We start from the raw sequence: 57,671 nt of genomic DNA, 5'->3' as shown, positions 1-57,671 counted from the left end.
GGCGCCAATATCGGCACGACCAGCCTGCCCATGATCCGCGGACTCGGCTGCCGCATTCTTGCTATCGAACCAGAGCCGCGAAACCTCCACTTCCTGCGCAAGAATCTCGAAGATAATGGACTCTCGAACCTGGCCTGCGTCGCGCCGTGCGCCATACTCCGCGAACCGGGCACCATCAGCCTGCTGCAGCCGACAGAGGACCCGGGCGGCTTCTGCGTCGATCGAGCACGAATCCGAGCGGAGATGGGGCAATCCGCACTCAATGGCGCGGTGGATGTTCGGGCTGACCGTCTGGACAGCGTAGCCACCGAACAGGGTTTCGACTTTGCCCGCATCGCACTGGTCTGGTCCGACACACAGGGCTGCGAAGAAGATGTGATGGTAACCGGAGCGGAGTTCTGGTCACGCGGCGCGCCCCTCTATACCGAAGTGGAACCGCTCTCGCTCCGCAGACAGGGCGTTTATAACACCATCGCCGGAGTGGCTGCCCAGCATTTCGATCGCTATATCGAAGCCAAGGACATCGTCAGCCTGGGCGCGGCTGCTCCGGTGCATCCGATTTGTGAGTTCGCCTCCTACCTGGCGAACCTTCCGGGTATCAATGCGGATGTCCTCTTCCTGCCGCCCAATTGCCAACTGAAGACCTGATCGCGGCGAGCCGTATGCTGCTGAGCATCCTCATCCCGACCCTGGAATCGCGTGCCGGACTCTATCAGCGCCTGACCTCGGAATTGCAGCGCCAGGTGGAAGCGGCCGGACTGCAATCCGAGGTCGAGATCCTCGGGCATTGCGACGACGGCACGATACCCATCGGCGCCAAACGCAATACGCTGCTGCAGCGCTCGCAAGGGCGGTATGTCGTCTTCACCGACGACGACGATCAGGTAAGTGCCAACTACGTTTCTTTGATTGCCCAGGCGCTGCGGGCCAATCCGGACGTGGACTGCCTCGGCATAAGGGTCCTCATCTACTTTCGCGGCGCCCACCCCTCCGAGGCCACCCATTCGATCCAATACACCGACCTGTCCTCCCAGTCCGGCCGCTACTTCCGCCCTCCCTATATCCTCAATCCCATCCGGCGCGATATCGCGATTCGCTACCCCTTTGCGGAAGTACGCTACTCGGAAGATTTCGACTGGGCCATGCGCATGGTGAAGGATCGCGCGTTGCAGCGGGAGGTGATGCTCGAACCGGTGCTCTATCACTACTACTCGCGCCGGCGCTGGCTGTACCAATATCTGCTGGACCGGACGGAGCCATTGCGGCATGCCCTTGGCCTGCGAATGGACAAACGGCTCACCTTCTGGCGCCGGATCAAGGGCACGGACTGATCACGAAGTTCCGCTAGTTGAGCCCGTGCTTCCAAAGGCGAGCCAGCAGCAGCAGCATCCCCACAACAATGAGAATTTCGGCCGCGATGAGCATCCAACCCGCCAACGGCCACACGCGGGAGCCGACCAGGCAAAGCAGGCCCAGCATCAACCCGCCTCCGCCGAAATAAGTGAGCCGATCTCGCATAAAGCTCTCCAACCGCCCCCATTATAGAGCCGCTGTTGAGACCGGAACCTTAGGATTTCGGCGTAGCCCACAGCACGAGTAATGTGGCGAGCGCGATGGTGACGGCGCGCGGCATCCCCATGGAGGTCTCGCTGCCCGCCTCCAGCTCTTGCGTCTCCTCATATGGAGCCTTGCCCCGGAACAGTGCGGTGATCATGCGTCCGATGTTGCGCAGCGTCCGGGCGCCGCGCTTCTTGAATAACACCGCAATCAGCGCGACGGCTCCTCCGAGAATCGCGTCCATGATGAAGATGATGAACAGGTTGCCGGCGCCTGACAGGGCCCCGACCGCCGCCATCAGCTTCACATCTCCACCGCCCAGCCAGCGCAGCACGAACAGCGGCAGGAACATCAGCGCCGCCAGGCCCAACCCGCCCGCAGAGAATTTCAGGCCGGCCCAGCCCGCCAGGTAAGGATGCAGCGCCAGGCCGGCGATGACTCCGCCCAGCGTCAGCCAGTTGGGGATGTTCCGGCTTCGAATGTCACAGCCGGCGGCCAGCAGCACAAGGGCGGCCAGGACGTATTGAACCGGAATTGCCAGAAGAGTCATGGGGTACCGCGACCTAACCTCGGATCCTCATTCTCGCAAAGCGCGCAGGTCCGGTGCTCGTTCGTCCAACTAACGCTAACGTGACTGGCGGTCCAACCGGTTTACATAGCGCAGCAGCAGCGCGCTGCCCGCGAACAGTAATCCGGACAACACAGCCCCCGGCACCGCCGCCTCGTGGTGACCGGCCAGGTAAGTCTCGACGGAGGCCATCAGCATCCAGACCTGGACCACCAGGATCACGACGATCAGCGCCAGCGCGCCATTGATCCCCTTCAGACTCCTGCGCCGCAATGGCGATTCGCCGTCCGTCATGGCTCTAGGACTCCTCTCCGGTGGTCATGCCGATCGCCACCAGGTCGCTGCCGCGCCGCTCCAGTTCCACCTTGGGCAAAGGCCTGGGCGGGGGCCCCTGCAACACACGGCCGTCTTCAATGGAAAAGTAGCCTTCGTGGCACGGGCACTCCAGCCGGCGGTGCCGGGCCGAATACAACACGGCGCACGACAGATGGGTGCACTTCTGGCTGTAAGCCACGAACTTCTGCTCGTCCACGCGCACCAGCAGGCAGTTGTCCTGCGGCGTCGGGTACTGGAAGACCTTGGCGCTGCCCACCGCCAGCCCATCAGCGCCATTCACGACCATCGCCGGAAACGCGGATTGCCGGCGGTTGAATACGCTCTTCACCACCAGCCATAGCTGGCCCGCGAACATGGAGAAGCTCGTCAACGTGAGGAATCGCGTGAACTGCCGCCGCTCGACAAAGCTCGACTCGCTGGACCGAACCGAGAACTCCTCGCTCCACAGGCGCTGCTTCGGGCACTCCTTCTGCTGGCTCATTCCTCTCCCTCCCAGATGGCATCCGCCACATCCACACTCATCACCGACTCCGGCGCCGGCAGCATGTAATGAACCTTCGTGCGCACCACCTGCCCGCCGAAGTGAAACTCGTTGGACGCCCGCTCGCGCCGCTTCTGCGCGGCCTCCTCCGCCGGCACGTACATCAGCGCCTGGCTGGGGCACACGGTGGCGCACATGGGCCGCTTACCGATGCTGGTGCGGTCGTAGCACATGTCGCACTTCATCATCAGTTCCATCTCGGCATAGACCTTCGGCACCCCAAACGGACACGCCAATACGCAGTTGGAACACCCGATGCAGCGCGCCTTCAGCGCCGTCCGCACGATACCGTCTTCGCCGATCTTGATCGCATCCGCCGGACACACCTGGGCGCAGGTGGGATCCTCGCAATGCATGCAGACCATCGGAGCCGTGGCGATCGTGTTGGCCCTGTCGATGAAGTCCAGGTGGATCATCGAGACGCCGCGGTGCGTGCCGCACTCCGCACAAGCGCTCACGCAGGACTCGCAACCGATGCAGCGCGACGGGTCAACATAGAACTCATAGCCGAACATGGCTCACTGGCCTCCCTGCGGACCCTGCGCCTTCTCGATGCGGCAGGCCGAGACCTTGAACTCAGGGATCTTGCTGCGCGGATCCAGCGTACGGTGCGTCAGCCGGTTCGCGCTCTTGCGGCCCGGCCAGTGATAGGGAATGAACACCGTATCGGGCCGGATCGTGCGCACGACCATGGCCTGCACGGTGATGGAAGTCCGGCGCGTGGTCACCGTCACCCAGTCGTCGGTCTGGATGCCGTGCTGCCCGGCCAGCTTGGGATGGATTTCCACCTTCGGATTCGGGTACTGCTCCACCAGCGCCCCAATGCGCCGCGTCTGCGCGCCGGAGAGATACTGGCTCACCACGCGCCCGGTCGTCAGAAAGATGGGGAATTCATCAGCCACGGGATCGCCGCTGGGCCGGACCTCCGCCACCAGGAACCGCGCCCGTCCATCGGGGTGCGCGAACTTGCCGCCTTCAAAGAATCTGGGAGTCCCCGGATGATCCAGCGTGGGACAAGGCCAGAAGATCCCCATCTCCTTCTCGATCCGCTCGTAGGTGATGCCGTAGTAATCCGCATGCCCCCCACGCGAGGCTTCTCTCAGTTCATCGAAGATCTCCCGCGTCGATTCAAAGGGAAAGTACTGCCCCTTGCCCAGGCGCCGCGCCAGGTCTACAACAATCACGCTGTCGCCGCGCGCCTCTCCCGGCGGGTCCACCGCTTTGTTGATCTTGATCACGCGGCCTTCGCCGCTGCCCACCACGCCTTCTTCCTCTTCCTGAAGACTCCCGGCCAGCACCACATCGGCGTGATGCGCGGTCTCAGAAAGGAAGAAATCGACAACACAGAAGAACTCCAGCTTCTCCAGCGCCGCTCGCGTATACTCGCTGTCCGGCAGCGAGACCAGTGGATTGAAGCACATCGAAAACAGCGCCTTGATCTCGCCGCGATGGATCGCTTCCATGATCTCCACCGCGCTATAGCCCGCCTGTGGAATCTCCTCCGGAGTGATGCCCCACACCTTCGCTACATGCTCGCGCGCCGCCGGATCCGCGATGTGCCGCTGCCCAGGCAACTGGTCGCACTTCTGTCCATGCTCGCGGCCCCCCTGCCCGTTGCCCTGCCCCGTGATCATGTTCGGGCCGGCGCCTTCACGCCCGATGTTGCCGGTCGCCAGGCAGAGGTTCACCAGCGACAAGCAGTTCTCCACGCCGTGTGAATGGTGCTCGATGCCGCGGGCATGCAGCGCCATGGCCCGCTCCGCCATCCCGAACCACTGGGCCGCCTTCTCGATGTCCTCCGGACGCACTCCGGTCACATCCGCCGCCCGCCGCGGATCCCACGCCTTCACATACTCCGCCACCTGGTCGAACCCATTTGTGTGGTTCTCGATAAACTCCAGATCCGCCAGCCCATCGCGGAGGATGACGTGGAGCATCGCTGAGAACAGGGCCGTGTCCGTGCCTGGCCTGACGGGCAGATACAGATCCGCATTGCGCGTGATCGGCGTCATGCGCGGATCCACCACAATCAGCCGGCCGCCGTTGTCGCGCATGCGCCACAGATAATCGGTGGTGATGGGGAAACACTCTCCGACATTCGCGCCAGCTACCAGAACCACCTGCGCCTTCGGAATGTCCTCCCACGGATTCGGATTGCGGTCGACCCCCAGCGCCAGCTTGTAGGCGGTGCCGGCCGAGACCATGCACAGGCGCCCGTTGTAGTCGATGTGCCGCGTCCCCAACGCTACGCGCGCGAACTTGCCCAGCAGGTAGGATTTCTCGGTGATCAGCGAGGCTCCGCCATAAACCGCTACCGCGTCTTTCCCATACTTCGCCTGCACTTCCTGCAGCCGCCGCGCCGTCAGGCTCATCGCCTCTTCCCAGCCGGCTTCGCGAAACCCGCTATCGGTCCGGATCAGCGGCGACATCAACCGGTCCGGATGCCCGCTCTGCATGTAACGCCGCACACCCTTCGGGCACAGCATGCCGCGGTTGAAGGGGAACTCCTCCCAGGGCTCGAACCCCGTCACCTGGTTGTCGCGCACCTTCAACTGAATGCCGCACTGCTGCCCGCAGAAACAGCAATGCGTTTTCACCAGCTTCTCCGGACCCTTGAGCGATTCCCCCTGCCAGCCGCCGGGCGGGACAAACTTCAGGTGCGGCCCGTACTGCGCCGTCAGCGCCTCAACGGATTGCGGAGGCTTGGCCATGCGCGTTCTCCTTCACTCTCATCTGCACCGTCGCCAGGGTCTTGCGCTTGCACGGCGGGCACAGCGCCTGCCAGTGCGACGAGCCGTCCTTCGACGTATAGTCGAACCCCAGTTGCGGCAGCACCATCTTCAAATCCTCGATGTGCATTCTGGAAGCGAACCGCTGCCCGCAGCGAGGGCACTGCGAGCCCTCATCCTCGGCTCCGGCCTGCTGGTAGACCTTCACCCCCAGTTGCGCTGGCCGCTGGAAGATGTGGAAGAACTTCCCGAACGGCAGGAACAGCAGGGCGCTGATCACCGTGATGGCGTGGATCACCGCCAGGAAACCGTAGAACGCGCCTCGGAACCAGAGGGTCGATACCGTGAGCGCCAGGCCCGTGACGGAGATCGCGAACAGCAGCGCCAGCGGCAAAAAGTCCGCGGCCATCGTTTCCAGCGCCAATGCGCCTTCGTCCTTCATGCGGCGGCCCAGCGAAAGTGCGATGCCGCCCAACACCAGGACCGCCGAGAAATCCAGCCCGTGAAACAGGACCCAGGCTATCAGCGAGCGCGCCGGCATCGTACCCACCGGAAAACCGAAGAGCCACGTGATGTAGGTCATCTGGTCGTCGGGATGTGACGTGAAATTCACCCAGCCGAAGACCAGCGGGAAGGTGATAGCAGCCGCGGACAGGCAGCCCCAGAACAGCATCTGGTGCATCCACCAGCGCGTCCGGCTGCGCTTCGCGATGAACTTCTGCGCGATCAGGTGAGTGCCCGCCGTCTGGGTGACCAGGGCCAGGGTCTTCAACCAGCCCCGGGACTGTGCCAGTTCCAGGCTCCTCTGCCAGTAGCGCTTCGTCGGCGGCTTCTGCAGCCAAACCGCATAGTGGTAAGTCACACCAAATGTCGCGAAGATGACGGCGAAGGTGTAGACCACCAGCGCCGCATCGAAGTTCTGCAGATTCCTGGACCCGATGACGATTGAGGCCACCAGCAACCCGGTCACGGTCACAGCCCAGGCGCCCGCGCGCAGTTGATCCGACCGCCGCGCGAAGTCAGGATGCTGATTCAGCTCCAACGCCTGCTGGCGCGGAATGAAGACTCGCAGGTTCAAGAACCACAGCAGCAGCGACATCACGGCCAACAGCACGAAACCGGGCCACACCACGCCCAGCGAGTCGCGAAACTTGCCCAGCAGCAACGGAGGAAAAAACCCGCCCAGGCCGCCCATGGCACCCACCAAGCCGGTCACCGTGGCCGTGTTCCCCGGGAAGTACTGCGGCACCAGTTTGAAGACCGCTCCATTGCCCAGGCCCAACAGCGCCGCGCAGCCCAGCGCGCCCACTGTGAACGGCACCATCGACGGCCACGCCAGCAGCAGCGCAAACGGCACGATGCCCAGGAATACGCCCCACAGCACGCGAGCACCGCCCAGCCGGTCGGCCAGCGCGCCACCCACCGGACGCAGGAGAGTGGCCAGCACCACAAAGCCCGCTGCCCGGAATCCCGCATCCGCCGGCGCCAGCCCGAAGTCGTCCTTCAGCAGCGACGGCAGGTAGATGGAGAACGCCACGAATCCACCGAAGGTCAGAAAGTAGAACAGCGAGAGAACCCAGGCCAGCGGCTCCTTGGTGAGGATCTGCACCATCGGCCCCAGTCCTTTTTTATTGGGGACGAAGGCAGGCGCATTGCGGGCCAGCATCCAGAAGACGACAGACCACACCACCAGCAGGGCCGAGATCCCGTAGATGAAATTGGAACGGCCAATCACCACCGCCAGGACAGGTCCCAGGAACACCACCGCCGACTGCCCCATGTTGCCCATCCCATAGAGCCCCAGCGCCGTCCCCTGCCGCTCCGCCGCAAACCACTTGGAGACGAATCCGACGCCCACTGAGAAGGACGATCCGGCCACGCCCACGAAGAAGCCCGCCGCCAGCAGTCCGCCGTAGGTGGAGACGTTGGCGAGCACCGCGCCGGCTCCGGCCGAGGCCAGGAATAACAGCGTGAACACCACCCGGCCGCCGAACCGGTCGGTCAACATCCCCAGCGGGATGCGGCCCAGCGAGCCCAGCAGCACCGGCACCGCAACAATAAGCGAAGTCTGCGTGGCCGTCAGGTGGAACTGCTGCCGGTAGGCCGGCGCAAACGAGCTGACAATACCCCACACGGCGAAGCACAGGAAGAACGAAATCGTACCCAGCCACAACTGGAGCCTCTGCGAACTGCTCTCCGAATCGCTCACGCTATCCTCCCTCTCACGCTGCATCTTGGCATGCGCCATCGGGCCGGGTCGGTGACAGAAGTCACCCCGCGATTAAACCTATACTAATTTGTACGCAAAAGGAAAGCGGCCGCCCGGGCTAGCGGCGTTCGAGCGCAATGGCACGCGGAAACAGAATGTTATTTTCCAGGTGAATGTGAACATGGAGATCGGCCTCCAAGGCTTGTAGACCCTGGAACAGCATCCCCACCGTGGTACACGCGTAGGAAGGCAGTTCGTAGTCGTTGGTGAGCTTGCGCAGTTCCACCAGGGCGTCGCCGGCGCCTTCGTGCTCGCGTTCCATCATGGCGATGGGATTGCCAATGGAGCCGAAGGGGACCGGAGGCACCGGCCGCCCCTGCGCTTCCGCCTCGGCGTACTTCACGATGAACGGGAAGAGGATCTGCTCTTCCTTGTTGATGTGCGCTTCCAGTTCTGCGCGCAACCCGCCGTACACGGTCGCCATGCGCGTGAGCGTTTGCGGATCACGCCCGCCATGCACCCGTAACACCTTCTCCATGCGTGCGCCGACAGCCGGTAGTTCCTGCCTCAGGTACTCGTGATGCGTGGCAATGATATGCCGCGCGAGCTCACCCAGCGGCGCGCTCTGCCAGTCCCGCTCGCCGCCGCCCACATTCAGCGATTGCTCGATCTCCTGCATCACCGCCGCGGGATCCAGGCCCTTGGCCGAGCAGGCATCGCCCATCGCCTGTTTCCCGCCGCAGCAGTAATCCAGGCCGTACCGTTCCAGGGTCCGCACCGCCACCAGGGAGGTCGCGGCAATGTCAGCTAAAGTCGTTGTGGTAGTCATCGAATTCCTCAGAATCTCTTTCTGAAGCAATCATGACTAGAAAATCCAGCTAGGTCGGTGACGGAAGTCACAACACCCGCATTCAGCGTGAAAATCAGCCGGTTACCGCGCGAGCGAAGCCTAGGCCTTCCACTTGTAATAGAAGAAGGTCATCGGCACCTTCCCCGTGTTCACAATGCCGTGGACCTTGTTCCCGGCGCAGTACATCATCGATCCCGCCGCCACCTTCGTTACCTTGCCGCCGACGGTGATCTCGCCGGTGCCTTCCGTCACCAGGACAAACTCTTCCTCCGGATGCTCGTGTGGCGGATGCGGCTGCATCCCGGCCTTCAGTTGCAGGCTGCCCGAGGTCATCGACTTCAACTGGTCCGTCGGACCGTCGAAATAGATGCGGTGGTCGCCAAACGGCTCCTTCACCAGCTTCGCCTGGGCGGGATTCAGCGCGGCATCCGGCAATTTCCCCGCGCCCTGCGCAGCGGCAAAGGGGGCCAAAAAGGCAGCGGCTTTGAACAGATCACGGCGTTTGGGCATGAGAATCAGGGCTCCAGTCTTTTCAGGGTTTCCAAAACGACGCTCCCCACCGCTTGCAGGCTGGAGGCGCTCAACTTGTCCATCGTGTCCTGGTTCGTGTGCCACCAGGAATTGTCCGGGCCATAGTCGAAATCGATCAGGTCGAGGGCGCGCACGCCTTTGCGCAGAAACGGCATGTGATCGTCTTCAATCGCACCTTCCATGCCGTCGAAGTGCTTGGCCTGCCCCAACTGCGAGGCCACCTGCCAGACAATGCTGCGCAGCACTTCAGACGAGTACTGCTCCCGCACCAGGTGCAGATCGCGGTCGCCAATCATGTCGACATTGATCAGGGCGTTCATCCGGCCCAGCGTGCCGTCGGCCGACCACTTGTCCGCCAGATGGCGCGACCCATAAACCGAATCCGTGGCGGTCCAGTCTTTCACCGCCTCCTCCCCATCGAAGAACACCAGGTACACATCGTTCTTCAGCGGGACGCTCTTCAGGGCGACGGCCATCTCCAGCAGCAAACCGGCCGACGATCCGCCGTCATTAGCGCCGGCAAAGGGAAACCCGAAACGCTTGGTGTCGTAGTGCCCGCTCACGGCGACAATCTTGCCGCTCTGCCCGGTCCGCTTGGCAATGATGTTCTTCATCACAAGCGGGCCCGCCGGCGTTTTGGCGTTGAATACGTCCTCCACCACGGTCCAGCCGGCTGCCTTCAACTGCGCGGAGATGTAGTCCTGCGCCTTCTTGATCGCCGGAGTGCCAGAGGGCCGAGGGCCGATGGCCACCAGCGCCTTCGTATGGTCGTACGCACGCTGCCCTGAAAACTCCGCGGCCATCAGCGGCAAGGCGAGAATCAGGCAAGTCAGCAGTCGGTGGGAACGTCGCATCCAGATATCTAGTGTAGCGAGGGCGGCCCGGCGGGCGAAACTCGCGGCTTCACTGCTACGCACCGGTATCCCAACGTGAAGTTCTTCTCTTTGTCCAACCCCTCAAACAGCGGCAGCACCAACGCCAACGGGAGGAAGAACAAAGCCGGAATCAACTTCAGCGGCCCGGGAAAGAACTGCAGCCCGCCCAACAGCCGCCGGGCCACCAGCCGGAAGTATCCGCCCGCCGGTTCCAGCGTCTGCACTTCCAGGCCGGCCTCCGCCAACAGGTAGGCCAGTCCGTGCTTTGTATAGCGGAAGAAGTCGTGCGGCGACTGATGCACTTCCCACTCATGCGGAGCCACCATCAACAGCAACCCGCCCGGCTTCAGCACCCGCGCGATCTCGCGCAGCGCCCGCTTCGGCTCTTTCAGGTGTTCCAGCGTCACGATGTTCAGCGAACCGTCGAACGTATCGTCGCGGAACGGCAGATGATTCAGGTCCGCGATCGCGTCCAGCTCTCCGTAATCCCAGGCCGTGTCGCCCACTCCGAGATCGACGCCGGTATACCGGTGCTGCCGGAAATAACTGGAGTATTGCCCTTCGCCGGCGCCGGCATCCAGCACCCGCGCTCCGAGAGGCAGCCGCGCGGCGAAGATTGTCACCGCATCCTCAATCATCGCTTCGAAGGAATAGATGTACCGCCGCAGCCCGTCCGGCAGGACACGGCGGGCCGTCTCGTACCTCATGCCTTGCGCTTCGCCTCGATCATGATGCTGGCGCCGCAGCGGCACGCCGCCTCCAGCATCGTGAGCGGAATCGAAGCCAACACCAGCGCGAAGTAGGCCAGGTCCTTCATCAGCTTCGTGCGCGGCGCATCCTGCACGCCGCGGATCCGCCTCGACATCGGGTCCAGCCCCAGCGCCAGCGTGGTCGCCAGTCCAGCCGGATTGTCGCGCAGCGAGAAGTGCTTGCGCCGCACCACTTCGAACCCGCAGTAGTCCAGCAGGTTGACCAAGTCCTGCTCCTTGAAGTCGATCAGGTGTCGCGGGATGTCCAGGCCGTTCCAGTTTTCGCCGAACAGCAGGAACTGCCAGCTCGCCGCATTCGGCACCTGCACCACCAGGCGGCCGTCCGGTTGGAGCAGGCGGTGGGCCGCGTTCAAATAGGCCGAAGGATCGTACAGATGCTCCAGCACATGGAACATCGTGATAGTACGAAACGAACCCGGCCGGAACGGCGCCCTCGGCAGCGCGCCGCAGGCCACCGGCACCCCATTGCTCGACCAGGCCACCGAAGCCGCGTTCACCGAGAAATCCAGGCCGACGATCTGATTCTGGGGCAGGTTCAGCTCCCGCAGGAACAATCCTCCGCCGCAACCGACATCCAGTACCGGAGCGGTGCCTTCGCACGACTCCAGCGCCCTGCGCACAAATCGCACATGATCCCGCAACACGAAACGGCGCCAGAACTCCGCCAGCCGGTCGGCCGTATCGCCACCGGGGTCGTACCAGTAATTCTCCGGGTAGTATTGGTGGATCTCATCGGCTTCCGGCCAGGGGTACAGCCGGATCAGCTTGCACTCGCGGCACTCCACCACCAGGAACACTTTGTCGGTGGTGTTGTAGAGCTTGTCGGTGCCGTGGCACAACGTCCGCATCTGGGCCGAACCGCAAGCCGGGCAGGAATCGAACTCGGTGGTGGCCGACAGGTCGCCTAGGGCTGGTTCGGACCGGCTACCTTCTGGCTCAACTCTTTCAGCGAAATGCGATGGCTTAGGATCAACTGGTGGACCTGCCTCGGGCTCAGCCGGTGCAACGGTTTCAGGGCGCGGCGCTTCCTCAGGGTCGACGGCAGCATCCGGAGTGCTTGCCAGTCCCCCTTCAATAACGCCAAAAAGGCTTTCAATTTGCTCGACGGGCTCTGGAACCGGCTGATTTCCCCCCGTTTCCGGAGGGCTGCCCACAGTCCGGCGAGAAGCCTTGCGAGATAGTACGCGCCGTTTCGCCACAGAAGACTACCAGGAAATAGTTTAACGGCTAATAGCAGCCGGTTGCGCTCGATCAGTGTAATTCGCAACGGGTTGAGCTGGCCCAGCGTCGCCCCACGATGGTGCCGCACCCGCGCGTGCGGCGTATAAATCGAGCGATAGCCACAGATACGGGCCCGCAGCCCCAGTTCCGCATCGTCCCCATACGCAAAAAGATCTTCGTCGAAGGCGCCGATGGTTTTCAGCATCGACAGGCGGTACATGCACGCACACCCGTCCGGCCACAGCACCTCTTCCACCTGGTCGTACTGGCCTTGGTCCAGTTCGCCGGTACCCCGGCCGCGGTTCTGGCCATCCGGATAGATCAGGTGACCCACCTTATCGATAATGCGGGGATCCTCGTGCACCAGGATCTTCGAAGCCGCCATGCCGACCTCGGGATCCGTGAAAACCGATCGCAGGGCAGCCAGCCATCCGGCATCGGCCTCCGCGTCGTTGTTCAAAAGCGCGACGAACTCACCCCGGGCCGCCGCTATGCCCTGGTTGTTCGCCCCGCAAAACCCGCGATTCTCCCGATTCTCGATCAAGGTAACGGGATAAGGAGCGCGCTCCGCGAACACCCTCATCCACTCCACTGAACCGTCGCTCGATCCGTTGTCCACGACGATTACTTCAAACGGGACACCCTGGTCCAGGGCGAGGCTGCCCAGGCACTCCGCCAGCAGCGCGCGGCGATTCCAGTTGACGATAACGACGGAGACAAACCCTGCGGGCAGTTGCTCCAAGCCTTGGAATGACAACGTGTTGTATCATACCATTCAGGCATCCTATTCCATGCCGAGCTTGGGCCAGAAGCTCCGTCAGGAGCGCGAAAAACGCGGTTTGACCATTGAGCAGTTGTCCGCTCAAACGCGCATCAATGTCCAGTACTTTCAGTACATTGAAGCCGATGATACCGCGTCCCTGCCCGGCGGTTTCTTCTACCGCAGCTTCGTCCGCCAATACGCCCGCCTGATGGATCTGCCGGAGTCGGACTACCAGGGTGAACTCGACCGCAGCCTGGCCGAGGACGCTTCTCAATCCGTCGGCCGCACCACCGCCCTACCGGAGAAGACCATCGACGTTCCGCCGATCCCGACCGGCCGGTTCGATACCGCGCTCGAAATGCGGCGTTGGGCGTGGCGCCTGGGGATCCTGGCTCTCGTGATGGCGCTGTGCTCCGGGGTGTACACTTTCTGGGATCGCTGGCGGATTCAGCACGAAGAAGATCGGATTGCCGCCGCCAAAGCGGAACAGGCAGCCCCAAAACCGGCGGAAAAACAGCCGGCGCCCACGCAACCTGCACCCACCGTCCCGGCGCCCCAGCCTCAGGCTCCAGCAGAGCAGCCTCCGGCGCCCATTCAGGCGTCCATTATTCCGGCCGCCCCCGAGGTTCCGGCCAGCGGCGCGGTACGCCTGATCATCCGCGCCAACGAGATGACCTGGGTCGCGGTCTGGCAAGGCGACAAACAACTCTTTGCGGACGTGATTCGCGCTGGAGAGACGCGCGGCTTCGGCTCGCCCAACCAATTGCGGATCCGCCTGGGCAACGCCGGTGGGGTGCAATTGGAGTGGAACGGGCAAGCTGTTGATCCCGTAGGACCCAAAGGACAGGTTCGTACCGTCGAGTTCCGCACCGATGGGTATTCCGTGATCCAACCGCCGCCAGCGCCCGCCTCCAAACCCGACGGGCAGGTTTAGCCCGGTTCTCCTGGCCGGATTCGCATAGAATCAGTTCATGAGGCTCCCCCCGGCGCCTGGTGCGGACCCGGCCGCGCCCGCCAGTCCCGGACAACCCGAATCCACCAGCACCCTGCAGTCCGCTGTGGACAGGATCCTCGCCAGCCAGGCCTTCGAACGAACACACCGGCTCTCCGTACTGTTGCGCTATCTGACCGATCACACCCTCAGCGGTGACACCGCCGGACTGAAGGAACCCATTATCGGCCAGCGCGTCTTCGGCCGTCCAGCGGACTACATCGCCTCCGACGACAACATCGTCCGCTCCAATGTGCGCCAACTCCGCCTGAAGTTGGAGGAGTACTACTCCACTGAGGGCGAGAAGGACCCGTGGCGTATCACCGTCCCCAAGGGCTCGTATCTCCTGAAACTGGAGCCGGCCGCGCAGGCCGCTCCGCCCGTTCTCCTCGTCCGCCCCTGGCGGCTGCCCGACCTCATTGCCGTGCCCGCCGTACTGTTGGCCGTGGTCGCCCTCGTGTGGTGGCTGCGCACGTTAGGCCCACAGCCCAAGGACTGTCTTTTGAGCCTCTTGCGACCCGGCCCAGGCCAGCGCCTGCTGGTCGTCGGCTCCGACGCCAACGTGCAGCTCTACGTCCGGCTGGCCAAGCGCCGCGTGACCTTGCAGGAGTACATCGACGGCCGCTACCAGCAATCGGGCCACCTGCCGCCCGGCTTGGACCAAGCCATGTTCTCGTCCCTGATGGCCAGCCGGAGTGTGACGGAGACCATCTTCCTCAACATCCTGCCCGAGTTCGCCCGTGCCCTGCCCACCACCTCGCTCTCCGTCCTGGCCGCCGACTCCATCACCACGCGCGACTTCGATCACGACAACGCCGTGCTCATCTCCGGCCCCTTTGGCAATCCCTGGGTCCAGATGTTCGATCGGGACCTGAACTTCCAGATCGAGGCGAACGAGGAAGTCACGTCGGCCTGGGTCCACAACCGTAAACCCCGCGCAGGCGAACAGGAGTATTTCCGGAACTACACCGATGCCAGCAAGACGGTCGTCTGCTACGCCCGCCTGGCTTACCTGCCCGGTCCGCGGCCCGGCTCCCATATCATCCTCACTGGCGGACCGCACCACGCTTCCACCCAGGCCGCCGGACAATTCCTGACCCGGGAGGATTCCCTGGAGTCCATCCGCCGCCAGTTACACATCCACCGGTCCGAGCCGGTGCCCTGGTTCGAGGCGGTCGTCGAGAGCCGTACTTTGTCCCTGGACCCCATCTCGATGCGGATTGTGGCGATTCGGCGGGTGGAATCGCCCAATACGCCCCAACCGCCACGTTAACGGGCTGGTTTTGCCAGGGAAATCACTGGCAAAACACTGAATTCTCAATTCTTTAGCGCGCATAGTGGAGACGGGCTGACGCGGACTCGCCGCGCCGCCACTATGAATGCTCGTCCGGAGTCACCATGCAACACCCCCCGTCCGCCTCACGGCTCAGTCCCGCCGTCGCTTTATTTCGATGGCCGGCCGCTCTGATCTTCGCCCTTTATTTATTACTCATTCCCCTGCCCCGGCTGCGGAGCCAGACTTCCACGGGTGAGATCTCCGTGAACGTTTCGGACGCCTCCGGGGCACTGGTGCCCGCGGCCACGGTCACGGTCACCGGTTCAGAGACCGGCAATCTGCTCAGAACCATAACCACCAACGATCGAGGCACGGCGACCATTCCCCTTCTGCCACCCGGCAGCTATGACATCGCCGTCAATATGCAGGGCTTCAAATCGGCCGTGCGGAAAGCTGTCACCGTCAGTGCCGGGTCCATCATCAGCCTGCCCATCCAATTGGAGACCGGCAGTTCGTCTGAATCGATTACGGTCAGCGGCGAGGCGCCTCTGCTGGAAGAGAAATCGGCCACCCTGGGCCAGGTCGTCAATGAGCAGCAGATCCAATCCCTGCCCCTCAACGGCCGTAACTACCTGAGCCTCGCCAACCTGACGCCCGGCGCGATCCCGGCCTCCGGCAGCCGCGACCAGACGTTTTCCGCTTACGGGAATACTGGACTGCAGAATGCGTTTTTGCTTGACGGCGCCCGCAACGAGAACTACCTGCGCGGCCTCGACAACCGCGCCCGCGACATGATCCGCCCCCCCTTGGATGCCCTGGCCGAGTTCACTGTCCAAACCAGCAACACGTCGGCCGAATTCGGCGCGGCGGCGGGCGGTGTGGTCAGCGCGGTCACCAAGACCGGCACGAACACCCTCCACGGCTCCGCCTACGAGTTCCTGCGCAACGACAACCTGGACGCTATCAACTACTTCGCCCTGGCCGGCTCGAAGCCGCTGCTGGTCCGCAATCAGTACGGCGGGTCGGTGGGCGGTCCCATCATCAAGGACAAGCTCTGGGCTTTCGGTGCGTACGAGGGAGTACACAATCGCAGCGAAGGTGCGGCGACCTCCACTATTCCTACCCCGGCGCAGCGTTCGGGCAACTTCGGTTCCACGGCGGTCTATGACCCCGCGACGACGCGCCTCAATCCCTCTGGCACCGGCTACATCCGTGATCTGTTCCCGAATAACACGATCCCCACCACGCGCCTCAACGCCCTGGGCCAGCGCATGATGAGCCTGTATCCCGTTTCCAACGTGGACGGCTCACCCAGCCTGTTTAAATCGCTGGCTCCGCAGCGCCAGGATTCGAAGAATGGTGTGGCGCGAGGCGACTACCAGGCGTCCAGCCGCGACTCCCTTTTCGGCCGCTACTCCATCGCCCGCAGTTCGCTGCTGGCCGCCTCGCCCCTGGCGCAGCCGGCACAATCCGCCGCGGACCGGAACATTGACTCCACCAGCGCCGGCGTCGGCTACACCCGCACCATCAGCCCCACTTTAATCAACGAGTTCCGGTTCACCTGGACCACCATCAACATGCACCAGGACTCGACGCTCGCCCGCGACGAGATCATCCCTGGCTCGCTGGATCCGCGCGTCACCTCCGGCATCCCGGTCTTCAACGTGTCAGGGTATGCCAGCCTCGGCAGCCAGCCCGGCTGCTGCGGCAACAGCCCGCTGGTGAAAACTTCCGGCGTCTGGGACTGGTCGGACAACATCTCCAAGTCCTTTGGCTCGCACGTTTTAAAGTTCGGCAGCGAGTTCATGCTCATCCGGCCGTCGACGTTCGCGACCAGCAACGGGCGCAGCAGTTTCGGCTTCAGCGGCGTGTTCACGCAAAACCCGCAGTCCCGTTCCGGCACCGGCAGTCCGGTGGCCGATCTCCTGCTGGGTAGCGCCAACTCACTGACAACAGGCACGATCGCGGAAGCCATCGAGCGCGGCTGGTTCGGCTCAGGCTATTTCCAGGACCAATGGACAGTCAGCCGCCGGCTCACGTTGAACTTCGGCATCCGCTACGAGTACTCCTCGCCGTACATCGAGACGCAGAACCGCATGGCGAACTTCGTCCTGGACATGGGCGACCCGCTTTACGGCCAGCTCATCCAGGCCGGAAACTCCAAACGGCCGCGGGCGCTCATCGGCCGTGATCTCAACAACTGGGCGCCCCGCGTGGGCTTCGCCTGGCGCGGCGGCGGCGTCAAAGACCTCGTCGTGCGCGGCTCCTACGGCATCTTCTACGGCCAGGACCAGGGCACCGGCGTCACCAACCGCATGACCAGCAATCCGCCGTCGTTCGGCTACGGCGCCCAGACCATCAGCAGCGATCAGCTCTTCCCCTCCAGCGGCTTCGTGCTGGTGGACGGAGCAACCATCACGCGCCCCACGCCCATCAATCCGGCGGACTTCGTCCTGAACCCCACCGCGACCGCCACCCTGGTGAGTTGGCCCGAACGGCCCAAAACGCCGTACGTCCAGCAGTGGAGCCTCAGCATGCAGAAGCAGTTCCCCAAGAATCTGCTCGTAGAGGTCAATTATGTGGGCAACCACGGCGTGCAGACGTTCGGTATTGGGGAAGGCAACCAGCCGATTACCCTGGGTTCGACTACCGTGGTTTCGCGGCGGCCGCTCGCCCAGTACACACGCGCCTCCGTCAAGACGCTGGGCAACTGGAACATGAGCAGCTACAACGGGATGTCGGCCAAACTCGAACGGCGCTTCGGAGCCGGGGTCAGCGTGTTGACGACCTTCACCTATGGCCACGCGCTCGATTATCAGAACGCGGCGCTGGACCTGTGCGACGGCTGCGGCAGCGGCAGCACCATCCAGGACAACTACAACCGCAGGGCGAACTACGCATCGTCAGATAACGATGTGAGGATACGTTACGTCTTTGCCGGAAGTTTCGAAGCGCCATTCGGCCGCGGGAAGCGTTTCCTCTCGCAGAACAAGGCCGCTTCGGCCGCATTGGGCGGTTGGCGGCTGGCGGCCATCTTCCAGACCCAGAAAGGATTGCCTTTGACGCCCGGGCTCTCCTTCGACAGCGCCAACGCGGGCACCACTTCGCGGCCCAACCGCACTTGCGACGGCAATGTCAGTGGCGGCACCGTCCAACGCTGGTTCGACACCACCTGCTTCAGTGTGCCAGCCTCGTATGTCTTTGGAAATTCAGGCCGCAATGTGCTGCGGGCGCCGGGCGTCCAGACCGTGGACCTGAGCTTGCAGCGCGACTTCCGGCTGCGGCCGGATCATGACCAGATCCTGCAGTTCCGGGCCGAAGGCTTCAACTCCCTGAACCGTCCACAGCTCGGCGCGCCGGGCCTGACGGTGGGCAATGCCACCTATGGAGCAATCACCGGGACAGCCTCGGACAACCGCCAAATTCAACTCGGACTGAGGTTTACCTTCTAGTCATGACGGACCAATTCTCACGCAGGGCGCTGCTGGGCAGCGCCGTCACCACCCTGGGTGTGTCGGCCCAACGGCCGGCCCCCGCGGGCAAACCAAACATCGTCGTCATGATGTTCGACGACCTGGGGGTCCGCGACTTCGGCTACCTGGGCGCGAAGGATCTGCAGACCCCCAATATCGACAAACTGGCCGCGGGCGGCACGACCTTCTCGAACTGGTATTCGTGCGCTCCGGTTTGCGCACCGGCCAGGGGCGCCCTGATGACTGGCCGGTATCCGCTGCGGAATGGGGTTGCCGGCAATGGCCGGCCGCTGCCGCCCAGCGAAAAGACCATCGCCACCGTACTGAAGGGCGGTGGTTACAACACCGGTCTGTGCGGCAAGTGGCACCTGGGGAGTACACCGGAAACCGTACCGAATGCGCATGGGTTCGATTCGTTTTACGGGTTTCTGGAAGGCTGCGTCGACTACTACTCGCACCGCTACTACTGGGGTGAACCGAAGCGCGCCAACTTCCACGATCTGTGGCGCAACCGCCAGGAGATCTTCGAAGATGGCCGCTATCTCACTGAGCGCATAGGGGAAGAGGCCGTGGGCTTCATCCGGCAGCGGCGGCAGCAGCCCTTCTTTCTATACACCGCGTTCAATGCCGTGCACTATCCGATGCACGCTCCGCAGAAGTACCTCGACCGCTTCCCCAACCTGCCGGCGGATCGAAAGATGTACGCAGCCATGCTGTCGGCGGCGGACGACCAGATAGGGGCGATGGTGTCGGCCCTGGAGAGCACCGGCCAGCGCGAACGGACGCTGCTATTCCTGGTGGGCGATAACGGCGCCACGACGGAACGGCGTGCCGGTCTTGGCCAGAACCTGGCTTCGGCCGGGCGCAACCTGCCGTTCCGGGGCTACAAATTCAGCACCTTCGACGGCGGCATGCACGTGCCGGCCCTGATGAACTGGCCTGGTCACATCCCGGCTGGCAAACAACTGAATCAACTGGCTTTGACGACGGACATCCTGCCCACCATCTGCCATGCCGCAGGGGTGGATCCACCGGCTGACCGCAAGCTGGACGGCAAGAACCTGTGGCCGGTGCTGACGACGGGCGCAGCCTCGGAGCACGAGTTCCTGGCCTGGGCCGAAGGACCGCAACTCGCTATTCGCAAAGGCAAATGGAAGCTGGTGCTGAATGGTGTGACCCACGACGGTACACCGGAGGGCCAGAAGCCGCTGGAGGGCGAGGACTCGGCGTTCCTGTCGAATCTGGATGTGGATCCGGGGGAATCCCGTAATCTGCGCCGGGAAAACCCGGTGGTCCTGGACGAGCTCCAGACTTTGTTGATGCGGTGGCGGAAGGAAGTGGAGACGCAGTAAAAGTCCGGGGTGATCAGCGGCTGCGTTCGCGAGAGACCGCAGCCGCCTTCATGGCGACCTTCTGACGGTCTTTTTCCAACCGGAGAAGTTCCGAGCGGCGGCGTTCCTTGATGCTCTCGTCGATAAGGTGCCAGAACTTGCGGGCATAGTCGGCGGCGGAAGCCAGGGCGAAGATCATGGTGCCCCACAGGCAGAAGTTGGCCGGGCCCAGAAGCCAGCGGTGATCTTCGGCGGCAAGAGTCAGGGAGATGGCCAATACCTGCGTGACCATCTTGGTCTTACCCAGGTCGCTGGCCTGGATGGTGTAGCCTTCGCTGGCGGCGATGCTGCGCAGACCGGAAACCGCAAACTCGCGGCCGATGATGAGAACAGCCATCCAGCCAGGCACGCGGTGCACCTGCACCAGGGAGATCAAAGCGGCCGATATCAGCAACTTGTCGGCGATGGGATCGAGCAGCATGCCGACGGTGGTGATCTGGTTCCAGCGGCGCGCCAGGTAACCGTCCAGAAGGTCGGTAAATGCGGCGGCCAGAAAGATCAACAGGGCGACGATATCGTTGGTGAGGTTGTAGCCGAATATCTGGTAGACGGAGTCGTCCTGCACCAGAACGGCGACAAGCATGGGCACGAAGAAGATCCGCAGCAGCGTGAGTGCGTTAGGGATATTCATCGGCCTCCACCCAAGATAAACCAAACCGAGGCTGACACCAACCCATTGGATGGGTTTCTCCTGCTTCGGACTCGAAGAACAGTCCGAGTCCAATCCTGACCTGTGGCGGAAGGATAAGTCGGGGTGCTTAAGGTCCTCAAAAGAATGAACAACCTAGCTTTGCCTGTGGAAATTACCTGACCCGTAAGTTGCTTATTTTGAACTACTTCACAGGAGTTCCAAGCAATATCCACAACGTTTTCCACAGGCTTTGGAAAACGGCGAGGATCAGACGAATGGTGCCGTGTCTCGTACAGTTTGAGCCACCCTGTATTGAGCAACGCGCCGCAGAACGGAAGCCGAGACCTCAGCCTCGACCTCACAATAGTCGGCAAGATAGCGCTCCGATGTGACTCTGGCGAACTCATGGAGCAAATGAACGACACCCAAATCCGTAACCGGGATGTGGAAGGTGGCGAACTCGATGGGATCTTCGGGCAACATCCGGTCGACCAGATCCAACAATTCGCTGACGCCGTCTCCGTTGTGGGCGGAGACGGACACGCAGGGGGCGCCGCCGGCCTCGCCGGAGAGCCGCCTCAGCAGAGTAGCCGGGCTCTCGCCCGTACCGCCCAGCAGATCGGCTTTGTTCAGCACCAGGATTTGGGGCGTGTTCTCGGCCCCGATTTCGTTCAGGACGCGCCGCACGTGAGAACTGTGTCCGGCGGCGGCGGCGGATGAGGCGTCGACGACGTGCAACAGCAGGGCGGCCTCGGTCACCTCTTCGAGGGTGGCGCGAAAGGCCTGGACAAGCGTAGTAGGAAGCTGACGAATGAAGCCGACCGTGTCGCTGAGCAGGATACGGCGGCGGCTGGGCAACTGGACCTGGCGGACGGTGGGATCGAGGGTGGCGAACATACGGGCATCGGCGAGAACGCCGGCCCCCGTCAACCGGTTGAAAAGCGTGGACTTGCCGGCGTTCGTATAACCCACGAGGGCGAGCGTCTGCAATGGTACGGCCTGGCGCAGGCGGCGCTGGATGCCGCGCGAACCGCGCACCGCATCGAGATCGTGCTGGATCCGCTTGATTCTATGGTGGATCCGGCGGCGGTCCGTCTCGAGTTTGGTTTCGCCAGGACCGCGCGTGCCGATACCGGCGCCGAGCCGGGACATGGCGATGCCCTTGCCGGTAAGGCGCGGCAGCAGGTAGTTGAGCTGGGCGAGCTCCACCTGCAACTGCCCTTCCCGGGTGCGGGCACGATGGGCAAAAATGTCCAGAATCAATTGGGTACGGTCGACAACTTTGCAGTCCAGAGACCGTTCCAGATTGCGCTGCTGGGTGCCGCCCAACTCGTGGTCGACGATGACCACGTCCACATCCATCGCCTTCACAACCGAGCGCAGTTCTTCGAGCTTACCCGACCCGATCAATGTGGCTTGATCGAACGTGGCGCGGCTCTGCAGTATCTTTTCGATGATCTGTGCCCCGGCACTTTCGGCCAGGGTCGCCAGCTCCTGAAGAGACTCTTCCGGTTCTGGAGCATCCGGCTCTTTTCTTCGTCCGGTTAACTCCACGGCCACCAGAATGGCCCGCTCTCGGCTTTGTTCAGGCAACGAGTGTGTTAGACCTCCGAACCGTCATTGACGGGAGCCGCGGGGACTCCGGGCGCACCTGTGGATGGTGATGGGTGACCGGACAAGGTGTGAGCCGGCTTCGAAATCACGACGGTGGAGATAGCGTGTTTGAAGATCAGCTGTTCCTGATTGTTCGTTTCCAGGATGACCGAATACTTATCGAAGCTTTTAATACGGCCCGAGAGCTTAACGCCGCTCATGAGGTAGATGGTCAGGAAGGTTTTTTCCTTCCTGGCATTGTTCAGGAAAGCTTCCTGTATGTTTTGAGCCTGCTTCTCAGCGCCGGGCCGCTTGGGACCCAATGGGGCCTTTCTCATTTCGTCCATATTGTTTTGGCCCTCCCTTCTCTGCCTGCAAATTGCGTGACCGTTCCGAGGATCTACGCTGGGCATGGAAGCCGTACCCATCGGGGCACAAATCACCCATGCCACTTAGCCGACCAAAGCGGACGGATCGAGGTTCCGCCGTTTGATTGGGCTGCCCATGAGTGTAATCCCGATTGCAAGGATCGGGCAAGTGCCTCATGACGAAAGGGGTTTCGGTTCCAGTGCGGATGAGTCATGGAACCTGTGCCGGGGGCAGGCTCACCGTAGGCCTTCCAGGTTGCGGTACATTCTGGTTGGTGGCGCAAGCGGAAGATCTCGGCAAGAAAGTATCGATTCTCAGCATGGGGGTGAGCGGCGGCCTCGCCATAGCCAAGCTATTGGCGGGCTGGCTGGGCGGTTCGAACTCCGTTCTGGCCGACGGCGTGGAGAGCGCCGGCGACGTGCTGGCCTCGGGCTTCATCCTGCTGGGCCTGAGTGTGGCGGCACGGCCACCCGATGACAACCATCCCTATGGGCATGGACGGTTCGAGACCCTGACGGGGTTGGGTGTAGGCATGGCCCTGGCGGCTGTGGGCGCGCTGATCACCTGGCATTCGCTGCAGAATATCGAGGCCACGCACACTCCTCCGCACTTCTACGCCGTTTGGCCGCTGATCGCCAGCGTGATCCTGAAGGCTACGCTATCCACTTACAAGTTCAAGGTAGGGCGCAGCATCGGCAGTTCTGCGATTGTGGCGGACGCGTGGAACGATACAGTCGACATCCTGTCCGGCACGGTCGCGCTGATTGCTCTCTCCCTGACCCTGTACGATCCAGTACGATTTCTGGCGGCGGACCATTACGGCGGCGCCGCGGTGGGCTTGATCGTCATCGTGCTGGGCCTGCAGGTGGTGCGGGAGACCTCCCTGACCCTGATGGACACGATGCCCGACGACGAGCGGATGAACGACATCCGGAAGTCGGCGATCTCCGTACGGGGGGCCCTGGACGTGGAGAAATGTTACGCGCGCAAGACGGGCTTGCGGTATCACGTGGACCTCCACCTGGAGGTGGATCCTGATTTGAGCGTACGCCGCGGCCACTCAATTGCAGAGGAGGTACGTAACAAGGTAAAGGCAGATTTGCCATGGGTTGCGGACGTGCTTGTTCACGTGGAGCCCTATGGAGAAAGGGAATGGCATGGAGAATCTTGAGATTGCGCGGATGCTGGCCGAGACCGGCGACTTGATGGAGATAGGCGGAGAAGACGGATTCCGCATTCGCAGCTACAGGAACGCAGCCAGCGTGATCGAAGGCTATCCGGAAAGAATTGCGGACATCGTGACAGATCCGGACCGCAAGGTGACGGATATCGCGGGCATTGGCAAAGGAATTGCTGAGGCGCTGAAGGAGATCGTGACGCGCGGTTCGTTCGCGCGGCGCGACGAGATGCTGGAGAAGTATCCCCCAACGGCGCTGGAGATGCTGCGGATTCAGGGACTTGGGCCAAAGACGGTACGAACTCTGTGGGAACACTTCCGGGTTAGCACTTTGGAGGACCTGGAGCGGCTGTGCAGGGATCACAAATTGCAGGACCTGCCGCGCATGGGGGCAAAACTGGAAGACAAGATCCTGAAGGGGATCAGCCAGTACCGCCAGAGCGCCGGGCGTTTCCTGATGAACTACGCCGCGGCGGCAGCCGAAGAACTGGGCACCTACCTGGGTGCGACCGCGGCTGGCAGTTTCCGGCGCGGCCGCGAGACCGTGGGCGACCTGGACCTGCTGGTGACCGGCGACGACGCGGAAGCAGCGCTGGCTAAGTTTGTGAAGCACCCGAGGGTGCACGACGTGCTGGGCCAGGGATCCACCAAGGCTTCGGCCCTATATGGGCTAGAAGGGTTGCAGGTGGATGTGCGGGCCGTCCCGGCGGAGTGCTATGGCGCGGCGCTGCAGTATTTCACGGGCAATAAGGAACACAATGTGGCGCTGCGGCAGCGAGCCCAGAAGATGGGCCTGACGCTGAACGAGTACGGGCTGTTCAGGATCAGCGACGAAACCCGCGTGGCCGGCGCGACCGAGGAAGAGATCTACGAGGCGCTGGGGCTGGCGTGGATCCCGCCGGAGATGCGCGAGAACCAGGGCGAGATCGAGGCGGCCGAAAAGCGTCAACTGCCGGAGTTGATTGAGTTGGAAGACCTGCGCGGCGACCTGCACATGCATACCCGCGAGAGTGATGGCCGGGCCACGTTGGAAGAGATGGCCGAGGCCGCCAAGACGATGGGGTATGAGTACATTGCCATCACGGATCACTCCAAGGCGCTGGCCATGGCCAACGGGCTGGACGAGGCGCGTGCGGTGCAGTTTGCCGCCCAGGTGCGCGAGTTCAACAAGGAGGATCGCGGCATCCGCATCTTCTCCGGGCTGGAGTGCGACATCCTGCGGGACGGCCGGATGGACTTGAGCGAGGACGCGCTGGCCGAGCTGGACTGGGTGGTGGCGAGCGTCCATGGCTACATGAACATCGAAACCTCTGAGATGACAGAGCGGCTGCTGCGCTGTATGCAGAGCCCGTCGGTGAAAGTTCTGGGGCATCCCACGGGCCGGGTTTTGCTGCACCGCGAGGCGTACACCTATGATTTCGACAGGGTGGCGTGCGAGGCGGCCAGGCGAGGTGTCTGGATGGAGGTGAATGCGAGTCCGGAGCGGCTGGACCTTTCGGCCAACCTGCTGCGGCGCGCGAAGACGCTGGGTGTGAAGTTCACCATCTCGACCGATGCGCATCACCCGAAGCACCTGGCAAATATGAAGTATGGCGTCAAGATGGCGCGGCGCGGGTGGCTGACGAAAAACGACGTCATGAACACGCGCGGCGTTGCGGAGTTTGCCGCGGCAGTGCGGAAATAGAACGTATGCCCATGAAACTGATTTCATCGGAGAAGCTGCTGGACACTCCGATTTTCCGCGTGACGATGGACCATGCCCTGGATCCGGATGGCTTCGAGATCAAGCGGGCCATTGTGCAGCACGACGGCTCGGCTGTGATCATGCCTGTGGACGAGAAGGGGCGGGTGCTGCTGGTGCGTCAATACCGGCTGCCGGCCCGGAAGTATCTATGGGAGCTGTCGGCGGGCCGGCTGGATCCGGGGGAGACGCCACTGCAGGCCGCCAAACGGGAGCTGATCGAAGAGACCGGCTACCGCGCGAAGAAGTGGACCAAGCTGACGAAGTTCTACCCCAGCCCGGGCTTCGTGGCCGAGGCGATGACGATTTACGTGGCCCAGGAGTTGAAGGCCGGCGCGGCGACACCGATGGACGACGAGCGCATCGAGTGCGGCTGGTTCACCTGGAAGCAGATGGGCGAGATGATCGAAAAGGGCGAGATCTGCGACGCGAAGACTCTCATTGGCTGGAGTCTGTGGAAGCTGCGCGGCAAGAAGTGACTGGAGCGAGTGGAGGCTGCGGCGCGTGGACCGTCCCGCAGCCCGCTCTCAAATCACATTTTTGAAACGAAGGCCAGCATGGCCTTAAGCGCCTGGCCGCGGTGGCTGACCGACATCTTTTTCTCTTCGCTCGCTTCTCCGAACGTGGAGTTGAACGGCGGGTAGAAGAAGTGGGGGTCGTAGCCGAAACCGTTCGGGCCGGCGGCTTCGTCGAGGATGATGCCTTCGACGTCGCCCTTGAACATGCCGACCAGTTCGCCTTTGCGCGCCAAAGCGATGACGCAGACAAAGCGGGCGATGCGGTCGTCCTGGTCGCGCAGGTTTTCGATCAGCAGGCGGTTGTTGGCCTCGTCGGTGCCTTCGGGACTGTAGCGGGCGGAGAGTACGCCGGGTGCGCCGTCGAGGGCGTCCACTTCGAGTCCGGAGTCGTCGGCAAAGACGAGGTCGTCTGTATGCTTCGAGTAGTGCAGCGCCTTCTTGATGGCGTTCTCATCAAACGACTCGCCGTCTTCCACGGCCGGCGGAATCGACTTCATATTTTCGAGCAGTTGGATGTCAATCTCCGGATAGCCGAAGTGGGCGGCGGCCATGTGAAATTCACGGACCTTCCCGGAGTTAGTAGTTGCGCAGCGAATGATCATTTTCCTTGTATGGCGGCCTTCTGCAGCTCAAAGAGCTCGGCCAGGCCTTTGCGGGCCAGGGCGATCATTTCGAGCAGGCGGTCGTCCTTGAAACTCAGTTTTTCGGCGGTGGCCTGGAGTTCGACGAACTCACCGGCGCCGGTCATGACGACGTTCATGTCCACCTCGGCGGCGGAGTCTTCTTCATAGCAGAGATCGAGCAGGCTGGCGCCCTTGACGACGCCGACGCTGGTGGCGGCGATGAGGTCGCGCAGCGGATTGCGTTTGAGGACACCGAATTCCAGCAGCTTCTTGACCGCCAGGGCCAGGGCGACATAGCCGCCGGTGATGGCCGCTGTGCGTGTGCCGCCGTCAGCCTGGATGACGTCGCAATCGATGACAACGGTGCGCTCGCCCAGGGCTTCCATGTCGACCACTGAGCGCAGGGAACGGCCGATGAGCCGTTGGATCTCGTGGGTGCGGCCCGATTGCTTTCCCTTGGTGATTTCGCGCGGAGTGCGCTCCGCCGTGGCTCGCGGCAGCATGGCGTATTCGGCCGTGACCCACCCGCGGCCGGAGTTGCGCAGGAAAGAGGGCAGGCTGTCCTCGATGCTGGCGGCGCACAACACGCGGGTATAGCCGACCTCGATCAGCGCCGAGCCTTCGGCGGTCATCAGGTAATTCGTCTGGATCTTGACAGGCCGGAGTTGGTCCGGCTGCCGCTGGTCACTGCGCATAGTGGGGTCCTTCCGCTAAGAACGTGCTAGGGAAAAGTACATCACGAGACAAACGAGGACAAGTATCGACCCTATTAGGATGAGGCAGCCCACGGCGCCCGGGTTCTTCGGACCGGAGGGCTTTTTCTTTCCGCCCGCCGGCTTAATCTTCGCCATACGGACTCTATGGTACCTGAGGGGGTGGGTCAGGACCTACTTTAGCGCGACGGCCGCCGCGCGGAAGAACTCGGCCAGGGCTTTGAGCGAGGCCGCTTCCAGATCTTTCAACGTGATGGCAACGACGAGGCGCGCGCGCTGTTCCAGCGCCATCTGGGTGGCCAGGAACTGGGCGCGGTGATAGTCGGCGGTGTAGCCGGCCTCAGGGATCTTCTCGGCTTTCTCACTGAGCAGCACGGTGGACAGGCAGCGGCCGTGGCCGATGATCATCTCGTGGAAGGAGTGGTTCATGGCCGGCCCTTCGTAGACGTCGACAGGCATCTTGAGTCGGGCTCGAAAGAGATCGGCGGCCGCTTTGTCCAACACCTTGCGCAGGGCGATGCCGGAGGCGGAATAGCGCGTGTCCCCGAAAAACGTCAGTTCCCCGTACTCGATGGTGCGGGCGGCGGAGAGTTGCCGCAGCAGCGCGGCGTAGGCGGAAGGGGCGTCACGATCGGTCAATTCCACGCCGCAGGGCAGCCGGTCGTAGTGCAGGGTGATGCCGCCGCGCCACTTGATCTGGCGGGGCGACTCCTTCAACTGCTTCCATTCAGGCGTCTTCTCGATGCCGCCCTGGAAGATGGCGTTCTGGTAGAGCGGATTGGTGATGGATTTATAAAGCTCCACGCTGGGCTGGGTGACGAAGTTCATCTTGCGCAGCCAGGCGAGGCCGAAGACCACATAGTGGATGGTCTGCATGTAGAAGGACAGCGGCTTGTCCTTCGGGATGGTGAGCACGGCCAGCGGATAGCCGGCACGCTTGAGCAGGGCCATCTTCTGGCGGTCGAAGGCGGGCTCGCCCTGGCGCTCCACCACGAGGAAGACGCGGTCCTGCAGGGGGTGCTTCGGCGCCTGGTAGTCGGCCATGCGGGCCTGTTCGCCGATGATGATCTTGATTCCCAGCTCTTCGCTCTTGCCCAGGCTCTCCTCAAAGTTCTGTTTGGTCCACAGCGCAGCGGCGGCGAGCGATTTGGAGAGGACGAGCGTGACTTTGTCGCGGCCTTCGGAGCCCTGTTGCTGGAGGAAAGACGACAACGACCAGGCGGTGTGGATCTGCTGCTCGTCGAGCTGGGTGCCGGCGATCCACTGCTTCAGGTCGACTCCGGCGAGTCCGAGCGGATAGAGGCTGCCGCGCGTCAGCGGGGCGCTATGGCGGCCGGCGGTACTGTTGCCGTTATCGAGCTGCAGTTCCACCTTGCGGTAGCCGCGCGGGCCGGCAAACTGGTCGAGCAGCGAGCCGGGCAGGGTCAGGTACACGAAGTTCGGGCGCGAGTCGAGCTTATTCTTCTCATACAGCTTCGCCAGTTTCTCGAGATTGACGACCGGCTCGTAGGAGGTCATGCCCATCGCCATGCCGACGATGAGGGAGGACTGCAGGGCGTCCTTGAGCGAACCTTTGGAGCGCTTGGTGATATCGGCCAGGATCGCCTTGAGCTTGGCGGGATCGGTCGAGTCGAGGACATAGCACTTGGGGCCTTTGGCCAGCAGGCCGGCCGCGTTGTACATCGACTTGTCCTCGGCCGAGCCGCCCATTCCGGCCCAGATCAGGAACTTGAGCTGCTTGCCGTGCGTCTGTTTGATGGCGGCGCGAATGGCGTCGAGTTCGGCCTGGACGGTTTCGGGCCACTCGGGGTGCTGGGCGGCCAGCCAGGCCAGATGCAGGACTCCGAGGCTGTTCTTGGTCACCTTGCCGTCTGGAGTGGTTTCCATGCCGATGCGGACGAACGGACTGCGCGCGGCGTCCAGGACGTCAAAGCCTTTACGGCGCGCCTTGGCGTCGATGGCCTGCAGTTTGGAAAGGATCCGGTCTTCGGCAAAGCGTGCGGCGTGGACGGCGGAAGAAGGAAGATCGTGGAACAGGGCAAGATTCACGTTCTGGTTGTAACACAGTCGCACGTAGACAGAAGCGTAATGATATGGTTTGGACATGAGAGTTCCGGCAGGGTTATGGTTGTGCGCGGCAGCACTGCTGCTAGGCGCCTGCGCGAGTCTGCCGCACAAACCCCTGATTCCCGTACCGCCGCTGGCGCTGGGCGCCGATTGGAAGCGGACGGGCGTGGAAACACCTGCCGTCGCCGGTGTCCCGGCCAGCCTGCAGGCGCTGAAGCCGGTGCAGTGGGTGAGGACGAGTTACCGCCAGTTGGATCGCATGGTGCTGGTGCAGGTATTTGGGATGTCGACCGAGGCTTCCGCTTTCGAGGCACGGCAGAAATGGCGGAACGAAGGGAATTCCACGGTGTTCCACAAGGGCAACCTGTTTGTGGTCTGTTCGTCTGAGACGGAGTCGATGTCGATTTTGCTGGAGTTCACCAAACTGGTGGAGAACGAATGGCTGCGAGGCGGACGGTAGGATTCGAGGAGAGCGCGATCCGGCGCTTTTTCGAAGTGTCCCTGCTGGGGATGCTGCTGAGCGGATATTGCGCACTGCTGCTGGGCCAGGGCCTGAGCGGCGGGGCCGTCGACGCCCCCAGCGCCGCGCTGGCCGGGATGGCGCTGGCGCTGCGCATCTTCCTGGTGGCCGGCTGGTGGAAAGTGAACGTGGCCTCGCGCTGGGTGACGGCCGTCACGTTGCTCTACATCGGCTTCTACCCGGTGGACTATCTGTATATTTCTCGCGATTTCCTGCGCGCCACGGTCCACATGGTGTTCTTCGTGGCGATCGTCAAAGTGCTGACCGCTACCCGCCCGCGGGATTTCTTCTTCCTGAAGATCATCGCGTTTCTGGAACTGCTGGCCGCCTCCATCCTGTCCACCAACTTGACGTTCTTTGTCTTCCTGACGCTGTTCCTGTTGTGCACGGTGGCGACCTTCGCCAGCACGGAAATCCTGAAGGCGAGGGAGAACCGGACGCTGGTGACCGTGGGCATCGGCGCGTTCGGCAAGAGGTTGGGTTGGATTACGGGGCTGACCACAACCAGCATCCTGTTCGTCACCATGGCCCTGTTCTTCGTGCTGCCGCGTACGGCACGGGCGGCGTTGGAGCGGCTGCTGCCGGGGCGGCAGAGCGTTTCGGGCTTCGCCAGTGAAGTGACGCTGGGCCAGGTGGGCGAGATCCGGCGACAGAGCACGGTGGTGATGCATGTCCGGTTTGAAGACGGTTTCAATCCGCCCAGCCTGAAGTGGCGCGGCAGCGCGCTGTCTGAGTTCAACAACTGGAAGTGGTACAACACGCGGTCGGCCGGGCGCGAAATGCGGCCCGAGATGGGCCTGCTGAAGCTGGTGGATGACGAGCACCTGCAGCAGAGCTACAAGCGCGTGACGTACGAGGTGGTGCTGAATTCGACGGGTGGGGATTCGATCTTTGTCGCGGGTACGCCGGAGTATCTGCGGGTGCCGTCGAAGATCGTACTACAGATGCCGAGCGGCGCCCTCCGTGTTCCGTTCATTGATCCCGACGGCTTCCGCTATGTGGTGCACGCCTCCTTTGGCTGGCAGCCCCTGAACGGCCGGATGGGCGGCGGCCCGCGGTTGTCGGCTGCCACCCATGCTGCCCTCGAACGCCTGCCGGAGAACGATCGCAACTTCCACCTGAGGCTGCCGCCGCTGGACAAGCGGGTGACGGCCCTGGCACAGCAGATTACCGCCGGCGCCAAGACGGATGCTGAGCGGGCGCGGGCCATCGAACAGTACTTACGGAATAACTTCCGCTACTCGCTGACTCCGCTGGAGCACGAGGTGGAGGATCCGCTGGCGACGTTCCTGTTTGAACGGCGGCAGGGGCACTGCGAGTACTTCGCGTCGGCCATGGCGGTGATGTTGCGCGCCGTGTGGGTGCCTTCGCGCGTGGCCACCGGTTTCCAAAGCGGCAGCTACAATCCGCTGAGCGGCTGGAGCGTCATCCGGGCCTCGGACGCCCATAGCTGGGTGGAAGCCTGGATCCCCGGCCAGGGTTGGGTGACGTACGATCCCACGCCGTCCGACCCGAATCTGGCTTCAGGCGGTCCGCTGTCGCAACTCGCCCTGTGGTCCGATGCCGTGGAGATGTTCTGGCAGGAGTGGGTGCTGGGTTACGATCTGGATCGCCAATTGACGCTGGCGCTGAAGATGGAGCAGTCGCGGCACCGGCTGAGCCTCGACTGGCTTTCGCCGCTTTGGAACGGCTTCGCCAGGGCATCGCGGCAAGCCACCACGGTCAATCCGCGGGTGTATGCCGGAATCTTCATTGCCATCGCCTGCCTGGTGATGCTGGCGGTTTCCTGGCCCCACATCCGGGCGTGGCGGATCCGCTGGGTGGGCCGCAACCGCCTGCTGCGCGGTGAGGCGGATTCGCACGATGCGGCGCTGATCTACCGGGAGATGCTGAAACAGCTCAAGCGGCGCGGGGTGGAAAAGCCCCCGGCCTGGACGCCGGCCGAGTTTGCGCGCAGCGTGCGCAGTGAGGCGCTGGCCGAGATCGTCAAAGAGTTTACGGCTGTGTACAATGCGCTGCGGTTCGGCGGGCGCAAGGATGACGCGGCGCGCCTGGCTACGCTGCTGGAGCGAATCGAACATCTGCCATAATTCGTTCGATGACCCGCTCTATTCTGCTTTTTGCCTTCACCATGCTGGGACTCTCGGCGCAGGACTCGAATTTCGACGGCCGCTGGAACATCCGGGTGAACACCCCGCGAGGCCGGATGTGGTGGCTTGAGGTGCAGGGGGCCGCCACGGGCAAACCGCACGGCTCGTTTGTGGGTGCGCCCGGCGGACAGGTGGATGTCATCAGCGAAATGAAGCTCCAGGATGGCGAGCTCAGTTTCCGTTTCGAGAATCGCGCCTCCAGCCGGGACGCCAAAAGTCCCGTGGTGAAGCAGGTATACCGGGCCAGGCTGAAGGACGGGCGGTTGTCGGGGACTCGGGAAGAGGAAGTCTCCGGCAAGGTGTCGCCAGTCCTGCCCTGGACGGGTGTGCGGGCTCCGGCGATCCATGAGCACGACGACGGGCGGTGGAAGGCCGGGCAAACAGTGGCTTTGTTCGACGGAAAAAGCCTGGCCGGGTGGCGTCAACTGCTGGCCTCGGAGCCGGGCTGGTATGTCGAAGGCGGGGTGCTGAAGAACAGGGAGAAGGCGTCCGACCTGTTGAGCGAGGCCAGGTTCTGGAACTTCGAGGTCAAGTTGGAATACCGGTATTCGAAGGGATCGAACAGCGGCCTGGCATTGCGCGGCCGTTACGAAATCCAGATCTTCGACAACTTCGGCGAGGCTCCGGACTGGCATGGGAATGGGGCGTTGTACAGCCGCATCGCCCCGTCGACGAACGCCAGCAAGGCCCCGGGTGAGTGGCAGACGTTAACGGCGCGGCTGGTCGGACGTGATCTGACCGTCATCCTGAACGGCGTAAAGGTGATTGATCGTAAGGACGTAGTTGGACCCACGGCCATGTGCATGGACCCGGAGGAAGACAAACCGGGACCGCTAATGTTACAGGGCGATCACGGTCCGGTTGAGTTCCGGAAAGTGGAAGTGACTGAGCTGCAGTTACGTTGAACCCATACTGCGCAGGATAGTTGCGCCGTTGTGGATCCAAACGAGAGGCAAAGACGAGACGAAACGATGGGGTGTCCAGCCGGGTGATGCCCCATCGGTTGCTATAATGAGCTAAGTCTCTTTTATGCAGAATAACGGAAGCGCTGGGAAGAAGGTCATCCTTCTGCGTCCGCGGGGATTTTGCGCCGGTGTCGTTCGAGCGATCGATGTCGTAAAAATCGCCCTGGACGTGTATGGAGCGCCGATCTACGTACGCAAGGAGATCGTGCATAACCGCCATGTGGTGGAAGAATTGAAGGGTTTGGGCGCCATCTTCGTGGACGACCTCCACGAGGTGCCGGCCGGCAACCGCCTGATCTTCAGCGCGCATGGTGTGTCGCCCGCTGTCCGCGGCGAGGCGAAGGAACGGCAACTGGAAGTGATCGACGCCACCTGTCCGCTGGTGACCAAGGTCCACCTGGAAGCCGTGAAGTTTGCCCGCCAGGGCTACGGCATCCTGCTGATCGGCCACAAGGAACACGAGGAGATCGAAGGGACCTTCGGCGAAGCGCCGAAGAATACCTTCATCATCCAGACCGAGGCGGATGCCGAGGCGGTACAAGTCCCGAATCCCGATCGGGTTTGTTTCCTGACCCAGACGACGCTGAGCCTGGACGAGACGCGCGGCATTATCGATATCCTGCGGCGCCGCTTCCCCAAGGTGGAAGGGCCCAAGTCGCAGGACATCTGTTACGCCACCGAGAACCGCCAGATGGCGGTGAAAGCGGTGGCTCCGCTCTGCCAGTTGCTGTTGGTTGTGGGTTCGCAGAACAGTTCGAACTCCAAGCGACTGGTGGAAGTGTGTGGAAAGACGGGCGTTCCCGCGTACCTGATTGACGACAAGTCGTTCCTCAAGGAGGAGTGGCTGCAGGGCGTGAACACGGTATCGGTGACGGCGGGCGCTTCGGCGCCTGAGAATCTCGTACAGGATCTGATCCACTACCTGATGGATCGCGGATTCGCGACCATGGAAGAGATGGACATCGTCGACGAGGATGTGCGGTTCCAACTGCCGCATGAACTCCAGGGCGGCATGGTCAAACTCACCACAATCTCGACATCTACGGCGGCGCCGGCCACGATATGAGCCCAGGATTGCAGGTGGAGGACGCATTACTGACCGCTACGGCGAAAGCCGCGCGGAGCGCCTCTGAATACCTGCTGTCCCGACAGGATCCGGCCGGCTACTGGTGGGGCGACCTCACGGCTGACTCCACATTGGAATCGGACTGGCTGCTGCTGCTGCTGTGGCTGCACCCCCCGCGTGACGGGCAATGGGTGCCGCCAGACCGTGCGAAAGTCGACCGTGCGGTGGCATCAATCCTGGCCCGCCAGAACGCCGACGGCGGATTCGCCATCTACCCGAAGGGTCCCTCCGATTGCAGCGCGAGCGTGAAGGCGTACTTTGCTCTGAAACTCGCGGGCATCCCGGTGGACGATGACCGGATGGTCCGGCTGCGGGAGCGGATTCTGAGCCTGGGGGGCATCCAGGCGGCCAACAGCTACGTCAAGATCAATATGGCGCTGTTCGGATTGTTCCCGAGCCAGCACGTACCCAGCGTTCCGCCGGAAATCATGCTGCTGCCGGCCAATCTGCTGTATGAGATGTCTTCCTGGACCAGGGCCATCGTGGTGCCGCTGTCGATTGTCCAGGCGAATACGCTCGGCAATCCTCGCCCGGTTCCTGAAGGATTCGAACTGGGCGAGCTATTCAAGCCGGGCGCGGACATTTCGTTCCATCGGGCTGACTCGTTCTTCTCCTGGAAGAACGGCTTCCTCATGACGGACAAGCTGGTCAAGTTTTGGGAGCGCCAGGGACCGCGGAGCATCCGGGCCAAGGCGGTCGCCAGGGCGAAGGATTGGATTTTAGAACGTTTCCGTCACTCCGAGGGGCTCGCCGCCATCTATCCGAGCATGCAGTACGCCATCATGGCGTTGGACTCGCTGGGGTATGGCGTCGATTCGCCGGAACGTGCCGAAGCGCAGAAGCAGTTTGACGCGCTGCTGGTGGACGACGGCGAGCGGTTCTTCTTCCAACCATGCTTTTCTCCTGTATGGGACACAGCCATCGCGGCCTACTCGCTGGGAGAAGGGGGCTTTGCCCCCGAGGAGCGTATGCGGCGCTGCGGCGACTGGCTGCTGACGAAGGAAGTCCGCCAGAAGGGCGACTGGAGCGTTAAGCGGCCCAACACGCAGCCATCGGGCTGGTACTTTGAGTTCGCCAACGAATTTTACCCAGACATCGACGACACGGCGATGGTGCTGCTGGGTCTGTTTCACACGCGATCCAGCCGCAAGCCGGAATTCGACGCTGCCGTCGGCCGGGCGATCGACTGGCTGCTGGCGATGCAGAGCAAGGATGGCGGCTGGGCTGCGTTCGACGTGGATAACGACACGCACAGCCTGAGCGAAGTGCCCTTTGCAGACCACAACGCGATGCTGGACCCCACCTGCCCGGATATCACGGGCCGGGTGCTGGAAGCGCTTTGCCTGTGGGGCGTGAAGCAGGATTCCACGGCGGTGCGGCGTGGCGTGGAGTACCTGCGAACATCGCAGGAACCAGACGGCAGTTGGTATGGCCGCTGGGGGGTCGATTACATTTACGGGACTTTCCTGGCCCTGCGCGGCTTGCGGGCGGCCGGGTATGACGAGCGTGAGGCCGAGGTATTGCGCGCCGGCGAATGGCTTCGTTCCGTCCAGAATGCCGACGGCGGTTGGGGCGAGAGTTGCGAGAGCTATGCCCGCGGCACTTTTGTCGGGGCGGAGAGCACGGCGTCCCAGACGGCTTGGGCAGTGCTTGGCCTGCTGGCCGGCGGAGATACGACGAGTGAGAGCGTTCACATGGGCGTGGATTTCCTCATCCGGAATCAGCGTCAGGACGGAGGGTGGGATGAGGATTTGGCCACGGGAACCGGGTTCCCGCGCGTGTTCTACCTCACCTACCACCTGTACCGGCATTCTTTCCCCGCACTTGCGCTGGCGGAATATATGAAACTAAAGGGCGGACGAGGCGCCGTACACCCATGAAGGTGACAGCGCAACGGCCGCACAGCGGCGCGAGGAAGGCGCCGCGGTAGCACATGGGGTCTGATCTTAGCGAGGCGAAAGCTTGAAGCCGGCGTTGGTGACTGGCGCTTCGGGGTTTCTCGGCTGGCACGTGGCAAGCGGGCTGGTCGAGAGGGGTATTCCCGTGCGCGCCATGGCGCGTAAGCCGGAGAACCTGCGGGGTTTGGACGTCGAGATCGTGCCGGGCGACCTGCGCGATGCGGACTCCCTGCGGCGAGCCGTAGCCGGTTGCAGCCTGGTCTTCCACGTTGCCGCCGACTACCGGCTGTGGGTCAGGAATCCACAGGAGATGTACGACTCCAACGTCTCCGGAACCAGGAACCTGCTGGGCGCGGCCCGCAAGGCCGGTGTGGAGCGAGTGGTTTACACCAGCACAGTAGGCTGCATTGGGTTTGTTCCGGGCGGACTGGGCAACGAGACAACCCCTGTCAGCCTGGAAGACATGACCGGCCACTACAAACGCTCGAAGTTCCTGGCCGAGCAGGAAGCTTTGCGGTTTGCCCACGAGGGCTTCCCGGTGGTGATTGTGAACCCCACCGCGCCGGTGGGCGATCATGACGTGAAACCGACCCCGACGGGGCAGACCATTGTGGATTTCCTGGCGGGTCGCATCCCGGCTTTCGTCGACACTGGATTGAACATAATCGACGCAAAAGAGACGGCTGACGGACACTGGCTGGCGTGCGAGCGGGGTAAATCGGGCGAACGGTACATCCTGGGTAGCGAGAACCTGACTTTGGAGCAGATATTGGGCAAGCTGGCTGCTATCAGTGGCAAGACCGCGCCCAAGACGCGCATCCCGTGGCTAGTGGCACTGGTAGCGGGTGCGTTTTCAACAGCTTGGGCGAATATTAGCGGGGTGGCTCCGCGCGTGCCGCTGGACGCCGTCCGAATGGCTCGCAAGAAGATGTGGGTGAGTTGCGCCAAGGCGGAAAAGGAATTGGGTTTCCGGCCGTCTGGCGCTGATCTTGCACTGCGAAAAGCGGTGACCTGGTTTGAGGCAAATGGCTACTGCTGACGGCAATCCGATTGTGGCGATCGCCGCCGAGGCCCGCGAGTTTGACGGGCTGCTGCGGCATGCGTCATCCGTGTCGGAACTCGACTGGCCGGTGACGTTTGCGAGGCGGGCCGAGATCGGCGGCGTGGCGTGGATCCTGTCGGCCAACGGCCCGGGTCCCAGGCTGGCGGGAGCGGCGGCCGACGTGGCGGCCCGTCAAGTTGAGCCTCGGGCCTACATAAGTACTGGATTTTGTGGAGCTTTGGACCCGGCCCTGGATGCCTGCCAGGTGTTTGTGGCTTCCACTGTGGAAGCGCGCGACCAGGGCCGCGAGTTCGGATCGACGATGACCAATGCGGAGACTCCGCATGCCCAGGGCCGCCTGCTTTCGGTAGACCGGGTAGCCGTCACGGCGGCGGAGAAAGCCGCTCTGTGGGCAGAAGGATCGTCGGTGGTCGAGATGGAAGCCGCTGCCGTCGCAGAACGGGCGGAAAGATCGGAAACTCCGTTTTATTGCATCCGCGTCGTAAGTGATACCGCTCGCGATGAGATGCCACTTGATTTCAACCTTTATCGCGACCGGGATGGTCGTTTTTCGCGCGGACGCATTGTGGCCGCTTTACTGATGCGGCCTGCCAGTTTCGCCGGTTTGATGCGACTGGATGCCCATTGCCGCCGCGCTTCTACGAACCTGGGGGATTTCCTTGCCGACTGCCGATTCTAGACTGAACGGTTCTCCCAACGGCACTATGATGGCTGCCGTGTACACGGGCAAGGGCTACATCAGTGTGGAGCCCGTGCCTGTGCCTCAGATTGGACCGGGAGAGATCCTGGTGCGGGTGGAAGCCTGCGGTATCTGCCACACAGACCTGAAGAAGGTGGAACACGACCTGCTGCCGCCGCCGCGCATCTACGGGCATGAGTCCGCGGGCGTGGTTGTACAGGTGGGTGAAGGTGTTACGAAGTATCGAACGGGCGATCGTGTAATCGCTTTCCACCACATTCCTTGTAAGAAATGTTTTTATTGCTCGAAGAAACTGTACGCACAGTGCGAAACTTACAAGAGGGTTGGCATCACAGCGGGGTTTGAGCCCGCCGGCGGCGGATTTGCCCAGTACATCCGTGTGATGGACTGGATTGTCCGGGACGGCGTCGAACTCATCCCTGAGGGTGTTTCGTTCGAGGTCGCAAGTTTCGTTGAGCCCGTGAATACCTGCCTGAAGGCGGTAGTGGAGATGAATCCGCAACCCGGAGACGTGGTGCTGGTTCAAGGCCAAGGGCCGATTGGGCTGTTGTTTACCATGCTGGTGAAGCGGACCGGAGCCACTGTCCTGGCGACGGACGCGATTCCAGAGCGGCTGGCGCTGTCCCGCAGGTTTGGCGCAGCCGAATCATGGGATCCGCGCACGGAGGATGTTGCGCGGTTGTGTAAGGCTTTGACGGAGGGTCGCGGCGTGGATCAGGTTTTCGTCGCCGCCTCGGCCAAAGGGATCGTGGATCAGGCGATAGCGTCCTCCCGTCCCGGCGGCGAAATATTGCTGTTTGCGCAGACCAGTGACACGGAAAGAATCGAACTCTCCGGCGCTGACATCTGCAAAATGGAGCGGACGCTGTTAGGGTGTTACAGCGCTTCGGTCGATCTTCAGGCCGAGTCCGCTCGTCTGGTATTTAGCGGGGATTTGCCAGTGGAAGATTTGGTTTCTCACAGACTTCCGCTCTCTGAGATCCGGGAAGGCATTGGTCTGGCGTTGCATCCGGACGGCAAATCGTTGAAAATAATGGTTCAGCCACAGAGGTTGTCTTAAGTGAACAAGCAGATGATGGCGGCCGTGCTCTACGGGCGTGAACAGGTGCGCGTAGAACAGGTGTCCGTGCCTCAAATCGAAAAAGGCGACGTGCTCGTGCGCGTGCGGGCCGCACTCACCTGCGGCACCGACGTTAAGGTCTTCCGTCGCGGGTATCACGCAAAAATGATCGTCCCGCCGGCCTTGTTTGGACATGAGTTGGCGGGCGACATCGTCGCCGTAGGCGAGCATGTGGAAGGCTTTCACGCCGGTCAGCGGGTGGTGGCAGCCAACTCAGCGCCCTGCCTGAACTGTTTCTATTGCCGCAAGGGTCTGGAGAATCTCTGCGAGGACCTGTTGTTCAACAATGGGGCGTACGCCGAGTTCATTCGTATTCCCGCTCGCATCGTTCAGCGGAACCTCTACGAGATTCCCGGTCACCTGAGCTATCCGGATGCTGCCCTGATTGAACCGTTGGCCTGTGTTTTGAAGGGTTTGGAAGAGACCCATGTACGCCCCGGCGACAACGTCGTGGTGATTGGCCAAGGCCCCATCGGGCTGATGTTCGTCCGTCTCGCCAAAGTTTACGGCGCCAGGGTGATCGCCCTGGGCCGCCGCACTTCGCAACTGGATCGCGCCCTGCGGATGGGCGCGCACGATGCCCTGCTCAATACCGATGCCGAGGATGTGATGCGCCAGGTGCGCGGGCTCACCGGCGGGTATGGGGCGGATGTCGTGATTGAAGCCGTGGGCAATCCGGAAACCTGGGAACTCGCCGTGCGCCTGCTGCGGCGCGGCGGGACGGCCCAGTTCTTTGGCGGCTGCCCCAGCGACACGCGTATCATGCTGGAGACGCAGATGCTGCACTACAGCGAGATCAAGTGCGTGGCGAGCTTCCACCATACTCCGTCGTACATCCGCAAGGCTCTTGATATTGTCAGCCGCGGCGACATCACCGCCCGTGATTTCGTCAACCGGGAAGAGCCGCTCACGAACCTGCTCGAGGTGATGCGCCACCTGATGAGCCATAACGGCCACATGAAGACGGCCATCATTCCCTAAGGCAGTTGCGATCAGCGTGCAACTGCAACCCGTCGAGTTTCTGAAGTCGCAGGAAGCCATGACAAAAGCCTGGTCCACCGACCAGGCTTTGTCGTATACGCACTGGCTGGCGACGCACCACTACGAGAACTTCAATGTGGTGAGCTTCCTGCTGCCCAAGCATCTGCACCAGGATTTCTACAACGTCTACTCGTTCTGCCGCTGGTCGGACGATCTGGGTGACGAGATTGGGGACACAGCGGAGAGCCTGCGCCTGCTCGCCTGGTGGCGCGGCGAGTTGCGCGGCCTGTACCAGGGGGTCAAACCGACTCATCCAGTATTCGTTGCTCTGGCTCCGACGATCGAACGGCACAAGCTCCCCATCGACCCGTTCGACAACCTGTTGACGGCATTCATTCAGGACCAGACGGTAACCCGCTACGACGACTGGGCTGGGGTGATGGGGTACTGTGTAAACTCCGCCAACCCCGTGGGGCGGCTGGTGCTGATGCTTTGCGGTTACCGGGACGAGGAGCGGTTCCGCCTCTCCGATGCCACCTGCTCGGCTCTGCAGTTGGCCAATTTCTGGCAGGATGTCACGGTGGACCTCAAGAAGGACCGCGTCTACCTGCCGCTGCACCTGTTCCGAAAGCACGGCTACACAGTGGAAGAGCTGTTCGGCCACCGCAACACGCCGGCCTTCCGCAAGGTCATGGTGGAAGCGGTGGACTACGCCCAGGAACTGTTTGAGACCGGCCTGCCGCTGATCGGCAAGCTGGACCGCCGCCTGGCGCTCGACATCGACCTCTTCAGCCGGGGCGGAATGAAAGTCCTGGACAAGATCCGGGCGCAGGATTATGACGTATTGAAAGGACGGCCGGTGGTTTCCAAGCCAGAGCGGGCAATGCTGCTGCTGCGCAGCCTGCTGCGCGCGGCCGTGTCGAAAGCCGCATGAGCCGCCTGGCCGCGTCGTACGCCCATTGCGTGGGGGTTGCCCGCGCGCGGGCCAAGAACTTCTACTATTCGTTTCTCGTGCTGCCCGAGGAGAAGCGGCTGGCGATGTGCGCCATCTACGCCTTCATGCGCGAGTGCGACGATCTCAGCGACGAAGCTGGGGCAAGTTTATTGAATATAGCGGGCTGGCGCGCCCAGATGGTGCGGACCCTCACAGGCCCTCCGGCAGACCACCCCGTGTGGCCCGCATTCCAGGATGTGGTGCGCAAGTATCGCATTCCGGCACAGTATTTCCACGAGATGATCGACGGAGTCTCCAGTGACCTGGAGCCGCGCAAGGTCGAAACCTTCGACGAGCTCTATCGCTACTGCTACCTGGTGGCCTCGGTGGTGGGACTGACCACGATCCACATCTTCGGGTTCGACGATCCGCGCGCCCTGGCGCTGGCTGAGAAGTGCGGCATCGCGTTCCAGCTCACGAACATCATCCGCGACGTCCGTGAGGATGCGGCAAACCAGCGGGTATACCTGCCGGCCGAGGATCTGGCCCGTTTCGACGTCACGCCCGAGGCGCTGGCTGGGCCGGTGACCACGCCCGAGATCCGGGCGTTACTGGAGTTTGAGGGCGCACGGGCCAAGCAGTATTATGCCGAGTCGCGGCCCCTGATCGGCCTGATGCGGGAAGACAGCCAACCGGCGCTGTGGGCCCTGATCGAGATCTATTCCCAACTGCTGAAGCGCATTGACCAGCGGGGTTTCGACGTGATGCCCGGCAAGATCCGCCTTTCCACCTCGGAAAAGATGACGGTGCTCGGCCGCGCCTGGCTGCGACGGCTGTTCTAGCCTGAACCCGGAACGCCGCCCTGTGCGGTCCAATAGAGTATGTCCATGCGCCGTGTGGGGGACTGGCTGGGAATCAATCGCGCCACCCTCGGTGTGCTCGTCGTGGTGGGCGGGCTCGGCCTTTCCGAGGAGCTCTGGCGCAACTTCCTTTCCATCTACCTCAACGTAAAGACCGGCGACCTGGCGAAGGCCGTCGGCTACATGGGCATCTACTCGTTCCTGGAAAACCTGGTTGAAGGACTCGGCTACTTCCTGGGTGGGACTTTCGCTCATCGCCTGGGGCCGCGAGTGGCACTCGCTATCTCCGCCGTGCCGATGACCGTAGGCTTCACGCTGCTGTTGTCACTACACGAGCCATGGGCCATCGTGATCGGAGCGCTGCTGCTGACCAGTTGGGATCCACTCTCAGTCCCGGCGACATTCGAAGTGGTAGACAGCGAGGTTGCCGCCAACCGCCGGAACATCGCATTCTCCGTGCAGAGTATGCAGAAGCGGATCCCCAAGATCATCGGCCCGCTGATTGGCGGCGTGGTCTTTGCCATCGGCTACTGGGCAAATCTCTGGCTGGCAGTGGGCGTGCTGGCTGCCTCCGTGATCGCGCAGGTCACTTTGCTGGGCCGCATGAAGCCGACGCCGGAGCCCGATCCCATGCCAGCTCGCGAAGTCCTCGCCTCCATCCCGCCGGACCTGAAACGACTGCTGACGGCCGAGATCCTTCTCCGCTGGGGCGACTGGTTCGTACGAGACTTTGCCGCTCTATACGTAGTGGCTGTGTTGGGCCGTAGTCCCGCCGAGTACGGCCTGCTGGCTTCCCTGACGGCCTTCACGGCCCTGCTCACCTATATCCCGGTGGGCAAGCTGGCCGATCGATCCTCCAACATGAAGCCGTTTGTCGGAATCACCTTCGTCCTGTTTGCGCTCTTCCCGTTTTCGCTGACACTGCTGCCAAAGACCGGACTACCCCTCATGACCGCGCTCTGCATCACATTCGTCCTGAACGGACTGCGCGAAATAGGGGAACCGGCCCGCAAGGCAGCCATTACGGCCGGCATGCCGCCGCGCATCCGGGCTCGCGCCGTGGGTTTGTACTGGGGACTACGCTCGCTCTTCTTCTGCCCTGCTCCACTGGCCGCAGTCTGGCTGTGGAGCCATGTCGGGCCGGAGTGGACATTCCTCACCGGAGGTGCAATTGGCCTCTGCGGGACCGCCTGGTTCCTATTGCGGGTGCGTGTTTCCAAGTAACAACGATTACCAGCGCAGTTTGAGATCGTGCGTCCACTTCTCTTCGGATTTCATCATCTCATCCCACGTCACTTCGCGGTTCTTGTAGGCGGCTGTGCGGCCGAGGATGGCGGTGAGATTGCTCCTAATCGATTCCTCGTAGTTGTAGATGGGCTGGCCGGCCTTCACCGCGGCGATGAACAGCTTGACGTTCTCGACGGCTCCGCCCTTGAAGGTATCGTCCTTCTCGGCGCCCATCCAATTGTTCTTACCAGCGATGCGCAGCATGCCACCGTAGTGGGTATCGGCGCAGCCATCAATGCCAACAACGCGCACGCAAAGATCGCTATAGCCGCCATTCAACTGGTGCGAGCTGAAGTCCGCCTGCACCCCGTTGGGGTAGAAGAACTGGACCAGGAAGTGATCCCAGGCGTCGCCCGCATCGTAGGCGGTGCCCGACCAGTCCGTGCGGCCGCCGCTGCCGTACGCTTTCACGGGATGGCCTTGCAGGAACCAGTTGGCGACGTCGATCACGTGGATGTTCTGCTCCACGATGATGTCGCCGCCCAGCACCTTATCCATGTAGAAATTGGACATGCGCCGCTGGCCGGGCTCCATGCCCGGCGCGCCCTTGTCTTTCGACGGGCGGCTGGCGTAGTAGTAAACCTGGGCGAAGGCCGGCTTGCCGATGTCGCCGCGGAAGATACGCTCGGCCGCCTCCTTGTAGACCTCGCGGACACGCGTCTGGAAGTCGAGATAGAACGTCAGCTTCTTCTGGCGGGCCTGGTCACCGCTGGCGAGCACGCTCTTACAGCCCGGCACATCAACCGCCATGGGTTTCGCCATGTAGACGTGCTTGCCCGCATCGACGCCCCATTTCGCCTGCTCCGCGTGGAAAAAAGTGGGCGTCTCGATGACGATGGCGTCGAGCTTGGACTCAGCCAGTTGCTTGCCGGAATCCGGGCCATAGTACGACCGCGAGCTCTCGACCTTGAATTTCTCCTGGGTCGACTCCAGATTCGTCTTCACGACGTCAGCCAGCGCGACTACGCGAGCCCCCGTGTATTCCACGAAGAAGGGAGCAATCCAATTGCCGCGGCCGCCGCAGCCGATCAGGCCCACTTCCACATTGGAATTCGCCTGGTAACCGAAGACTGTCTCCGGCTTGAGAATCATCAGGCCCGCGCCGGCCGCCTTCAGGAAATCTCGTCTCTCACTCATGAGCGCCTCCCGGATTCGATTGGGCGGGGCGCTGGAGCCCGACTGGCGGACTCCAGCGCTCCGCGGCTATTCTGTCATGCCTTCCAGACGGGTGCGAGCCTCCAGCAGGTAGCCATTGAGCTCAACAGCTTTCTGGAACTCCGCCTTCGCCTTGACCTTATCGCCGAGCCCCAGTTGTCCGAGGCCGGCCACGTAGTGAGCCTGCGCCGACCGCAGGCGCGGCGAGCGCTGTTCGCCGAACTTGGCGAAGAACTCAGTCCCCTGGGTCCCCTTCATGGCACGACTGGCGGCGTCCACCAGCGACTGGAACAGTACTTTCGCGCGGGCGGTTTCGCCAAGCTTCTGCAGCGAGAGGGCCTGGTAGTAGACCAGCGCCGCTCCGCCATCCACGGTCGGCCGTGGATTCTCGTCGTTACCCATCAGTTCGGCAGCCGATTCGCGCCACGCCTTCTGCGCTTCCGCCTGCTTGCCGAGCGCGGCCAGCGCCACACCGGCGTTGTAAAGCGTCTCCGGAGCGCGTCCGCCGCGATAGGCCCGCGTCACTTCAATGTTCTCCGGATACTTGATCGCGTTCTGGTAATCTTCCAGCGCGCCGGCGTAGTTCTTCGCCTTCATCTTCTGGTGGCCCCGGAGAACCAGGGCATCGGTCCAGGTGTCCTGCACGTTGAAGCGGGCGCCGCCTTCCCACAGATGGAAGTGCCGTTGCCGCATCACCGCTACGGCGTCGTCGTACTTGCCGGACAGCACCTGCAGGGTGACCAGGCGGGAGGTGGTGTCGTCGCGCTTCTCCACCGTCTGCCGGTGCGATTCCAGCATCCGCAGCCGCTTGGCGACCGGGCTCTGCGAGAACTCGTATAGGCGGTCGAGTTCGAACAGGTAGAGCGCATCGTTGCCGTTGAGCGAGATCGCCTTCTCGAGGCCGCTGATGGCCTGCGGCACTCCATTGTCTTCGCGGGCATACGCCACGGACAGATTGCGCCAGGCGATGGACATGGAGGGGTCCAGTTCCACCGTCTTCTTCCACTGCGCCACGGCCTCGGCGGGCTGCCGATCGAACAGCAGGTTACCCAGGTAGTAGCGGGGACGCGGATCCTGCGGATTGGCGTTGATGGCCGCGTAGAGTGCGTCCATCGCCTCCACCTGGAACGGGAAGACGTAGTCGTAGGGCAGCGCCGAGCCCTTCCTGTAGTGGACGAGCGCCGTATCCTTCTGGCCTTGCCGCTCAGTCAGCATGCCGCGGTAGTAGTGCACCATCGGCGACTTCGAGGGCATGCGGTCCAGCAGCATCTCCGCCTCGCGGTAGAGCCCGCCGTTGATGCACGAGACCACCAGTTCCAGCCCTTCCGAGGGCTGCTGCTGGCTGACAGTGAAGAGCTCGCTGAGATCGGTGAAGCCGCGCATGTCAATGGGGTCAATCGCCCGCAGAGCTTTGCGCACTGCTCCGGATTCGCCGCCGCGGCCCTGGTGCAGCAGGATTAACGCCTTCAACCAGAGTGCGGGCGTGTTCGTGGCGTTCATGACCAACGAACGATCCAGGTAGGAAATTGCTTCGTCCAGCTTGTCCTGGCGGCCCTTGATCTGCGCTACATGGAAATAGGCGGCAGAGCGCCAGGCTGAGTCCCACGCGGCGCGCTGTAGCCAGTCTTCCGCTTCTTTCAGGCGGCCCTGGGCTTCCAGCGCTACGCCCAGGTAATAGAGAGCGTCAGCATCCTTGGCTCGTGTGTAATTCTGCTGGACACGGCCGACCGCGATCCGCAAGTGCTTCTCGGCTTCGGCGAACTGACCGCGTTTGATGCACAGAATGCCCAGCGCGGTGCGGTTCCGGATGTCACTGGGATCGCGCTTGATGGCTTCCAGGTAATATGGATCCGGTTCGAGCGCCGGGCTGTGGAACTGTTCCAGCCTCAGGCCCGCGAGGTACAACTCCTCAGTGGATTTCGTCTTTTGGGGCGTCTCCGGCGGATGCACAGGCTCGGGCATCGGCAACTTCTTGCGCTCCACCGGCTGGTAGGAGACGAGTTCCCGGCCATTCGCGCGGAGTACGATCCGGAGATCAGTCTCTTTCACACCTGCCGGCAGCGGGAACTCCTGGATCAACGGGTTCGCCGGATCCAGATCCTTTACGGCCGTCCACAACTCCTTCTCCCCGGCCATCACCGCGGCTTTGGCCTGCGGGAACTTCTGCGTCGTGTAGAAGCCCGCCTTCACCTGTCCGTTCTTCACTTCCAGGTTCACGGCCGCCTCGCGCGTGGCGTTCTTTGCCCCGCCGATGTTGCGGAAGGGATACCAGTACTGCTTCAGCGTCTTGGTCTCGTACGGCTTCAGCCAGCTGTAGTCGGGCTGGTTGTCGCTCCAGCCGCCGACCATCAGTTCCAGATACGGCCCATCGGTGTCGCTGAGGATCTTGTCCCACAGCCGCCCGCCCGGACCGGTGCCCCAGGTGAAGAACTTCTTGCCCGGCACCTGATAGCGATCGGCCCAATGCATGGTACCGGCCTGTTTGCCGTAGTCGTAGCCGGCCAGCCAGTCGTCGTCTTCGTTCCAGGCGAACATCGAGATGGCGCTGGGGTGGTTTTTCCACATGCTGACGTCGACGCCCTTGGTGAAGTCCACTCCGGCATAGACGCCATCGGCGATGGGCCAGCGCGAGAACTCACGCTTGGCGTGCTGTGTGGCGAACTGGGTGGCCGGCGGGAAGATCACCTGATAGTCGTCATTGGTGTGCACGGCGACGTTCGCGAAATAGAGCAGCGAATTCTGCACAGGAGCCGTATTCAAAGCGGTGACCTGCGCCTCCAGCACGCTCGATCCGGGACGCAGCGTGAGGCCGACGGCCCAGCGCATCCGGTCGCGCAACTCCAATTCACCGACATACACGGTCTTCGAACCGTCCGCGTTTTCCTTGGTCTTGTAAAGCACAGGCAGGAAGCTCGAGGCCCGGTGATGGTGCGGAATATTCCATTCCACGCCGCCGCTGATCCATGCGCCCAACATGCCGATGAGCGCCGGCTTGATCACCGATTGCTTGTAGAAGAAGTTGTAGCCGTTGGTCTTGTCTACGGCTTCGAAAATGCGCCCGCCCAATTCCGGAAGCACGCAAACCTTCACATACTCATTCTCCAGGCAGACCTCGGTGTAGCTTTTGTCCTGCTTCACGTCCGTCAGGCTGTCGTACATGGGATAGGGATAAACCAGGCCCTTGGCGCCCTGATAGGTGCGGCCCGTATAGAAGAACGGATTCACGTCGGGGGGCCCCGCCACATAGGTGGGAATGTTCACTTTCAGCTCAGTAACCGTCACCTGGGCGGGGGCGGCCGAGCACAACAGAAGAATGACTGCCGCATAGCGAATGATCGACATCAAAAGAAAGTCCTCGGTAGCAGTATATAGATTTGCGGATAAAAAGATCGTGTCTGCGCTTACATGCCCACCGGGACCTGGCTGGAATCCAGTGACTCGGACCACGCCTTGCGCCTCGCCCGCAGCGCCTCGAGCGTCGACCGATGCGCTGCCTCCGCCGAGAGATTGCGTTCCTCCAGCGGGTCCGCATTCAAGTCGTACAACTCCTCGAAAACCGGCGATTCCTCCGGATACCGGGTGTACTTCCAGCGCTCCGTGCGGATGCCATCGGTGGGAGGAATCCAGCCGGCGGCGCGGAACTGATGCTCATAGAACCACTCACTGCGCCAGGACGGAGACTGTCCCGCCAGCCAGGGCCGCAGCGACCGGCCTTGCATTTCACCTGGAATCTTGACGCCGGCCAGATCAAGGACAGTGGGCGCCAGGTCCACGTTGAGGGACATGGCATTCACTCGGCGACCGGCGGCAATCCCGGGCCCCTGCACGATCAGCGGAACTCGAATCGACTCCTCATGCATGAACCACTTCCCCGCCAGTCCGTGTTCGCCCAGGTAGAAGCCGTTGTCGCCCGTGTAGACCACGATCGTGTTTTCACGCAGGCCCAACTTCTCCAGTTGACCCAGAATCGCGCCGACGGAACGGTCGACCCCGCTGATCAACCGGTAGTAGCCCTTCACTGACTGCTGGAACAGCTCAGGAGTCGAGAACCGCACGCCCCAACGGCGCCGCCCTTCCGAGCGCTGCACCGAAAGCGGCAGCTTCGTGATCGACTCTGAATCCATCGTCTTAGGCACGGGCATGCGCAGATTTGCATACAACGCGGATTCTGCTGGATCGTACAGGAACTGCCGTGGATCCTCATCCTGCACGTGAGGCGCCTTGAAGCTCACAGAGAGGCAAAATGGCTCGTGCTGTTTGCACGACTGCAGGAATTCCTGGGCCTGCCCGGTCATGATCGTCGTCAAATGAGGGCCGGGCTCGCCTTCCGGAAAGTACTTACCCTGGCCCAGGAAGCCGGCCCAGTAATCGAAGGCTTCCTTGGGCGCCGGAGCCTTATCCAGACCCCATTTGCCAATGAAGCCGGTCCTGTAGCCCGCGTGGCGCAGCGCCACCGGATAGATGCGGTTGAGTTGTTCCGCGGTGAACTGCTTATTGAAGTCGGCCACACCGTGACATCGCGCGTACTGCCCCGTGAAGATGCTGGCCCGGGAAGTGACGCAGATGGCCGTCGTCACAAACTGCTTCTCGAAGGCCACACCGCCCCGCGACAGGCGGTCGATATTCGGGGTCTGCACGATCCGGTTGCCCATGCAGCCCAGCGAGTCCCACCGCTGGTCGTCGGTCAGCAGGAAGAGGATATTGGGCCGCTTCCGGCCCTGCATGGCGAGCAGGGACGGCGAGGCAAGGAAGGCTCTGCGCGATGTCTTCACGCCAGCTATCTTATGCGAATCCGCACAGGCAGGCGGCCGGTTGTGGCGCGCTACACTGAAATTCCATGAACAGGCGTCACCTCCTGGCCAGTTCCCTGTTTGGCCTCACTGCCCTGCCCGCGGCCGATTCCGGCACACAAGCATTGCCCGATGCAGCCCTGCGCTCGTCCGATCCGGAGCAATACTGGCTGCGCGTCCGCAACGAGCAGTTCTATCTGCCCGAGTGGCGCACCTTCTTGAACAACGGCAGCCTGGGCGTTGCGCCTCGCCCCGTCATCCAGGCAGTGGAGGAGTTTCTCGAAAAGGGCGCCGGCTTGATCAGCGACGAGTATCCGCGTTGGGGGTATGAAACCCTCGATCCGGAACGCACCGAAATGGCCGAGTTCCTGGGTTGCAAGAAGGACGAACTGGCTTTCGTTCACAACGCCACGGAGGGTCTCAGCACCATCGCAGCCGGACTCGACCTCAAGGCCGGCGACGAAGTGGTCATGACCGACCTAGAACACCCCAGTGGCAAGGCGGGTTGGGCCGTCCGCGCCCAGCGCCATGGAGTCGTGGTTCGGGAAGTGCCCATCCCGCTGCCGCCCAAGAGCGCCGCGCAACTGGCCGACGTCATGATCTCGGCTATCGGACCGCGCACCAAAGTCCTGTTCTTCAGCGGCATCCTCAGTCCCACCGGCACCATCATGCCGGTCCGCCAGATCTGTGACGCTGCCCGCGCGAAGGGCGTACTGACCGTGGTGGATGGGGCTCACATGAACGGCCAGATCCCAGTGAAGCTCTCTGAGCTCGGCTGCGACTACTACGCCGGCAGTCCGCACAAGTGGATGTTCGCCCCAGCGGGCAGCGGCATCCTCTATATCCGCGAAGAGAACCTCGACCGCCTGTGGCCCTCCATCGTCACTGGCGATTGGGACAACAAGAGCATCAAGGCCGCCCGGTTCATGAAGATCGGCACGAATAACAAAGGCATCGTCGTGGGCATGATGGCTGGGCTCCGGTTCCTGAAGCAACTGGGCCCGGAAAACGTGTACGCGCGCATCCACGAGCTCGCCATGCGCAATTACAAGATGGCCGCGGCCCGCCCGTATCTCGAGCTCTACAGCAGCGCCGACCCATCGCTCTACGGCTCCCTGGTCACCATCGGTTTCCGCGGCGCCAAACTGGACGACCTTTTCCGCAAAGCGCGGGAACGCAAGATCTGGATCTACGGCGCCGAGCGCATGCGCATCTCGACGCACATTCACACGCGGCCGCAGGACCTGGATGCCTACTACGCACTGGTCGACGAGGTGGTGGGCCACAAGGCCTGATCCGGCGCCTGGGTGCTATCGAAAGTCGCTCCAGGCGTTTTAGGCCTGGATGCTACATTGAAGGGGTTCCCATGCGATACCTGCTCGTCCTGGCCCTGACGGCCACCCTATTCGCGGCCCAGCCGCTGAGCCCCGCCGAAGAAGCCCTGCTCGCCCCCATCACCGCGAATGTCCTCAAAGGACACATCTCGTTTCTGGCTTCCGACGCGCTGGAGGGCCGGGATACACCGTCGAAAGGCCTCGACGTCGCCGCCGAGTACATCGCCTCACAGTTCCGCCGCAATGGCCTCGAACCGGCCGGAGACGACGGCTACTTCCAGACCGCGAATTATGTGAATGTCACGCAGCCGGCGGAAGGGCTGGAGGTGACCCTCAGCTCGGGCGGCAAGTCGTGGAAATCGGACAAGGAACACGTCATGATCTCCAGTTCCGGCGCAACTCAGGTAAAGGGCGCCGCTGTGGTGAAGGTCACTATTACCGACGAAAACACGCCATTGCCTGAGCGTTCTGCCATCGAGGGTAAGGCGGTGATCCTCATCGCGCCGCAGCCCCGGTCGCGCGCCATGGTGCGCAAACGGGAGAGCATCCTGGAGCTCGGACCCGCCATCGTCGTCACCGGCGGCTTTGCCGGCTTTGGCCGGACTCGCCTGCGCGAAGCTGCGGAAGCTTCAGCCCAGCGCCCGCCGATGATTACGACCAGCGACCCCGACTTCAACACCTTCGTGTCTACCCTGGAATCCGACGCCACTCTCGACGCCGCCGTACCCGCGCCTGTCATCCAACCGGTGAAGCTGAAGAACATCATCGCCACTTTGCCGGGTAGCGATCCTCTGTTGAAGGACACTTACATTCTGCTCACGGCGCACTACGATCACCTCGGAATCAGCCCACGCGGTGAGGGCGACCGCCTGAACAACGGAGCCAATGATGATGCCAGCGGAGTGGCCACGGTGCTCGCCCTGGCGGAATCGTTCGCCAGGTCGGCCGTACGCCCCAAGCGCACGCTGGTCTTCATGACCTATTTCGGTGAGGAGAAGGGTCTCTTCGGCTCGCGCTACTACGGCAGCCACCCCGTCTTCCCCCTGGTCAAAACCATCGCCAACCTGAACTTTGAACACATGGGCCGCACCGACGACAACGAAGGCGACCGCACCGGCAAGATCACGGCCTCCGGGTTCGACTACACCTCGCTGGGCGAAGCGCTCACTGAGGCAGGCAAGTCCACCGGCATCGAGGCCTGGAAACACGACACCAACAGCGACGAGTTCTTCGGCCGCAGCGACAACCAGTCATTGGCCGACTCCGGTGTCCCCGCCATCACGGTCGCAGTCTCCTGGATCTTTCCCGACTATCACCGCCCTGGGGACCACTGGGAGAAGATCAACTACGCCAACATGGAAAAGGAAGTGCGCACCTGCGCCCTGACGGCCGAACGCATTGCCAATGCGGCCGAACCCGTCAAGTGGAACGACTCGAACCCGAAAACCGCCAAGTATGTAGAAGCGTGGAAGAAGTTGCACGCGGCGAACTGAGGCCTACTGTTTGGCCTCCGGAGCGCCCCTCTCGTTCCGTGAGTAGCGTTCAAAGAACTCCACCATCCTGAGCATGTGATCCATGCGGCGGCCCGGGTTGCCTGACCGTGTCAGCTCGTGGCCCTCGCCGGGATAGCGGATATACTCCACCGGCTTGCCCTGCTGCTCCAGCGCTCGAAACAGCATCTGGCTTTGCGTCGGACCGGTACGGAGATCGGTGCTGGCATGCAGGATCAGCAGCGGAGTCTGGATCTTGCTCACATAAGTCAGTGGCGATTCCGAGTCGAGTATCTTCCGGGCGTCGGGCTGCCAGGGGAAACCCCCGAAAGCGCCCTGCACCAGCACGTAGGCGTTCCCTTCCCCATAAAAGGTGGAAAGCTCGTAGACACCGCGCTGCGCGGCCGCGGCCTTGAACCGGTTATCGTGGCCGACAATCCAGGCGGTCAGATACCCGGCGTAGGAGCCGCCCGTCAGGAACAGCCGGTCTTTGTCCACCAACGGGTTGGTCTTCACTGTCTCGTCCAGCGCGGCCAGCACGTCGCCCGCCGGACCCGCGCCCCAGTTCTTGAAATTCGCTTTGAGGAAGGCCGCGCCATAGCCGCTGGAACCGCGCGGATTCGCGTACACAACTCCATACCCCCAGGCGCAGAACGTCTGGAACTCGTGCCACATCGAAAACTCGCCTGGCCCCCACATCGCCGACGGTCCGCCGTGCATATCCAGGACCCACGGATACCGCTTGCCCTCCTCGGCGCCCTCCGGGTTCATGACCCAATACTGCACCTTCCGGCCGTCTGGCCTTGTCAGCCACCTCGCCTCCGGCTTCACGACGATCTTGCCGGCCAGCCAGGTTTCGTGCAGGTCTGTGAGACGCCGGATCTTGCCACCCGGCTCCCTCAGGTACAGCTCATTCGGATTCTCAGCGGTCGTTAGGGCGTAAACAATTTTGCTGCCGCCGGTGGCATACATCTGCACCCCGTTCGGCGCCTCAATCAACGTCTGCAGGTGCCCATCCCTGATGCGCAGGAGCGGGAAACCGCCTTGCCATCCACTGGTGAACAGAATCGAGCCATCGGGGTTGTAGGTGATGCCCTGCGGCGCGGCATCCCACTTCTCGTTCAACAGCTTCAGTTCCTGTCCTTCCAGATTCGTCAGCGCCAGTTTTGGCTGCGCATAGATGAGATCGGCGGGATCGGAAACCGTCACCAGCAGTTGCCGGCCATCAGGGGAAAACCGCGCCAGTTGCCAGTTGTGCTTCTCGTCATCCAGGATTGCGTGGTCGCCGTTGCCCGTCGCGTCCATCAGCCGCACAGCGCCGCGGCGGACCCGGTCCGGATGCTGCTTGCCCTCTGGAAACGAGCCATAAGCGATCAACTGCCCATCCGGGGACCACTGCGGATTGCTGTGAGGCAGAAAGCCCTTCGTGATCTGCGTAACCTTGTTCTGTGCGGCCAAGTCGACCACAAACAACTGGGACACAGTCATCTCCGGCGCGAGGCCTTGTTCGCCCAGAAAGTTCATACGGCTAATGACGGTTGGATTGTCCTTCTGCCCATTCTTGTAGAGCCAGGCCCGGATCTGCGCCAGATCTCCATCTGGACGCGCTGCCTCCAATTGCTCCTTCGTATACGTCTCGTACTCTCGTCCCGGACGCTCCATTGAATAAGGGGGAACGCCCTCCAGCTTCGAAAGCGGGATCGCGCTGCTCACCAGCAGAGCCTTGCCGTCCGGACGCCAGGTCACGCCTGTGGCGCCCTGCTCCAGAGTCGTTACGGATTGCGGCTCGCCGGGCGCATCCATCCTCAGCAGGAACACCTGGGGCTTCGGCTTGCTCTTCGAATCCGCACCCTCAGCGTTCTCGGTTCTCAGAAACGCCAACCACTTGCCGTCGGAGCTCAACTCCGGAGCCGTGTCATTCCGGTTCCCGAACGTCAATTGAATCGGTTGCGCCGCTGCATCATTCAGGTCGACGCGCCATAGATGGGTCTGGTATCCATACTGGACTTCACCCTCCTTGCCTGGATTGGCGAACATGGAGCGAACCCCGTAAACCGCGAAGGCTCCGTTGGACGCTACATCTACCGCCGCCACCTGCTGGATCTTCAGCAGATCGGCGGCCGTGATTCGTGTTTTCATCGCCGGTTGTCCGGCCACAGGCACGAGTCCCAGTAGAAGCAGGCAGAGGAGTCGCATCTCTGCAATGTTAACCTAGAAGGACAGCCCTCCCATGCGAACGCTTCGTTACACCACCAAGAGCGGGATTGACGTGTCCCGCACGGTGTCACGGCTTCCGTTCAAGCGCGGCCTTGATCATCTGCTGCGCGAACTGGATCACCACCGTGGCATCTATCTGTCCTCGGGTTATGAATACCCTGAGCGTTACGCACGATGGGACATCGCCAGCCTCTGCCCGCCCCTCGAAATCACCGGCCGCGGCCGGGAAATCCAATTCCGCCCACTCAACACACGCGGCCAGATGCTGGCCGAAATGCTGCACGCCGCCCTCAAGAACCACCCGCACTGGGATTCGTTCGGCCTGTCAGCGGGCCTGCTGCAAGGCCGCCTCAAGCCGCTGCCCACACTCTTTCCGGAAGAGGAGCGCAGCAAACAGCCGTCGTGTTTCTCAGTCCTGCGGGCCATGGTGGACGAATTCCGCCATCCGAAAGACACCCGCCTTTCTCTCGTCGGTGCCTTCGGGTACGACCTGCTGTTTCAATTCGACCCCATCGACCTGAAGCTGCCGCGCAATGGCCACAAGGACCTGCACCTCTATTTCTGCGACGACATCTGCTTCATGGACCGCAAGCGCGAAGTCATTGAGCGCTATCAGTACGACTTCGACTTCGAATCCATCTCGACGCTCGGCCTGTCCCGCACCGCGGAAGATATTCCCCCGGTCGCGGCCAGCGCTCCGCTCGAGATCGTGGCCGACCACACGCCCGAGGAGTACGCCGCCAAGGTCGAAACCGTCCGCGGCGGCATGAAGCAAGGCGACTTCTACGAAGTCGTACTTCGCCAGACGTTCTCCGCCGGGTTCGAAGGCAGCCCGTCCGAGCTGTTCCAACGCATCCAGACCACCAGCCCCAGCCCCTATGAGTTCCTGCTTCAGTTCGGCGACGAGCAGCTCATCGGCGCCAGTCCTGAGATGTTCGTGCGCGTGGAAGGCCGGCGCGTGGAGACTTGCCCCATCTCCGGCACTGCCCGCCGCACGGGCGATCCGCTGCGCGACCACGACCTCATCCGGGACCTCCTCAACTCCCCCAAGGAAGAGTCCGAGTTGACGATGTGCACCGACGTGGACCGCAACGACAAGTCGCGTGTCTGCGAGCCGGGCTCCGTCAAAGTAATCGGGCGCCGCCTGATTGAGCGCTACGCCGGCCTCTTCCACACCGTCGACCACGTGGAAGGCACACTGGCCGAGGGCTTCGACTCGCTCGATGCCTTCCTCTCGCACATGTGGGCCGTCACCATGATCGGCGCTCCCAAGAAAGCGGCCGCCCAGGCTATTGAGAACCTGGAGAAGAACGCGCGTGGGTGGTATGGCGGCGCAGTGGGCATGTTGTCACTCAACGGTGACATGAACACCGGCATCCTCATCCGGACCGTTCATCTCAAGAACGGCCTCGCCCGCTATCCCGTAGGCGCCACCCTGCTCTACGACTCCATCCCTGAAGCGGAGGAGCAGGAGACCCGACTCAAGGCCACGGGCTTCTTCCGCTCGCTGCAGGCCAAGCCAAAATCGGTGGCTGCCAGCGTGGGCTTGGAGGACTCTGGCCGCGGGGTCAAACTGCTGCTTGTCGACAACGACGACTGCTTTATCCAGACTCTCGCCAACTATGCGCGCCAGACCGGCGCCGAAGTCGTCACTTACCGCAGCGGCTTCCCGCTATCCCTGATCGCTGAGATCAAACCGGATATTGTCATGATCTCGCCGGGTCCCGGCCGGCCCATCGATTTCAACGTCCCGCAGACCGCCCGCCACGCCGCCGCACTGGGCATTCCCGTGTTCGGCGTCTGCCTGGGCCTGCAGGGCATTGTGGAAGCCTGGGGCGGCGAACTCGGCGTCCTGCCTTACCCCATGCACGGCAAGCCGTCGTGGGTGGAGCACCGCAATCTGGGTGTCTTCGAAGGGCTCCCGCCGCGGGTCAAGGTTGGCCGCTACCACTCGCTTTACGCCCTGCGCGACAAACTGCCTGCTTGCCTCGAAATCACAGCCGAAAGCGAGGACGGCATCATCATGGGCGTCCGCCATCGCGATCTGCCCGTGGAAGCAGTGCAGTTCCATCCCGAGAGCCTGCTGTCCACCGACGGCGAACACGGCCTGCAGATGATCCGGAACATGGTCAGGATTTATGGGCGGGCCAAAGTAGCCCACTAACGATGTACCGGCAGTTGTTGATCGGAATTATTGTGGGATGCACGGCCGGGGCCGTGACTTGCGCGCTCTATATGGACCTGTGCAGCCTGATCTTCCGGTGCGGCTGCGACCATATGTGGGGTGCGCGGGATGCCCACTGCAATGTACACAGCCTCACCGGCAAACACTGTCCCTGGTGCAGCATCGGACAGGCCGGTCACGGCATCTTATTTGGTGTAGTCGTAGTCGCCCAGCTGGTGCTGGGCATCTTTCCACGACGCTGGGGTTGGGGTAAACGGCTGGTAACCGCACTGGCCGCATTTCCCGTACTGGGCTGCGTGGAGGGCTTAGCGCTAGGTTGGATCACTGGGTACTGGAACTAGGGTGCCATTGCGTCCTAAGTCAGAAGACTGAATACTGGAAAAACCATGGACCTATCCGACGCCATTTACATTCTCTTCCTGTTCATTTGCGCCTGGTTGGCCATGAACTGGGATTCCAACGGTGGCGGTGGTAAACGCTCCCGCCTCCCTGTCATGTCCTGAAATGCCGAATGTTCTCGTGCTCGGCGGCGGTCTCGCCGGGCTCTCCTCCGCGGCGGCCCTCGGCCAGTCGGGCCACCACGTCACTGTCCTCGAAGCACGCCATTTTCTGGGTGGACGTGCTACGTCCTATCCCCTGCCCGCGGATGAATCCGGCGAGGTGATCGACAACTGCCAGCACATCCTGCTGCGGTGTTGCGTCAACCTGCTGGATTTCTATAAACGCCTGGGCGTCGACCAGTGCATCCAGTTCCACAAAGAGTTCTTTTTCATCGAGCCCGGCGGCCGCACCTCCACCATGAAAGCGGGCATCCTGCCCAAGCCGCTGCACTTCACCGGCTCTTTCGCGACTCTCCACTTCCTGTCTCTCGCCGACAAGCTCGCTGTCGGCCGCGCCATGCTGGCCATCCAAAGCGAATGGCACTCCCGCAAAGACCTCGATACCATCACCATGCTCGACTGGCTGAAGGAAAAACACCAGCCGGCCCGCGCCATCGAACGATTCTGGCGCCAGGTTCTCGTCAGTTCCATCAACGAGGAACTGGACCGGATGGCCGCCTCGCACGGCCTTCAGGTCTTCTATCTCGGCTTCCTCGCGTCGTCTAGTTCCTATCAGATGGGTGTCCCTGCCGTGCCGCTGGGCGAACTCTACGCCCTGGATGCCTGGAAGCGCATTCCCGGCGTCGACATCCGGTTCCGCACCCCGGTCACCCGCATCGAATTCGAAGCAGGCAAGGTGAAAGCCGCTTACTCGGGCGACGAGCGCTTCACAGCCGACTACTACATCTCCGCCTTACCCTTTGAACGCCTGGCCCTGCTGGCGACCCCGCTCAACATCGACTTCTCACCGTTCGAGCATTCCCCCATCACCGGCATCCACCTT

The 57,671-nt window shown here is 62.5% G+C and carries 49 protein-coding genes (2 of these 49 running past the window's edge); 26 read left to right on the top strand and 23 right to left on the bottom strand.

The genetic code is table 11. The features are described from left to right. A protein-coding gene (locus ACR9Y2_RS27615) for an FkbM family methyltransferase (protein WP_435045100.1) crosses the window boundary here: on the top strand, nucleotides 1-648 show its 3' portion. It extends 306 nt beyond the left edge of the window; 648 of the gene's 954 nt are visible here — the last part of the coding sequence; the start codon falls outside the window, past its left edge; the stop codon is at nucleotides 646-648. Between the two features lie 14 nt (nucleotides 649-662). Then, nucleotides 663-1,331, top strand: a complete 669-nt coding sequence (locus ACR9Y2_RS27610; RefSeq protein ID WP_435045099.1) for a glycosyltransferase family 2 protein — start codon at nucleotides 663-665, stop codon at nucleotides 1,329-1,331. A 13-nt stretch (nucleotides 1,332-1,344) separates the two neighbouring features. On the opposite strand, the gene ACR9Y2_RS27605 is transcribed toward ACR9Y2_RS27610, so the two are convergent. From ACR9Y2_RS27605 to ACR9Y2_RS27545, 13 genes are all read right to left on the bottom strand, one after another. After that, on the bottom strand, nucleotides 1,345-1,518 hold the full coding sequence (locus ACR9Y2_RS27605; RefSeq protein WP_435045098.1) for a hypothetical protein: 174 nt from the start codon (nucleotides 1,516-1,518) through the stop codon (nucleotides 1,345-1,347). A gap of 49 nt (nucleotides 1,519-1,567) precedes the next feature. Continuing rightward, nucleotides 1,568-2,107, bottom strand: a complete 540-nt coding sequence (locus ACR9Y2_RS27600) for an A24 family peptidase (protein ID WP_435045097.1) — start codon at nucleotides 2,105-2,107, stop codon at nucleotides 1,568-1,570. Nucleotides 2,108-2,182: 75 nt separating this feature from the next. Next, a complete protein-coding gene (locus ACR9Y2_RS27595) occupies nucleotides 2,183-2,419 on the bottom strand; it encodes a DUF6755 family protein (protein ID WP_435045096.1) in 237 nt (78 codons plus the stop codon). A gap of 4 nt (nucleotides 2,420-2,423) precedes the next feature. Further along, nucleotides 2,424-2,942, bottom strand: a complete 519-nt coding sequence (locus ACR9Y2_RS27590; RefSeq protein ID WP_435045095.1) for a ubiquinol-cytochrome c reductase iron-sulfur subunit — start codon at nucleotides 2,940-2,942, stop codon at nucleotides 2,424-2,426. After that, nucleotides 2,939-3,517 (bottom strand): 4Fe-4S dicluster domain-containing protein, encoded by a 579-nt coding sequence (locus ACR9Y2_RS27585; protein WP_435045094.1) that lies wholly within the window; start codon nucleotides 3,515-3,517, stop codon nucleotides 2,939-2,941. Before ACR9Y2_RS27585 ends, ACR9Y2_RS27590 begins: the two co-directional genes overlap by 4 nt. A 3-nt stretch (nucleotides 3,518-3,520) precedes the next feature. After that, complete coding sequence (locus tag ACR9Y2_RS27580; protein ID WP_435045093.1) at nucleotides 3,521-5,713, bottom strand: molybdopterin oxidoreductase family protein; 2,193 nt, start codon at nucleotides 5,711-5,713, stop codon at nucleotides 3,521-3,523. Beyond that, complete coding sequence (locus ACR9Y2_RS27575) at nucleotides 5,688-7,940, bottom strand: MFS transporter (protein WP_435045092.1); 2,253 nt, start codon at nucleotides 7,938-7,940, stop codon at nucleotides 5,688-5,690. The genes ACR9Y2_RS27580 and ACR9Y2_RS27575 overlap by 26 nt, the downstream gene beginning before the upstream one ends. A gap of 118 nt (nucleotides 7,941-8,058) precedes the next feature. After that, entirely contained in the window at nucleotides 8,059-8,769 is a 711-nt protein-coding gene (gene ric / locus ACR9Y2_RS27570) for an iron-sulfur cluster repair di-iron protein (protein ID WP_435045091.1), read from the bottom strand. A gap of 120 nt (nucleotides 8,770-8,889) precedes the next feature. Beyond that, complete coding sequence (locus ACR9Y2_RS27565; RefSeq protein WP_435045090.1) at nucleotides 8,890-9,300, bottom strand: cupin domain-containing protein; 411 nt, start codon at nucleotides 9,298-9,300, stop codon at nucleotides 8,890-8,892. Between the two features lie 5 nt (nucleotides 9,301-9,305). Next, on the bottom strand, nucleotides 9,306-10,175 hold the full coding sequence (locus tag ACR9Y2_RS27560) for a M28 family peptidase (protein ID WP_435045089.1): 870 nt from the start codon (nucleotides 10,173-10,175) through the stop codon (nucleotides 9,306-9,308). A gap of 8 nt (nucleotides 10,176-10,183) precedes the next feature. Then, the gene (locus ACR9Y2_RS27555) at nucleotides 10,184-10,903 is read right to left on the bottom strand and encodes a class I SAM-dependent methyltransferase (RefSeq protein ID WP_435045088.1); all 720 of its coding nucleotides are present in this window, start codon (nucleotides 10,901-10,903) and stop codon (nucleotides 10,184-10,186) included. Next, on the bottom strand, nucleotides 10,900-11,814 hold the full coding sequence (locus tag ACR9Y2_RS27550; protein WP_435045087.1) for a methyltransferase domain-containing protein: 915 nt from the start codon (nucleotides 11,812-11,814) through the stop codon (nucleotides 10,900-10,902). Before ACR9Y2_RS27550 ends, ACR9Y2_RS27555 begins: the two co-directional genes overlap by 4 nt. Nucleotides 11,815-11,870: 56 nt before the next feature. Further along, nucleotides 11,871-12,944 carry a glycosyltransferase family 2 protein gene (locus ACR9Y2_RS27545; RefSeq protein ID WP_435045086.1) on the bottom strand — a complete coding sequence of 358 codons (1,074 nt, stop codon included), beginning with the start codon at nucleotides 12,942-12,944 and terminating at the stop codon, nucleotides 11,871-11,873. Between the two features lie 34 nt (nucleotides 12,945-12,978). Between ACR9Y2_RS27545 and ACR9Y2_RS27540 the strand changes: the two genes are divergently transcribed. From ACR9Y2_RS27540 to ACR9Y2_RS27525, 4 genes are all read left to right on the top strand, one after another. After that, on the top strand, nucleotides 12,979-13,884 hold the full coding sequence (locus ACR9Y2_RS27540) for a RodZ domain-containing protein (RefSeq protein WP_435045085.1): 906 nt from the start codon (nucleotides 12,979-12,981) through the stop codon (nucleotides 13,882-13,884). A gap of 37 nt (nucleotides 13,885-13,921) precedes the next feature. After that, a complete protein-coding gene (locus ACR9Y2_RS27535) occupies nucleotides 13,922-15,214 on the top strand; it encodes a hypothetical protein (RefSeq protein WP_435045084.1) in 1,293 nt (430 codons plus the stop codon). Nucleotides 15,215-15,480: 266 nt separating this feature from the next. Beyond that, on the top strand, nucleotides 15,481-18,669 hold the full coding sequence (locus ACR9Y2_RS27530) for a carboxypeptidase regulatory-like domain-containing protein (protein ID WP_435045083.1): 3,189 nt from the start codon (nucleotides 15,481-15,483) through the stop codon (nucleotides 18,667-18,669). A 2-nt stretch (nucleotides 18,670-18,671) separates the two neighbouring features. Beyond that, entirely contained in the window at nucleotides 18,672-20,042 is a 1,371-nt protein-coding gene (locus tag ACR9Y2_RS27525; RefSeq protein ID WP_435045082.1) for a sulfatase-like hydrolase/transferase, read from the top strand. A gap of 13 nt (nucleotides 20,043-20,055) precedes the next feature. Here ACR9Y2_RS27525 and pgsA read toward each other — a convergent pair whose 3' ends face one another. The 3 genes from pgsA to hfq all read right to left on the bottom strand — a co-directional run bounded on the left by pgsA (nucleotide 20,056) and on the right by hfq (nucleotide 22,652). Next, nucleotides 20,056-20,712 (bottom strand): CDP-diacylglycerol--glycerol-3-phosphate 3-phosphatidyltransferase, encoded by a 657-nt coding sequence (gene pgsA, locus ACR9Y2_RS27520; protein ID WP_435045081.1) that lies wholly within the window; start codon nucleotides 20,710-20,712, stop codon nucleotides 20,056-20,058. Between the two features lie 267 nt (nucleotides 20,713-20,979). Continuing rightward, the gene (gene hflX / locus ACR9Y2_RS27515) at nucleotides 20,980-22,305 is read right to left on the bottom strand and encodes a GTPase HflX (RefSeq protein ID WP_435045080.1); all 1,326 of its coding nucleotides are present in this window, start codon (nucleotides 22,303-22,305) and stop codon (nucleotides 20,980-20,982) included. Nucleotides 22,306-22,313: 8 nt separating this feature from the next. Continuing rightward, the gene (gene hfq / locus ACR9Y2_RS27510) at nucleotides 22,314-22,652 is read right to left on the bottom strand and encodes an RNA chaperone Hfq (RefSeq protein ID WP_435045079.1); all 339 of its coding nucleotides are present in this window, start codon (nucleotides 22,650-22,652) and stop codon (nucleotides 22,314-22,316) included. Nucleotides 22,653-22,948: 296 nt separating this feature from the next. Here hfq and ACR9Y2_RS27505 point away from each other — a divergent pair, with 296 nt between their 5' ends. From ACR9Y2_RS27505 to ACR9Y2_RS27495, 3 genes are read left to right on the top strand one after another with little or no spacing between them, the layout of a single operon-like run. Beyond that, nucleotides 22,949-23,845 (top strand): cation diffusion facilitator family transporter, encoded by an 897-nt coding sequence (locus ACR9Y2_RS27505; RefSeq protein ID WP_435045078.1) that lies wholly within the window; start codon nucleotides 22,949-22,951, stop codon nucleotides 23,843-23,845. Beyond that, nucleotides 23,832-25,535, top strand: coding sequence for a DNA polymerase/3'-5' exonuclease PolX (gene polX, locus ACR9Y2_RS27500; RefSeq protein ID WP_435045077.1), 1,704 nt, complete (start codon nucleotides 23,832-23,834; stop codon nucleotides 25,533-25,535). The genes ACR9Y2_RS27505 and polX overlap by 14 nt, the downstream gene beginning before the upstream one ends. Before the next feature lie 11 nt (nucleotides 25,536-25,546). After that, nucleotides 25,547-26,071, top strand: coding sequence for an NUDIX hydrolase (locus tag ACR9Y2_RS27495; RefSeq protein ID WP_194452729.1), 525 nt, complete (start codon nucleotides 25,547-25,549; stop codon nucleotides 26,069-26,071). 53 nt (nucleotides 26,072-26,124) lie between these two features. Here the strand turns inward: ACR9Y2_RS27495 and rdgB are convergent, their stop codons facing one another. From rdgB to ACR9Y2_RS27480, 3 genes are all read right to left on the bottom strand, one after another. Beyond that, nucleotides 26,125-26,712, bottom strand: coding sequence for an RdgB/HAM1 family non-canonical purine NTP pyrophosphatase (gene rdgB / locus ACR9Y2_RS27490; RefSeq protein WP_435045076.1), 588 nt, complete (start codon nucleotides 26,710-26,712; stop codon nucleotides 26,125-26,127). Then, nucleotides 26,709-27,428: a ribonuclease PH gene (gene rph / locus ACR9Y2_RS27485; protein ID WP_435045075.1), complete on the bottom strand. Its 720-nt coding sequence runs from the start codon at nucleotides 27,426-27,428 to the stop codon at nucleotides 26,709-26,711. Before rph ends, rdgB begins: the two co-directional genes overlap by 4 nt. A 192-nt stretch (nucleotides 27,429-27,620) precedes the next feature. Further along, nucleotides 27,621-29,552, bottom strand: a complete 1,932-nt coding sequence (locus ACR9Y2_RS27480) for a hypothetical protein (RefSeq protein WP_435045074.1) — start codon at nucleotides 29,550-29,552, stop codon at nucleotides 27,621-27,623. Here ACR9Y2_RS27480 and ACR9Y2_RS27475 point away from each other — a divergent pair. The 12 genes from ACR9Y2_RS27475 (at nucleotide 29,551) to ACR9Y2_RS27420 (ending at nucleotide 43,054) form a co-directional block, all read left to right on the top strand. Continuing rightward, nucleotides 29,551-29,973, top strand: a complete 423-nt coding sequence (locus tag ACR9Y2_RS27475; RefSeq protein ID WP_435045073.1) for a hypothetical protein — start codon at nucleotides 29,551-29,553, stop codon at nucleotides 29,971-29,973. The two genes, ACR9Y2_RS27480 and ACR9Y2_RS27475, sit on opposite strands and share 2 nt — an antisense overlap. Continuing rightward, nucleotides 29,952-32,123, top strand: coding sequence for a transglutaminase TgpA family protein (locus ACR9Y2_RS27470; RefSeq protein WP_435045072.1), 2,172 nt, complete (start codon nucleotides 29,952-29,954; stop codon nucleotides 32,121-32,123). Before ACR9Y2_RS27475 ends, ACR9Y2_RS27470 begins: the two co-directional genes overlap by 22 nt. An 8-nt stretch (nucleotides 32,124-32,131) precedes the next feature. Next, complete coding sequence (locus tag ACR9Y2_RS27465; RefSeq protein WP_435045071.1) at nucleotides 32,132-33,088, top strand: 3-keto-disaccharide hydrolase; 957 nt, start codon at nucleotides 32,132-32,134, stop codon at nucleotides 33,086-33,088. Nucleotides 33,089-33,212: 124 nt separating this feature from the next. Next, on the top strand, nucleotides 33,213-34,214 hold the full coding sequence (locus ACR9Y2_RS27460) for a 4-hydroxy-3-methylbut-2-enyl diphosphate reductase (RefSeq protein WP_435045070.1): 1,002 nt from the start codon (nucleotides 33,213-33,215) through the stop codon (nucleotides 34,212-34,214). A gap of 14 nt (nucleotides 34,215-34,228) precedes the next feature. Next, nucleotides 34,229-36,154: a squalene--hopene cyclase gene (gene shc / locus ACR9Y2_RS27455; protein ID WP_435045069.1), complete on the top strand. Its 1,926-nt coding sequence runs from the start codon at nucleotides 34,229-34,231 to the stop codon at nucleotides 36,152-36,154. Nucleotides 36,155-36,236: 82 nt separating this feature from the next. Beyond that, complete coding sequence (gene hpnA, locus ACR9Y2_RS27450; protein ID WP_435045068.1) at nucleotides 36,237-37,211, top strand: hopanoid-associated sugar epimerase; 975 nt, start codon at nucleotides 36,237-36,239, stop codon at nucleotides 37,209-37,211. Continuing rightward, nucleotides 37,198-37,914: a hypothetical protein gene (locus ACR9Y2_RS27445; RefSeq protein ID WP_435045067.1), complete on the top strand. Its 717-nt coding sequence runs from the start codon at nucleotides 37,198-37,200 to the stop codon at nucleotides 37,912-37,914. The genes hpnA and ACR9Y2_RS27445 overlap by 14 nt, the downstream gene beginning before the upstream one ends. Then, nucleotides 37,853-38,995, top strand: coding sequence for an alcohol dehydrogenase catalytic domain-containing protein (locus ACR9Y2_RS27440; protein WP_435045066.1), 1,143 nt, complete (start codon nucleotides 37,853-37,855; stop codon nucleotides 38,993-38,995). Before ACR9Y2_RS27445 ends, ACR9Y2_RS27440 begins: the two co-directional genes overlap by 62 nt. Next, nucleotides 38,996-40,036: a zinc-binding dehydrogenase gene (locus ACR9Y2_RS27435; RefSeq protein ID WP_435045065.1), complete on the top strand. Its 1,041-nt coding sequence runs from the start codon at nucleotides 38,996-38,998 to the stop codon at nucleotides 40,034-40,036. A gap of 16 nt (nucleotides 40,037-40,052) precedes the next feature. Then, nucleotides 40,053-40,970, top strand: a complete 918-nt coding sequence (gene hpnC / locus ACR9Y2_RS27430) for a squalene synthase HpnC (protein WP_435045064.1) — start codon at nucleotides 40,053-40,055, stop codon at nucleotides 40,968-40,970. Beyond that, nucleotides 40,967-41,812 carry a phytoene/squalene synthase family protein gene (locus ACR9Y2_RS27425; protein WP_435045063.1) on the top strand — a complete coding sequence of 282 codons (846 nt, stop codon included), beginning with the start codon at nucleotides 40,967-40,969 and terminating at the stop codon, nucleotides 41,810-41,812. The genes hpnC and ACR9Y2_RS27425 overlap by 4 nt, the downstream gene beginning before the upstream one ends. A gap of 45 nt (nucleotides 41,813-41,857) precedes the next feature. Continuing rightward, nucleotides 41,858-43,054 carry an MFS transporter gene (locus ACR9Y2_RS27420; RefSeq protein WP_435045062.1) on the top strand — a complete coding sequence of 399 codons (1,197 nt, stop codon included), beginning with the start codon at nucleotides 41,858-41,860 and terminating at the stop codon, nucleotides 43,052-43,054. Nucleotides 43,055-43,060: 6 nt separating this feature from the next. Here ACR9Y2_RS27420 and ACR9Y2_RS27415 read toward each other — a convergent pair whose 3' ends face one another. The 3 genes from ACR9Y2_RS27415 to ACR9Y2_RS27405 all read right to left on the bottom strand — a co-directional run bounded on the left by ACR9Y2_RS27415 (nucleotide 43,061) and on the right by ACR9Y2_RS27405 (nucleotide 49,044). After that, nucleotides 43,061-44,254, bottom strand: a complete 1,194-nt coding sequence (locus tag ACR9Y2_RS27415; protein WP_435045061.1) for a Gfo/Idh/MocA family protein — start codon at nucleotides 44,252-44,254, stop codon at nucleotides 43,061-43,063. Between the two features lie 66 nt (nucleotides 44,255-44,320). Further along, nucleotides 44,321-47,614: a DUF5107 domain-containing protein gene (locus tag ACR9Y2_RS27410; protein WP_435045060.1), complete on the bottom strand. Its 3,294-nt coding sequence runs from the start codon at nucleotides 47,612-47,614 to the stop codon at nucleotides 44,321-44,323. A 59-nt stretch (nucleotides 47,615-47,673) separates the two neighbouring features. Then, the gene (locus tag ACR9Y2_RS27405) at nucleotides 47,674-49,044 is read right to left on the bottom strand and encodes a sulfatase family protein (protein WP_435045059.1); all 1,371 of its coding nucleotides are present in this window, start codon (nucleotides 49,042-49,044) and stop codon (nucleotides 47,674-47,676) included. 65 nt (nucleotides 49,045-49,109) lie between these two features. Here ACR9Y2_RS27405 and ACR9Y2_RS27400 point away from each other — a divergent pair, with 65 nt between their 5' ends. Together ACR9Y2_RS27400 and ACR9Y2_RS27395 are read left to right on the top strand one after the other, a co-directional pair. Beyond that, the gene (locus ACR9Y2_RS27400; protein ID WP_435045058.1) at nucleotides 49,110-50,357 is read left to right on the top strand and encodes an aminotransferase class V-fold PLP-dependent enzyme; all 1,248 of its coding nucleotides are present in this window, start codon (nucleotides 49,110-49,112) and stop codon (nucleotides 50,355-50,357) included. Nucleotides 50,358-50,428: 71 nt separating this feature from the next. Further along, nucleotides 50,429-51,889, top strand: coding sequence for a M28 family peptidase (locus ACR9Y2_RS27395; protein ID WP_435045057.1), 1,461 nt, complete (start codon nucleotides 50,429-50,431; stop codon nucleotides 51,887-51,889). 3 nt (nucleotides 51,890-51,892) lie between these two features. On the opposite strand, the gene ACR9Y2_RS27390 is transcribed toward ACR9Y2_RS27395, so the two are convergent. Beyond that, nucleotides 51,893-54,082 (bottom strand): S9 family peptidase, encoded by a 2,190-nt coding sequence (locus ACR9Y2_RS27390; RefSeq protein ID WP_435045056.1) that lies wholly within the window; start codon nucleotides 54,080-54,082, stop codon nucleotides 51,893-51,895. Between the two features lie 34 nt (nucleotides 54,083-54,116). Between ACR9Y2_RS27390 and ACR9Y2_RS27385 the strand changes: the two genes are divergently transcribed. From ACR9Y2_RS27385 to hpnE, 3 genes are all read left to right on the top strand, one after another. Next, a complete protein-coding gene (locus tag ACR9Y2_RS27385) occupies nucleotides 54,117-56,267 on the top strand; it encodes an anthranilate synthase component I (protein ID WP_435045055.1) in 2,151 nt (716 codons plus the stop codon). Nucleotides 56,268-56,320: 53 nt separating this feature from the next. Beyond that, a complete protein-coding gene (locus ACR9Y2_RS27380) occupies nucleotides 56,321-56,629 on the top strand; it encodes a hypothetical protein (protein WP_435045054.1) in 309 nt (102 codons plus the stop codon). 163 nt (nucleotides 56,630-56,792) lie between these two features. After that, nucleotides 56,793-57,671, top strand: partial view of a hydroxysqualene dehydroxylase HpnE gene (gene hpnE, locus ACR9Y2_RS27375; protein ID WP_435045053.1) — the 5' portion only. It continues 432 nt past the right edge of the window; only the first 879 of its 1,311 coding nucleotides appear in the window; its start codon is at nucleotides 56,793-56,795; the stop codon falls past the right edge of the window.

Origin of the sequence: Paludibaculum fermentans, from assembly GCF_051172195.1 — a bacterium.
GTDB classification, from domain to species: domain Bacteria; phylum Acidobacteriota; class Terriglobia; order Bryobacterales; family Bryobacteraceae; genus Paludibaculum; species Paludibaculum fermentans_A.
This window is presented reverse-complemented; position numbering and strand designations above follow the sequence as displayed.

What these genes read in the sequence shown, in the direction of transcription:
- ACR9Y2_RS27480 (WP_435045074.1), bottom strand. Translation starts at nt 29,552, where the DNA reads ATGTCCAAACCATATCATTACGCTTCTGTCTACGTGCGACTGTGTTAC.
- ACR9Y2_RS27580 (WP_435045093.1), bottom strand. Translation starts at nt 5,713, where the DNA reads ATGGCCAAGCCTCCGCAATCCGTTGAGGCGCTGACGGCGCAGTACGGG.
- ACR9Y2_RS27525 (WP_435045082.1), top strand. Translation starts at nt 18,672, where the DNA reads ATGACGGACCAATTCTCACGCAGGGCGCTGCTGGGCAGCGCCGTCACC.
- ACR9Y2_RS27600 (WP_435045097.1), bottom strand. Translation starts at nt 2,107, where the DNA reads ATGACTCTTCTGGCAATTCCGGTTCAATACGTCCTGGCCGCCCTTGTG.
- ACR9Y2_RS27495 (WP_194452729.1), top strand. Translation starts at nt 25,547, where the DNA reads ATGAAACTGATTTCATCGGAGAAGCTGCTGGACACTCCGATTTTCCGC.
- ACR9Y2_RS27555 (WP_435045088.1), bottom strand. Translation starts at nt 10,903, where the DNA reads ATGAGGTACGAGACGGCCCGCCGTGTCCTGCCGGACGGGCTGCGGCGG.
- ACR9Y2_RS27465 (WP_435045071.1), top strand. Translation starts at nt 32,132, where the DNA reads ATGACCCGCTCTATTCTGCTTTTTGCCTTCACCATGCTGGGACTCTCG.
- ACR9Y2_RS27395 (WP_435045057.1), top strand. Translation starts at nt 50,429, where the DNA reads ATGCGATACCTGCTCGTCCTGGCCCTGACGGCCACCCTATTCGCGGCC.
- rph (WP_435045075.1), bottom strand. Translation starts at nt 27,428, where the DNA reads ATGCGCAGTGACCAGCGGCAGCCGGACCAACTCCGGCCTGTCAAGATC.
- ACR9Y2_RS27400 (WP_435045058.1), top strand. Translation starts at nt 49,110, where the DNA reads ATGAACAGGCGTCACCTCCTGGCCAGTTCCCTGTTTGGCCTCACTGCC.
- ACR9Y2_RS27540 (WP_435045085.1), top strand. Translation starts at nt 12,979, where the DNA reads ATGCCGAGCTTGGGCCAGAAGCTCCGTCAGGAGCGCGAAAAACGCGGT.
- ACR9Y2_RS27560 (WP_435045089.1), bottom strand. Translation starts at nt 10,175, where the DNA reads ATGCGACGTTCCCACCGACTGCTGACTTGCCTGATTCTCGCCTTGCCG.
- ACR9Y2_RS27550 (WP_435045087.1), bottom strand. Translation starts at nt 11,814, where the DNA reads ATGCGGACGTTGTGCCACGGCACCGACAAGCTCTACAACACCACCGAC.
- ACR9Y2_RS27415 (WP_435045061.1), bottom strand. Translation starts at nt 44,254, where the DNA reads ATGAGTGAGAGACGAGATTTCCTGAAGGCGGCCGGCGCGGGCCTGATG.
- ACR9Y2_RS27445 (WP_435045067.1), top strand. Translation starts at nt 37,198, where the DNA reads ATGGCTACTGCTGACGGCAATCCGATTGTGGCGATCGCCGCCGAGGCC.
- ACR9Y2_RS27390 (WP_435045056.1), bottom strand. Translation starts at nt 54,082, where the DNA reads ATGCGACTCCTCTGCCTGCTTCTACTGGGACTCGTGCCTGTGGCCGGA.
- ACR9Y2_RS27595 (WP_435045096.1), bottom strand. Translation starts at nt 2,419, where the DNA reads ATGACGGACGGCGAATCGCCATTGCGGCGCAGGAGTCTGAAGGGGATC.
- ACR9Y2_RS27460 (WP_435045070.1), top strand. Translation starts at nt 33,213, where the DNA reads ATGCAGAATAACGGAAGCGCTGGGAAGAAGGTCATCCTTCTGCGTCCG.
- ACR9Y2_RS27565 (WP_435045090.1), bottom strand. Translation starts at nt 9,300, where the DNA reads ATGCCCAAACGCCGTGATCTGTTCAAAGCCGCTGCCTTTTTGGCCCCC.
- ric (WP_435045091.1), bottom strand. Translation starts at nt 8,769, where the DNA reads ATGACTACCACAACGACTTTAGCTGACATTGCCGCGACCTCCCTGGTG.
- ACR9Y2_RS27420 (WP_435045062.1), top strand. Translation starts at nt 41,858, where the DNA reads ATGCGCCGTGTGGGGGACTGGCTGGGAATCAATCGCGCCACCCTCGGT.
- ACR9Y2_RS27410 (WP_435045060.1), bottom strand. Translation starts at nt 47,614, where the DNA reads ATGTCGATCATTCGCTATGCGGCAGTCATTCTTCTGTTGTGCTCGGCC.
- pgsA (WP_435045081.1), bottom strand. Translation starts at nt 20,712, where the DNA reads ATGAATATCCCTAACGCACTCACGCTGCTGCGGATCTTCTTCGTGCCC.
- ACR9Y2_RS27590 (WP_435045095.1), bottom strand. Translation starts at nt 2,942, where the DNA reads ATGAGCCAGCAGAAGGAGTGCCCGAAGCAGCGCCTGTGGAGCGAGGAG.
- ACR9Y2_RS27585 (WP_435045094.1), bottom strand. Translation starts at nt 3,517, where the DNA reads ATGTTCGGCTATGAGTTCTATGTTGACCCGTCGCGCTGCATCGGTTGC.
- ACR9Y2_RS27385 (WP_435045055.1), top strand. Translation starts at nt 54,117, where the DNA reads ATGCGAACGCTTCGTTACACCACCAAGAGCGGGATTGACGTGTCCCGC.
- ACR9Y2_RS27440 (WP_435045066.1), top strand. Translation starts at nt 37,853, where the DNA reads ATGCCCATTGCCGCCGCGCTTCTACGAACCTGGGGGATTTCCTTGCCG.
- polX (WP_435045077.1), top strand. Translation starts at nt 23,832, where the DNA reads ATGGAGAATCTTGAGATTGCGCGGATGCTGGCCGAGACCGGCGACTTG.
- ACR9Y2_RS27605 (WP_435045098.1), bottom strand. Translation starts at nt 1,518, where the DNA reads ATGCGAGATCGGCTCACTTATTTCGGCGGAGGCGGGTTGATGCTGGGC.
- ACR9Y2_RS27475 (WP_435045073.1), top strand. Translation starts at nt 29,551, where the DNA reads ATGAGAGTTCCGGCAGGGTTATGGTTGTGCGCGGCAGCACTGCTGCTA.
- hfq (WP_435045079.1), bottom strand. Translation starts at nt 22,652, where the DNA reads ATGGACGAAATGAGAAAGGCCCCATTGGGTCCCAAGCGGCCCGGCGCT.
- ACR9Y2_RS27470 (WP_435045072.1), top strand. Translation starts at nt 29,952, where the DNA reads ATGGCTGCGAGGCGGACGGTAGGATTCGAGGAGAGCGCGATCCGGCGC.
- ACR9Y2_RS27610 (WP_435045099.1), top strand. Translation starts at nt 663, where the DNA reads ATGCTGCTGAGCATCCTCATCCCGACCCTGGAATCGCGTGCCGGACTC.
- ACR9Y2_RS27425 (WP_435045063.1), top strand. Translation starts at nt 40,967, where the DNA reads ATGAGCCGCCTGGCCGCGTCGTACGCCCATTGCGTGGGGGTTGCCCGC.
- rdgB (WP_435045076.1), bottom strand. Translation starts at nt 26,712, where the DNA reads ATGATCATTCGCTGCGCAACTACTAACTCCGGGAAGGTCCGTGAATTT.
- ACR9Y2_RS27535 (WP_435045084.1), top strand. Translation starts at nt 13,922, where the DNA reads ATGAGGCTCCCCCCGGCGCCTGGTGCGGACCCGGCCGCGCCCGCCAGT.